General features: G+C 58.4%; 47 protein-coding genes and 7 pseudogenes (2 of these 54 cut by a window edge). 25 read left to right on the top strand and 29 right to left on the bottom strand.

Annotated elements, in window-relative coordinates:
* Window positions 1-481, bottom strand: partial view of an EAL domain-containing protein gene (locus ACTWLJ_RS20880; protein WP_445178265.1) — the start only. The gene continues 1058 nt to the left of window position 1, outside the view; only the first 481 of its 1539 coding nucleotides appear in the window; it begins with the start codon at window positions 479-481; its stop codon lies beyond the left edge, outside the window.
* Between the two features lie 447 nt (window positions 482-928).
* On the opposite strand from ACTWLJ_RS20880, the gene hppD reads away from it, so the two are divergent.
* Entirely contained in the window at window positions 929-2005 is a 1077-nt protein-coding gene (hppD, locus tag ACTWLJ_RS20885; protein ID WP_445178266.1) for a 4-hydroxyphenylpyruvate dioxygenase, read from the top strand.
* A 127-nt stretch (window positions 2006-2132) separates the two neighbouring features.
* Here the strand turns inward: hppD and ACTWLJ_RS20890 are convergent.
* Window positions 2133-2297, bottom strand: a pseudogene (locus ACTWLJ_RS20890) (EamA family transporter RarD); the annotation flags it as partial.
* Between ACTWLJ_RS20890 and ACTWLJ_RS20895 the strand changes: the two are divergent.
* A pseudogene (locus ACTWLJ_RS20895) lies at window positions 2293-2520 on the top strand (4-hydroxyphenylpyruvate dioxygenase); the annotation flags it as partial. The pseudogenes ACTWLJ_RS20890 and ACTWLJ_RS20895 sit on opposite strands and share 5 nt — an antisense overlap.
* Before the next feature lie 127 nt (window positions 2521-2647).
* Here the strand turns inward: ACTWLJ_RS20895 and ACTWLJ_RS20900 are convergent.
* Window positions 2648-2812, bottom strand: a pseudogene (locus ACTWLJ_RS20900) (EamA family transporter RarD); the annotation flags it as partial.
* Here ACTWLJ_RS20900 and ACTWLJ_RS20905 point away from each other — a divergent pair.
* Window positions 2808-3035: pseudogene (locus ACTWLJ_RS20905) on the top strand (4-hydroxyphenylpyruvate dioxygenase); the annotation flags it as partial. The pseudogenes ACTWLJ_RS20900 and ACTWLJ_RS20905 sit on opposite strands and share 5 nt — an antisense overlap.
* 126 nt (window positions 3036-3161) lie before the next feature.
* On the opposite strand, the pseudogene ACTWLJ_RS20910 reads toward ACTWLJ_RS20905, so the two are convergent.
* Window positions 3162-3326, bottom strand: a pseudogene (locus ACTWLJ_RS20910) (EamA family transporter RarD); the annotation flags it as partial.
* Here ACTWLJ_RS20910 and ACTWLJ_RS20915 point away from each other — a divergent pair.
* Window positions 3322-3549: pseudogene (locus ACTWLJ_RS20915) on the top strand (4-hydroxyphenylpyruvate dioxygenase); the annotation flags it as partial. The pseudogenes ACTWLJ_RS20910 and ACTWLJ_RS20915 overlap by 5 nt on opposite strands.
* Window positions 3550-3676: 127 nt before the next feature.
* Here ACTWLJ_RS20915 and rarD read toward each other — a convergent pair.
* Window positions 3677-4558 (bottom strand): EamA family transporter RarD, encoded by an 882-nt coding sequence (gene rarD / locus ACTWLJ_RS20920; RefSeq protein WP_401209636.1) that lies wholly within the window; start codon window positions 4556-4558, stop codon window positions 3677-3679.
* Between rarD and ACTWLJ_RS20925 the strand changes: the two genes are divergently transcribed.
* Window positions 4506-4814, top strand: a complete 309-nt coding sequence (locus ACTWLJ_RS20925) for a hypothetical protein (RefSeq protein WP_445181446.1) — start codon at window positions 4506-4508, stop codon at window positions 4812-4814. The genes rarD and ACTWLJ_RS20925 overlap by 53 nt on opposite strands.
* On the opposite strand, the gene ACTWLJ_RS20930 is transcribed toward ACTWLJ_RS20925, so the two are convergent.
* A complete protein-coding gene (locus tag ACTWLJ_RS20930; protein ID WP_445178267.1) occupies window positions 4765-5778 on the bottom strand; it encodes an aldo/keto reductase in 1014 nt (337 codons plus the stop codon). The genes ACTWLJ_RS20925 and ACTWLJ_RS20930 overlap by 50 nt on opposite strands.
* 166 nt (window positions 5779-5944) lie before the next feature.
* Window positions 5945-7255 carry an MFS transporter gene (locus ACTWLJ_RS20935; RefSeq protein WP_445178268.1) on the bottom strand — a complete coding sequence of 437 codons (1311 nt, stop codon included), beginning with the start codon at window positions 7253-7255 and terminating at the stop codon, window positions 5945-5947.
* A 171-nt stretch (window positions 7256-7426) separates the two neighbouring features.
* On the opposite strand from ACTWLJ_RS20935, the gene ACTWLJ_RS20940 reads away from it, so the two are divergent.
* From ACTWLJ_RS20940 to ACTWLJ_RS20960, 5 genes and pseudogenes are all read left to right on the top strand, one after another.
* Complete coding sequence (locus ACTWLJ_RS20940) at window positions 7427-8548, top strand: sugar diacid recognition domain-containing protein (protein ID WP_445178269.1); 1122 nt, start codon at window positions 7427-7429, stop codon at window positions 8546-8548.
* A gap of 246 nt (window positions 8549-8794) precedes the next feature.
* Window positions 8795-9937 carry a glycerate kinase gene (locus ACTWLJ_RS20945; protein WP_445178270.1) on the top strand — a complete coding sequence of 381 codons (1143 nt, stop codon included), beginning with the start codon at window positions 8795-8797 and terminating at the stop codon, window positions 9935-9937.
* 319 nt (window positions 9938-10256) lie between these two features.
* Window positions 10257-11024 (top strand): annotated as a pseudogene (locus ACTWLJ_RS20950) (MCP four helix bundle domain-containing protein); the annotation flags it as partial.
* Window positions 11019-11882 (top strand): methyl-accepting chemotaxis protein, encoded by an 864-nt coding sequence (locus tag ACTWLJ_RS20955; protein WP_445181392.1) that lies wholly within the window; start codon window positions 11019-11021, stop codon window positions 11880-11882. The pseudogene ACTWLJ_RS20950 and the gene ACTWLJ_RS20955, both read left to right, overlap by 6 nt.
* Window positions 11883-11923: 41 nt before the next feature.
* Window positions 11924-13111, top strand: coding sequence for a pyridoxal phosphate-dependent aminotransferase (locus ACTWLJ_RS20960; protein WP_445178271.1), 1188 nt, complete (start codon window positions 11924-11926; stop codon window positions 13109-13111).
* A gap of 143 nt (window positions 13112-13254) precedes the next feature.
* Here ACTWLJ_RS20960 and ACTWLJ_RS20965 read toward each other — a convergent pair whose 3' ends face one another.
* The 5 genes from ACTWLJ_RS20965 to ACTWLJ_RS20985 form a co-directional block, all read right to left on the bottom strand.
* Window positions 13255-14232, bottom strand: a complete 978-nt coding sequence (locus tag ACTWLJ_RS20965) for a 2-hydroxyacid dehydrogenase (protein ID WP_445178272.1) — start codon at window positions 14230-14232, stop codon at window positions 13255-13257.
* A gap of 19 nt (window positions 14233-14251) precedes the next feature.
* Window positions 14252-15550: an MFS transporter gene (locus ACTWLJ_RS20970; RefSeq protein ID WP_445178273.1), complete on the bottom strand. Its 1299-nt coding sequence runs from the start codon at window positions 15548-15550 to the stop codon at window positions 14252-14254.
* An 80-nt stretch (window positions 15551-15630) separates the two neighbouring features.
* Window positions 15631-16635: a sugar kinase gene (locus tag ACTWLJ_RS20975; RefSeq protein ID WP_445178274.1), complete on the bottom strand. Its 1005-nt coding sequence runs from the start codon at window positions 16633-16635 to the stop codon at window positions 15631-15633.
* Window positions 16628-17410, bottom strand: a complete 783-nt coding sequence (locus ACTWLJ_RS20980) for a sugar phosphate isomerase/epimerase family protein (protein WP_445178275.1) — start codon at window positions 17408-17410, stop codon at window positions 16628-16630. The genes ACTWLJ_RS20975 and ACTWLJ_RS20980 overlap by 8 nt, the downstream gene beginning before the upstream one ends.
* A 111-nt stretch (window positions 17411-17521) precedes the next feature.
* On the bottom strand, window positions 17522-18550 hold the full coding sequence (locus tag ACTWLJ_RS20985; RefSeq protein WP_445178276.1) for a LacI family DNA-binding transcriptional regulator: 1029 nt from the start codon (window positions 18548-18550) through the stop codon (window positions 17522-17524).
* 237 nt (window positions 18551-18787) lie between these two features.
* On the opposite strand from ACTWLJ_RS20985, the gene ACTWLJ_RS20990 reads away from it, so the two are divergent.
* Complete coding sequence (locus ACTWLJ_RS20990; protein WP_445178277.1) at window positions 18788-21619, top strand: hypothetical protein; 2832 nt, start codon at window positions 18788-18790, stop codon at window positions 21617-21619.
* Between the two features lie 247 nt (window positions 21620-21866).
* Window positions 21867-24401 (top strand): autotransporter outer membrane beta-barrel domain-containing protein, encoded by a 2535-nt coding sequence (locus tag ACTWLJ_RS20995; protein ID WP_445178278.1) that lies wholly within the window; start codon window positions 21867-21869, stop codon window positions 24399-24401.
* Between the two features lie 72 nt (window positions 24402-24473).
* Here ACTWLJ_RS20995 and ACTWLJ_RS21000 read toward each other — a convergent pair whose 3' ends face one another.
* The 4 genes from ACTWLJ_RS21000 to ACTWLJ_RS21015 form a co-directional block, all read right to left on the bottom strand.
* Complete coding sequence (locus tag ACTWLJ_RS21000) at window positions 24474-25352, bottom strand: hypothetical protein (RefSeq protein WP_445178279.1); 879 nt, start codon at window positions 25350-25352, stop codon at window positions 24474-24476.
* A 141-nt stretch (window positions 25353-25493) separates the two neighbouring features.
* Window positions 25494-26135, bottom strand: a complete 642-nt coding sequence (locus tag ACTWLJ_RS21005) for a DUF1345 domain-containing protein (protein ID WP_445178280.1) — start codon at window positions 26133-26135, stop codon at window positions 25494-25496.
* A gap of 177 nt (window positions 26136-26312) precedes the next feature.
* Window positions 26313-29411: a multidrug efflux RND transporter permease subunit gene (locus ACTWLJ_RS21010; RefSeq protein ID WP_445178281.1), complete on the bottom strand. Its 3099-nt coding sequence runs from the start codon at window positions 29409-29411 to the stop codon at window positions 26313-26315.
* Window positions 29412-29426: 15 nt separating this feature from the next.
* The gene (locus ACTWLJ_RS21015) at window positions 29427-30584 is read right to left on the bottom strand and encodes an efflux RND transporter periplasmic adaptor subunit (protein WP_445178282.1); all 1158 of its coding nucleotides are present in this window, start codon (window positions 30582-30584) and stop codon (window positions 29427-29429) included.
* A 277-nt stretch (window positions 30585-30861) separates the two neighbouring features.
* Here ACTWLJ_RS21015 and ACTWLJ_RS21020 point away from each other — a divergent pair, with 277 nt between their 5' ends.
* Window positions 30862-31563 (top strand): response regulator, encoded by a 702-nt coding sequence (locus ACTWLJ_RS21020; RefSeq protein WP_401209683.1) that lies wholly within the window; start codon window positions 30862-30864, stop codon window positions 31561-31563.
* A gap of 4 nt (window positions 31564-31567) precedes the next feature.
* Window positions 31568-32869 carry an ATP-binding protein gene (locus tag ACTWLJ_RS21025; RefSeq protein ID WP_445178283.1) on the top strand — a complete coding sequence of 434 codons (1302 nt, stop codon included), beginning with the start codon at window positions 31568-31570 and terminating at the stop codon, window positions 32867-32869.
* Between the two features lie 121 nt (window positions 32870-32990).
* On the opposite strand, the gene pncA is transcribed toward ACTWLJ_RS21025, so the two are convergent.
* Genes pncA through ACTWLJ_RS21050 form a run of 5 tightly spaced genes read right to left on the bottom strand, consistent with a single transcriptional unit; the run spans window position 32991 to window position 36093 of the window.
* On the bottom strand, window positions 32991-33617 hold the full coding sequence (pncA, locus tag ACTWLJ_RS21030; protein WP_445178284.1) for a bifunctional nicotinamidase/pyrazinamidase: 627 nt from the start codon (window positions 33615-33617) through the stop codon (window positions 32991-32993).
* A gap of 50 nt (window positions 33618-33667) precedes the next feature.
* Window positions 33668-34426 carry an anti-sigma factor family protein gene (locus ACTWLJ_RS21035; protein WP_445178285.1) on the bottom strand — a complete coding sequence of 253 codons (759 nt, stop codon included), beginning with the start codon at window positions 34424-34426 and terminating at the stop codon, window positions 33668-33670.
* Window positions 34423-34950 (bottom strand): RNA polymerase sigma factor, encoded by a 528-nt coding sequence (locus ACTWLJ_RS21040; RefSeq protein WP_445181393.1) that lies wholly within the window; start codon window positions 34948-34950, stop codon window positions 34423-34425. Before ACTWLJ_RS21040 ends, ACTWLJ_RS21035 begins: the two co-directional genes overlap by 4 nt.
* A 22-nt stretch (window positions 34951-34972) precedes the next feature.
* Window positions 34973-35503, bottom strand: a complete 531-nt coding sequence (locus tag ACTWLJ_RS21045; RefSeq protein ID WP_445178286.1) for a tetratricopeptide repeat protein — start codon at window positions 35501-35503, stop codon at window positions 34973-34975.
* A 29-nt stretch (window positions 35504-35532) separates the two neighbouring features.
* Window positions 35533-36093: a cytochrome b gene (locus ACTWLJ_RS21050; protein WP_445178287.1), complete on the bottom strand. Its 561-nt coding sequence runs from the start codon at window positions 36091-36093 to the stop codon at window positions 35533-35535.
* A gap of 140 nt (window positions 36094-36233) precedes the next feature.
* Here ACTWLJ_RS21050 and ACTWLJ_RS21055 point away from each other — a divergent pair, with 140 nt between their 5' ends.
* The 3 genes from ACTWLJ_RS21055 to nudC all read left to right on the top strand — a co-directional run bounded on the left by ACTWLJ_RS21055 (window position 36234) and on the right by nudC (window position 38876).
* On the top strand, window positions 36234-37007 hold the full coding sequence (locus tag ACTWLJ_RS21055; protein WP_401221434.1) for a class I SAM-dependent methyltransferase: 774 nt from the start codon (window positions 36234-36236) through the stop codon (window positions 37005-37007).
* Window positions 37008-37226: 219 nt separating this feature from the next.
* A complete protein-coding gene (locus ACTWLJ_RS21060) occupies window positions 37227-38039 on the top strand; it encodes a crotonase/enoyl-CoA hydratase family protein (protein ID WP_445178288.1) in 813 nt (270 codons plus the stop codon).
* 6 nt (window positions 38040-38045) lie between these two features.
* The gene (nudC, locus tag ACTWLJ_RS21065; protein WP_445178289.1) at window positions 38046-38876 is read left to right on the top strand and encodes an NAD(+) diphosphatase; all 831 of its coding nucleotides are present in this window, start codon (window positions 38046-38048) and stop codon (window positions 38874-38876) included.
* Here nudC and ACTWLJ_RS21070 read toward each other — a convergent pair.
* Complete coding sequence (locus ACTWLJ_RS21070) at window positions 38844-39623, bottom strand: TSUP family transporter (protein WP_401207908.1); 780 nt, start codon at window positions 39621-39623, stop codon at window positions 38844-38846. The genes nudC and ACTWLJ_RS21070 overlap by 33 nt on opposite strands.
* A gap of 358 nt (window positions 39624-39981) precedes the next feature.
* On the opposite strand from ACTWLJ_RS21070, the gene sfnG reads away from it, so the two are divergent.
* Complete coding sequence (gene sfnG / locus ACTWLJ_RS21075) at window positions 39982-41064, top strand: dimethylsulfone monooxygenase SfnG (RefSeq protein WP_445178290.1); 1083 nt, start codon at window positions 39982-39984, stop codon at window positions 41062-41064.
* Between the two features lie 122 nt (window positions 41065-41186).
* Here sfnG and ACTWLJ_RS21080 read toward each other — a convergent pair whose 3' ends face one another.
* Together ACTWLJ_RS21080 and ACTWLJ_RS21085 are read right to left on the bottom strand one after the other, a co-directional pair.
* Window positions 41187-41666 carry a nuclear transport factor 2 family protein gene (locus tag ACTWLJ_RS21080; protein ID WP_445178291.1) on the bottom strand — a complete coding sequence of 160 codons (480 nt, stop codon included), beginning with the start codon at window positions 41664-41666 and terminating at the stop codon, window positions 41187-41189.
* A 55-nt stretch (window positions 41667-41721) separates the two neighbouring features.
* Entirely contained in the window at window positions 41722-42285 is a 564-nt protein-coding gene (locus ACTWLJ_RS21085) for a TetR/AcrR family transcriptional regulator (RefSeq protein ID WP_445178292.1), read from the bottom strand.
* Between the two features lie 206 nt (window positions 42286-42491).
* Between ACTWLJ_RS21085 and pssA the strand changes: the two genes are divergently transcribed.
* Window positions 42492-43835, top strand: a complete 1344-nt coding sequence (pssA, locus tag ACTWLJ_RS21090) for a CDP-diacylglycerol--serine O-phosphatidyltransferase (protein ID WP_401207920.1) — start codon at window positions 42492-42494, stop codon at window positions 43833-43835.
* A 132-nt stretch (window positions 43836-43967) separates the two neighbouring features.
* Here pssA and efeO (ACTWLJ_RS21095) read toward each other — a convergent pair whose 3' ends face one another.
* The 4 genes from efeO (ACTWLJ_RS21095) to efeU are packed head-to-tail and all read right to left on the bottom strand — an operon-like array spanning window position 43968 to window position 48198.
* Window positions 43968-44792, bottom strand: a complete 825-nt coding sequence (gene efeO, locus ACTWLJ_RS21095; protein WP_401207923.1) for an iron uptake system protein EfeO — start codon at window positions 44790-44792, stop codon at window positions 43968-43970.
* A 33-nt stretch (window positions 44793-44825) separates the two neighbouring features.
* Window positions 44826-46124, bottom strand: coding sequence for an iron uptake transporter deferrochelatase/peroxidase subunit (gene efeB / locus ACTWLJ_RS21100; RefSeq protein ID WP_445178293.1), 1299 nt, complete (start codon window positions 46122-46124; stop codon window positions 44826-44828).
* 17 nt (window positions 46125-46141) lie between these two features.
* The gene (gene efeO, locus ACTWLJ_RS21105; protein ID WP_445178294.1) at window positions 46142-47341 is read right to left on the bottom strand and encodes an iron uptake system protein EfeO; all 1200 of its coding nucleotides are present in this window, start codon (window positions 47339-47341) and stop codon (window positions 46142-46144) included.
* An 8-nt stretch (window positions 47342-47349) separates the two neighbouring features.
* Window positions 47350-48198 (bottom strand): iron uptake transporter permease EfeU, encoded by an 849-nt coding sequence (gene efeU / locus ACTWLJ_RS21110; RefSeq protein WP_401207932.1) that lies wholly within the window; start codon window positions 48196-48198, stop codon window positions 47350-47352.
* A gap of 310 nt (window positions 48199-48508) precedes the next feature.
* On the opposite strand from efeU, the gene ACTWLJ_RS21115 reads away from it, so the two are divergent.
* The 6 genes from ACTWLJ_RS21115 to ACTWLJ_RS21140 all read left to right on the top strand — a co-directional run bounded on the left by ACTWLJ_RS21115 (window position 48509) and on the right by ACTWLJ_RS21140 (window position 55428).
* The gene (locus tag ACTWLJ_RS21115) at window positions 48509-49525 is read left to right on the top strand and encodes an AraC family transcriptional regulator (RefSeq protein ID WP_445178295.1); all 1017 of its coding nucleotides are present in this window, start codon (window positions 48509-48511) and stop codon (window positions 49523-49525) included.
* A 197-nt stretch (window positions 49526-49722) separates the two neighbouring features.
* Window positions 49723-51387 carry an AMP-binding protein gene (locus tag ACTWLJ_RS21120; RefSeq protein ID WP_445178296.1) on the top strand — a complete coding sequence of 555 codons (1665 nt, stop codon included), beginning with the start codon at window positions 49723-49725 and terminating at the stop codon, window positions 51385-51387.
* A 16-nt stretch (window positions 51388-51403) separates the two neighbouring features.
* Window positions 51404-52165 (top strand): SDR family NAD(P)-dependent oxidoreductase, encoded by a 762-nt coding sequence (locus ACTWLJ_RS21125; protein WP_445178297.1) that lies wholly within the window; start codon window positions 51404-51406, stop codon window positions 52163-52165.
* 12 nt (window positions 52166-52177) lie between these two features.
* Window positions 52178-53371 (top strand): acetyl-CoA C-acyltransferase, encoded by a 1194-nt coding sequence (locus tag ACTWLJ_RS21130; protein WP_445178298.1) that lies wholly within the window; start codon window positions 52178-52180, stop codon window positions 53369-53371.
* A gap of 140 nt (window positions 53372-53511) precedes the next feature.
* Window positions 53512-54639 carry an acyl-CoA dehydrogenase gene (locus tag ACTWLJ_RS21135; protein WP_401207945.1) on the top strand — a complete coding sequence of 376 codons (1128 nt, stop codon included), beginning with the start codon at window positions 53512-53514 and terminating at the stop codon, window positions 54637-54639.
* A gap of 15 nt (window positions 54640-54654) precedes the next feature.
* On the top strand, window positions 54655-55428 hold the full coding sequence (locus ACTWLJ_RS21140; RefSeq protein WP_445178299.1) for an enoyl-CoA hydratase: 774 nt from the start codon (window positions 54655-54657) through the stop codon (window positions 55426-55428).
* 105 nt (window positions 55429-55533) lie between these two features.
* Here ACTWLJ_RS21140 and ACTWLJ_RS21145 read toward each other — a convergent pair whose 3' ends face one another.
* On the bottom strand, window positions 55534-56541 hold the 3' portion of the coding sequence (locus ACTWLJ_RS21145) for an acyl-CoA dehydrogenase family protein (protein ID WP_401207951.1). The gene runs 144 nt beyond the window's last position; the window shows 1008 of its 1152 coding nt (coding positions 145-1152); the start codon falls outside the window, past its right edge; its stop codon occupies window positions 55534-55536.

Raw genomic sequence — 56541 nt, forward strand, 5'->3', positions numbered from 1 at the left:
CATCCAGCGTGGTCAGTGCGCCACCCCGACCTTCGCTCAGCCGAAACACCAGCAGCGCAGTGTTGGGTGTCACCGGGTTGCCGTTCATCAGCCACAATTTTCCCTGTGCGTAATCGCCCGGGTTGACCGCTTCCTGGTAATCCCCGAACAACGAACTGCAATAGAGGTTGTTGTCCCAGACCAGATTGGTCGAACGCACGAAAGGTCGGCGCGTGACCTGCTCGCGCAAGGCCAGTTGCACCTCTTTGCACGGTTTGCCAGCCAATGGCAGCAATTCCTGGGCTGCGTGAGCGGTGTTGTCGAGCATCAATTCGAATTGGCGCAAGGCTTCGTCGGCGGTGTTCTGGCTGCTCTGCTGCAAAGAGCGTCCAGCTTGCATATAGAGGATCGCGGTACCCAGTAAAAAGGGAAGCAGGCCGCAAGTCAGCGTCACGAGCATTCGGATGCTGCGATTGCGGCGGGGTCTTACAGTCAGGGGCATGGGCGCATCCTGTTGCGAAAAATGAGGCTCTCGAATGCAGGCCGGGCGAGGGCGCGGCAACTCAAGGAAGATCAATCAAGTGGATGATAGATGGCCGATGTCGCTTGCGCCGCTCGTCGTCGATTGTTTCATGCTGCCGGTCGAAGGATCTCAGAGGAACAACAAACCCCTTGCACGTACGCCAGAAAAGCGGATTTTATAGAGAGGGCAGACAACCACTATTACGCTGTGTAGAATCGGTTTACGCATACAATAATAATCGTCTTCTGGCAGCAGAAGCCTCGCCCGCAAGAGCCTTGGGTCGACAATGAAGATATTCGGGTTTCAACTGATCTACGGTGACTTCCTCGCCCGCAGTGTGCGTGGCATCTCCTGCGCGCCTCCCGCCGACCTCAGCATTACTGACAAATAACCCTGGTTAATTGATAAGAATGATGAGGCGTCACCATGACAGATTTATACGAAAACCCAATGGGCCTGATGGGCTTTGAGTTCATCGAGTTCGCATCGCCGACTCCTGGCACGCTGGAGCCGATCTTCGAGATCATGGGCTTCACCAAAGTCGCGACCCACCGCTCCAAGAACGTGCACCTGTACCGTCAGGGCGCGATCAATCTGATCCTCAACAACGAACCGAACAGCGTTGCCTCGTACTTCGCGGCCGAACACGGCCCATCGGTGTGCGGTATGGCGTTCCGCGTCAAGGATTCGCAAAAGGCCTACAGTCGCGCATTGGAACTCGGCGCTCAGCCGATCCACATCGAAACCGGTCCGATGGAACTGAACCTGCCGGCGATCAAAGGCATTGGCGGCGCGCCGCTGTACCTGATCGACCGTTTCGGCGAAGGCAGCTCGATCTATGACATCGACTTCGTGTTCATCGAAGGTGTTGACCGCAATCCGGTCGGTGCCGGTCTGAAGATCATCGACCACCTGACCCACAACGTGTATCGCGGCCGCATGGCTTACTGGGCGAACTTCTACGAGAAGCTGTTCAACTTCCGTGAAATCCGCTACTTCGACATCAAGGGCGAATACACCGGCCTGACTTCGAAAGCCATGACCGCGCCGGACGGCATGATCCGCATCCCGCTCAACGAAGAGTCGTCGAAGGGCGCCGGACAGATCGAAGAGTTCCTGATGCAGTTCAACGGTGAAGGCATCCAGCACGTGGCGTTCCTCAGCGATAACCTGATTGACACCTGGGATCGCCTGAAGAAAATCGGCATGCGCTTCATGACTGCACCGCCAGAGACATACTACGAAATGCTTGAAGGTCGCCTGCCAAACCACGGCGAGCCCGTTGATCAACTGCAATCGCGCGGTATCTTGCTGGACGGTTCGTCCGAGTCGGGCGACAAGCGTCTGCTGCTGCAGATCTTCTCGGAAACCCTGATGGGGCCGGTGTTCTTCGAGTTCATCCAGCGTAAAGGCGATGATGGCTTCGGCGAGGGCAACTTCAAGGCACTGTTCGAGTCGATCGAGCGTGACCAGGTACGTCGTGGCGTACTGACTGCCGACTAATCTGCTACTCCGATGAAACTTGTGGGAGCTAGCCTGCTAGCGATAGCGTCTTCAGATTCAACATTGATGTTGACTGACAGATCGCAATCGCTAGCAGGCTAGCTCCCACAGTTGTTTTGCATCGGGCTTAAAATCTGCGCTGGCGCATCAGGTGCTTGAAGCCTTCGAACACCAGCACCACAACCGCCAGCCAGATTGGAATGTAAGTCAGCCATTCCCCGGACTTGATACTTTCACCGAGCAACAGCGCGACACCGAGCAGCAACACCGGCTCAACATAACTCAGCAAGCCAGTCGATCAACTGCAATCGCGCGGTATCTTGCTGGACGGTTCATCCGAGTCGGGCGACAAGCGTCTGCTGCTGCAGATCTTCTCGGAAACCCTGATGGGGCCGGTGTTCTTCGAGTTCATCCAGCGTAAAGGCGATGATGGCTTCGGCGAGGGCAACTTCAAGGCACTGTTCGAGTCGATCGAGCGTGACCAGGTACGTCGTGGCGTACTGACTGCCGACTAATCTGCTACTCCGATGAAACTTGTGGGAGCTAGCCTGCTAGCGATAGCGTCTTCAGATTCAACATTGATGTTGACTGACAGATCGCAATCGCTAGCAGGCTAGCTCCCACAGTTGTTTTGCATCGGGCTTAAAATCTGCGCTGGCGCATCAGGTGCTTGAAGCCTTCGAACACCAGCACCACAACCGCCAGCCAGATTGGAATGTAAGTCAGCCATTCCCCGGACTTGATACTTTCACCGAGCAACAGCGCGACACCGAGCAGCAACACCGGCTCAACATAACTCAGCAAGCCAGTCGATCAACTGCAATCGCGCGGTATCTTGCTGGACGGTTCATCCGAGTCGGGCGACAAGCGTCTGCTGCTGCAGATCTTCTCGGAAACCCTGATGGGGCCGGTGTTCTTCGAGTTCATCCAGCGTAAAGGCGATGATGGCTTCGGCGAGGGCAACTTCAAGGCACTGTTCGAGTCGATCGAGCGTGACCAGGTACGTCGTGGTGTACTGACGGCCGACTAATCTGCTACTCCGATGAAACTTGTGGGAGCTAGCCTGCTAGCGATAGCGTCTTCAGATTCAACATTGATGTTGACTGACAGATCGCAATCGCTAGCAGGCTAGCTCCCACAGTTGTTTGCATCGGGCTTAAAATCTGCGCTGGCGCATCAGGTGCTTGAAGCCTTCGAACACCAGCACCATAACCGCGAGCCAGATTGGAATGTAAGTCAGCCATTCCCCGGACTTGATACTTTCACCGAGCAACAGCGCGACACCGAGCAGCAACACCGGCTCAACATAACTCAGCAAGCCAGTCGATCAACTGCAATCGCGCGGCATCTTGCTGGACGGTTCGTCCGAGTCGGGCGACAAGCGTCTGTTGCTGCAAATCTTCTCGGAAACCCTGATGGGGCCGGTGTTCTTCGAGTTCATCCAGCGTAAAGGCGATGATGGCTTCGGCGAGGGCAACTTCAAGGCACTGTTCGAGTCGATCGAGCGTGACCAGGTACGTCGTGGTGTACTGACGGCCGACTAATCTGCTACTCCGATGAAACTTGTGGGAGCTAGCCTGCTAGCGATAGCGTCTTCAGATTCAACATTGATGTTGACTGACAGATCGCAATCGCTAGCAGGCTAGCTCCCACAGTTGTTTTGCATCGGGCTTAAAATCTGCGCTGGCGCATCAGGTGCTTGAATCCTTCGAACACCAGCACCACAACCGCCAGCCAGATTGGAATGTAAGTCAGCCATTCCCCGGACTTGATACTTTCACCGAGCAACAGCGCGACACCGAGCAGCAACACCGGCTCAACATAACTCAGCAAGCCAAACAGACTGAACGGCAGCAAGCGGCTGGCAATGATGTACACCACCAATGCCGAGGCGCTGATCAGACCCAGCAGCGGAATCAGCCACATCAACCCCGGATACTGATCGAACACGCCAAAACCTTGCTCGCCACCCTGCACAAACCAGTACGCGACCGGCAGCATCAGGGTCATGTCGACCCACAATCCGCCGAGGTGGTCGGTCTTCAAGCGTTTGCGCAGCACGAAATACAGCGGATAACCGACCACGACTACAATCGTCGCCCAGGAAAAACCGCCGACCTGATACAGCTCGTTCAAAACACCCAGCGTGGCAAAGAACACCGCGATCTTTTGCAGATACGACAAGCTGTCGCCGTAGGCAATGCGCCCGGTCAGCACCATCGCCAGGGGCAACAGGAAATACCCCAGCGATACGTCAAGGCTATAGCCGTTGAGCGGCGCCCACATGAACAGCCAAAGCTGCACGCCCAGTAACGCTGCCGAGACGAGCAGGCCACCGATCAGCTTCGGGTAACCCGCCACCAGACGCAGCAACTCCAGCACTCGCCGCCACTCACCGGATACCAGCATGAACACGGTCATGCAGGGCACGGTCAGGAGCATCCGCCAGCCGAAGATTTCCACGCCACTCAAAGGGGTGAGCAGCGAGGTGTAGTAATACATGACGGCAAACAGCACCGAGGCTGAAACCGATAAAGCGATACCTTTAGACAAACTGTCCTCGCGGAGTGGTGGTAAAACGGGGCGCGAAGGATACGTGGTTTTTGTGCTGAATATTGGCCGGATGCTCAATATTTACAACATTGCGGCCAATGTTGAAATGCCATCGCTGGCAAGCCAGCTCCCACAAGGTCATGTGTCGAACGATAGTCTGTGTTTCAACACAAAACACGGTGGGAGCTGGCTTGCCAGCGATGCTTTTAGGCCTGATGAGGTTTACGGCCAGACACAAAATGGCTCACATCATTAAATCCCGGTGTCGAGGCGTGTCCCGGCGTCACCAGTGAATCAATGAATACCTCATCTTCGGCGGTGATTTTTACGGCCTGCGCCTTGGTGTACGCATCCCACTGTTCTTCGGTACGCGGCCCGACAATCGCCGACGTCACCGCGCTGTTATTCAGCACCCAGGCAATCGCAAACTCGACCATGCCGACACCTCGCCCTTGGGTGTACTGCTGAATCTGCTGCGCAATGCGCAGCGATTCCACCCGCCATTCGGTTTCCAGAATGCGCTTGTCCTGTCGCCCGGCGCGGCTGTTGGCGTCCGGTGTGACATCCGGCGCATATTTGCCGCTGAGCACGCCACGGGCCAGCGGACTGTACGGCACAACACCGAGGCCATAAGTCTGGGCGGCGCTGATCTGCTCGGTTTCGGCCTGACGGTTGACGATGTTGTACAGCGGCTGGCTAATGACCGGGCGATCAATGCCCAGTTTGTCAGCGATGCGAATCACCTCGGCAATCCGCCAGCCGCGATAGTTCGACAGACCCCAATAGCGAATCTTGCCCTGACGAATCAGATCGCCGATGGCCGACACCGTGACTTCCAACGGTGTGTTGTGGTCTTCGCGATGCAGGTAATAGATGTCGAGATAGTCGGTGCCGAGGCGAGTGAGGCTGGCATCGAGGGCATTGAAGATGTGTTTGCGGCTCAAGCCGCTGCGGTTCGGCACTCCATCCGCCGGGCCGAAGCCGACTTTGGTCGCCAGCACCCACTCATGGCGATTGCCGGCAATCGCTTCACCGACGATCTCTTCCGAACGACCGTTGGTGTAGACGTCAGCGGTGTCGATGAAATTGATGCCCTGATCCCAGGCCTTGTCGATGATGCGCAGCGAATCTTCGGTACTGGTCTGCTCGCCGAACATCATCGTCCCGAGGGTGAGGGTAGACACCTGCAACCCCGAATGGCCCAGTGTGCGATAGCTCATGCCGAACTCCTTTTGCCGATGGGAAAGCTTCCATCAAATACCAGAAGCGTCGCATGGGGCAAAGTGAATTAAAGCAAAAAGATCGCAGCCCCCGGCAACTCCAACAGGATGTACATCAATCCAGTGTGGGAGTTGCCGAAGGCTGCGATCTTTTGATCTTGCTGAATTAAGCCCGCAACGTACGCGTCATGCGCAGCGCCAACAGGCTACCGCCGACAATCACACCCGCCAGCAGATACAACGCGGCATCGGTCGAACCGGTGGTGTCCTTGACCCAACCCACCAGGTACGGGCTGAGGAAACCAGCCATTTGCCCCATCGAGTTGATCAACGCCAAACCACCGGCAGCAGCGCCCGCACTGAGCATCGCAGTTGGCACCGGCCAAAACATCGGCAGACCGGTCAGCGCACCCATCGTGGCGATGGTCAGACCAAGAATGGCGATCGCCGGGTTAGCTGCAAAGTTGACTGCAATCACCAGACCGATAGCGCCCATCAGCATCGGCACTACCAAATGCCAGCGGCGTTCTTTACGCAAGTCAGCCGAGCGACCGACCACCAGCATGAACACCGCCGCCAGTAGATATGGAATCGCACTCAACCAGCCAATCACCAGGTTATCGCTGAAACCGAGGTTCTTGATGATCGACGGCAGCCAGAAGTTGATCGCGTAAACGCCACTCTGGATGCAGAAGTAGATCAGGCCAAACGCCCAGATTGCCGGGTTCTTGAACACCGCCAGTAGCGAGTCGGAAGTGGTTTTCGGCTTGTTCGCCAAGTCTTCGGCCTGATCCGCTTCGAGTACCGCACGCTCATGCGGCGTCAGCCACTTGGCATTGGCGAAGCTGTCGCTCAGCAGGAAGTAGGCGAGGGCGCCGAGAATTACCGTCGGAATACCTTGCAGCAGGAACATCCACTGCCAACCCGCGAGGCCACCTTGGCCAGCAGCGAAGTGATTGAGAATCCAGCCGGAGAACGGGCTGCCGAGCAAACCGGACACAGGGATTGCGGACATGAACAGCGCCATGATCCGGCCACGGCGGAACGTCGGGAACCACTGCGAGAGATACAACACGACGCCAGGGAAGAAGCCGGCTTCGGCCGCACCGGTAAACAGACGCAGCGTGTAGAACTCGGTCGGGGTGGTAACGAACAGCAGGCAGGTCGACAGGGTGCCCCAAGTGATCATCATCACCGCGATCCAGCGTCGCGGGCCAAATTTGCTCAGGGCCAGGTTGCTCGGTACGCCACACAGCACGTAGCCAATGAAGAAGATCCCGGCACCGAGGCCGTATACGGTTTCGCTGAATTTCAGTGCGTCGAGCATCTGCAATTTGGCAAATCCAACGTTTACCCGGTCGAGGTAGTTGAACAGGTAGCAGATGAAGATGAAGGGGATCAAACGCAGGGTAATGCGTTTGTAGACGGCATTTTTGTCGTCAGCGATGGCCTGGGTGGCAGCGGCGCTCTGTGACATGGCGGCTCTCTCTTTATTATGATTTTTTGCGATGCAAAGGGTAACGTTGATCGCCCTGAGAGTCTCGGTCACCTTTGGCCGGATTGTCTTTGTGCCTGAGCACAGGGTTTGTCGCCAAGCCCTGTGCGGGTGAACAACCGTCCGCGCGTGTTTTCAAGGATTCTAGTCGTTATGTTCGAACTCGATCACGATCTGGCACAAGACATCGTCGACCGGGCGATGGCCATTTTGCCGTACAACGTCAACGTCATGGACAGCCAGGGGCTGATCCTCGGCAGTGGTGAGCCGGAGCGCATCAACACCCGCCACGAAGGCGCGCAACTGGTGCTGGCCAACGGGCGTGTGGTGGAAATCGATGCGCAGACGGCAGTGCATCTCAAAGGCGTGCAGCCGGGGATCAACCTGCCGCTGTTGCTCGATCAGCGTTTGATTGGCGTACTCGGCATCACCGGCGAACCGGAGCAACTGCGCACTTACGCCGAACTGGTGCGTATGACCGCTGAAATGCTGGTCGGCCAGCGCAATCAACAGGCCGAGCAGCAATGGCGCCGTCAGCGCTGCGATGATCTGCTGGCGTTGCTGCTGAGCGAAGCGGGGGACTCGCCGCGACTGGTCGATGAAGCTCAGCAATTGGGGCTAAAACCGCAATTGACGCGGGTGCCGTATCTGTTCGAGCTGGGTCTGGAACATGGCTCGGGGCAAACCGTCGAGGCCTTGAGCGCGTGGCTGACTTCGCGCTATCCGGATAGCTGGTGCGTGAGTTCGGCGAAGTCATCGCTGCTTTGGTGTCGTCCGGCTAGTCAGAACGTCGAGCATGATCGCCTGCTGGAAAAACTTGATGCTTTGGGCTGGAACATTCTGCGTATCGCCGTCGGCGGGCAGGCTGATGGGCTGAGCGGATTGCGTCGTTGCTATCGACGGGTCGGCGACCTGCTTGCCTATGGTCGGGAGGTTCTGCCGCGTTCACGGTTACTGACGCTCAATCGCTATCGTTTGCCAGTGATGCTCTGGCGACATCGCAATGACGACGCACTCGATGAATTGCTCAAACCGTTGCGAAAAGTCATCGCCAAGGACGGCAACGGCCAGTTGCTGGCGACCTTGCGCAGTTGGTGTGATCACGACGGGCAGAGCCAGGCCTGTGCGGATGCGCTGGGCATTCACCGCAACAGCTTGCGCTATCGCATGGAACGGATTGCCGAGCTCAGCGGCGTCGACCCACTGCGCCTGGACGGCATGCTCGCGCTATATCTTGGCGTGCAACTACTCCCCCAGACTGACGCATCTACTTGAGGTGTTTTTGGGGGCGCCTTCGCTGGCAAGCCAGCTCCCACAGGGATCTTCGGCGTATATGGAGTTTTGTGTATACCGCCAAACCTGTGGGAGCTGGCTTGCCAGCGATGGCGGCGGCACATTCAGCACTAATGCCCGGTCTTTTGTAGAAATGAACAATAAACGCCTGCGCCGCTTGTGCAGCGGACAGGCGTCAATGCGCATGCCGACTGGCAGCATGAGGAGCATTGGAACTGGAGAATTCGCATGAAGATCGTCATCGCCCCCGATTCGTTCAAGGACAGCCTGAGTGCTCAAGGCGTGGCCGAAGCCATTGCATTGGGCCTGGCGCAGGTATGGCCGCAGGCAACATTGGTCAAATGCCCGATGGCCGACGGCGGCGAAGGCACGGTCGAGTCGATTCTTGCCGCGTGCGAAGGCGAGTTGCGCCGCACCCGCGTGCGAGGCCCGTTGGGTGCGCCGGTTGAAGCCGCTTGGGGCTGGTTGCCGCACAATCACACCGCAATCATCGAAATGGCCGAGGCCAGCGGTTTGCAACTGGTGCCACCGGGGCAGCGCGATGCGTGCATCAGCAGCACCTTTGGCACTGGCGAGCTGATCCGCGCTGCGCTCGACGCTGGTGCAGAACGAGTGATTCTGGCCATCGGAGGCAGCGCCACCAACGATGGCGGTGCAGGTGCGATGCAAGCGCTCGGGGTGAAACTGCTGGATGCACAGGGTCAGACACTGGTGCCGGGCGGATTGGCCTTGGCGCAACTGACGCGGCTTGATTTGAGTGAAGTCGATCCGCGTCTGGCCGAGGTGCGTTTCGACATCGCTGCTGACGTGAATAACCCGCTGTGCGGCCCGCACGGAGCCTCGGCGATTTTCGGCCCGCAAAAAGGTGCTTCGCCCGCGCAAGTGCAGCAACTGGATCAGGCGCTCGGGCACTTCGCTGATTTGTGTGCGCCAGCCTTGGGCAAAGACGTGCGCGATGAACCGGGCAGTGGCGCGGCGGGTGGATTGGGTTTCGCCGCCAAGGCTTTTCTCGGCGCAAGGTTTCAGGCCGGAGTGGAAGTGGTTGCCGAATTGGTAGGGCTCGCCGAAGCAGTGCAAGGCGCGGATCTGGTGATTACCGGTGAAGGTCGTTTCGACGCGCAGACCTTGCGCGGCAAAACCCCGTTCGGTGTGGCGCGAATCGCCAAGCAACACGGTGTGCCGGTGATCGTCATCGCCGGGACCTTGGGCGAGGGATATCAGGAACTCTACGGGCACGGCATCGATGCGGCATTCACCGTTACCAGCGGCCCGATGACCCTGGAGCAGGCGTGCGCCGAGGCGCCGCGATTGTTGCGTGAACGCGCAACCGATATCGCCCGCGTCTGGCAACTGGCCAAACACAAAATCTGATCTACGCCAATTCTGTGGCGAGGGAGCTTGCTCCCGCTGGGTTGCGAAGCAGCCCCAAACGTTTGGCGGCTCGCAACTGCTGCGCAGCCGAGCGGGAGCAAGCTCCCTCGCCACAGACTAGTGCTCGACAGAGGTGTGTTTCATTCTTGTAACACCTTGAAAAATATTTTCTCTTTACACGAAATCTTCCTAAAGGCCGGCCGATATAGAGGTCAGGCGCACAACGACTCCCTTCGAACAGTGACGCCGGGCTGAACCCGCCAAGGGGCCAGTGATTACGGCAAGGACGCTCGCAGTCTCCACTATCGAGAGTCCCTCTATGTCCTTGCGTAACCTGAATATCGCGCCGCGTGCCTTCCTTGGTTTTGCCTTTATCGCCTTGCTGGTGATCCTGCTCGGTGTGTTTGCCGTCGACCGAATGTCGATCATCCGCCAGGCTTCCATCGACATGGAGACCAATCAACTGCCCAGCGTTGGTTATCTCGGCAAAGTGACGGAAAACGTCCTGCGCCTGCGCATTTTATCGTTCCGGGTGCTGGTCAACCGTGAGCCGGCGGCGTTGCAGGATGCGCAGGCTCGCATCAACGATTTGGTGGACAAGGTTCGCAGTGCTCAGGCCAGTTATGCAGCGCTGCCCGCCGGCGGCGAAGAACTCTCGCAGTACCACGCCTTTGCGGCGACCCTCGACAACTACCTGCAAGCACAAAGTCAGATGATGGACCTGTCGCGCCAGGACAAGATCGAGGACATGCGCAACCTGATCAACACACGGATCAAGGACGGCACCGATCAGATGGGCGAGCAACTGAACAAACTGATCGCGATTAACGCAGCCGATGCGAAAACCGCCTCCAATCAGGCCGGCGACCACTACGACAGCGCCATCACCGGCATCGTCGGCGTGGCCATTGTTGCCGCGCTGGCCACCGTGTTGCTGGCATGGTTGCTGACCCGCAGTATCGTCACTCCGTTGAACCGTGCGGTGGCCGCCGCGCAAACCATCGCCGCCGGCAACCTGACCAAAACCATTGAAATCGACGGTAAGGACGAACCGGCACGCCTGCTTGAAGCGCTGTCGGCGATGCAGACCAACCTGCGCAAAACCATCGAGCAGATCGCCGGTTCCGCCACGCAACTGGGCGCCGCTGCCGAAGAGCTCAGCGCGGTCACCGAAGAAGCCTCCCGTGGCCTGCAACAGCAGAACAATGAAATCGAACAGGCAGCCACCGCCGTCAACGAGATGACCGCCGCAGTCGAAGAAGTCGCACGCAACGCGGTCTCGACTTCCGAAGCCTCGAATCAGTCGACCCAAGCCGCCCGTGAAGGCCGCGATCAGGTGGTGAAAACCGTCGACGCGATCCAGACCATGACCCACGACGTGCAAAACACCTCGCAGATGATCGAAGGCCTCGCCGCGCAGGGCCGTGACATCGGCAAAGTGCTCGACGTGATCCGCGCCATCGCCGAACAGACCAACCTGCTGGCGCTCAACGCCGCCATCGAAGCGGCACGAGCCGGTGAAGCCGGACGCGGGTTTGCCGTGGTGGCGGACGAAGTGCGGGCACTTGCCCATCGCACCGCGCAATCGACTCAGGAAATCGAAAAAATGGTCGCCGGGATTCAGAACGGCACTGGTGAAGCCGTGAATTCGATGCAACAGAGCAACCAGCGTACCCACTCCACCCTGGAAATGGCCCGCGCTGCCGGCATTGCGCTGGAGCAGATCACCCAGTCGATCCATCAGATCAACGAACGTAACCTGGTGATCGCCAGTGCCTCGGAAGAGCAGGCGCAGGTGTCGCGTGAAGTCGACCGCAATCTGGTCAACATCCGCGATCTGGCCACGCAATCTGCCGCAGGGGCCAACCAGACCAGCGCTGCGACTCATGAACTGTCGCGTCTGGCGGTGGTTTTGAACGCCATGGTGGCGCGTTTTGTGATTTGAGATAGGGTGAAGGCTGGAGACCGCGCAATCAGGAGACGTGCATGCGCTATTCAGCCTTGACCCAACGCATTGCCGGGGAGGGCGCCGCTGCCTGGCAGATTCACGACCGGGCACTGGCGTTACTTGCCGAGGGGGTCGATGTATTGCTGTTGACCGTGGGCGATCCGGATTTCGATACGCCGATGCCGATTGTTCACGGGGCCATCGACAGTTTGCTCGCTGGCGATACACATTATTCCGAAGTGCGTGGCCGCTTGGCGCTGCGCAAACTGATCGCTGCACGGCATCAGCAGCGCAGTGGTCAGGTGGTGGATGCCGAGCACGTCATCGTGCTGCCCGGCGCGCAATGCGCGGTGTATTCGGTGGCGCAATGTCTGCTTGATCCGGGCGACGAAGTGATCGTCGCCGAGCCGATGTATGTGACCTACGAAGGTGTGTTCGGCGCTTGCGGCGCGAAGGTTGTGCCGGTGCCGGTTCGTCCCGAAAACGGCTTTCGGGTCGATCCGCTGGATGTCGCCGCACGCATCACCCCCAAGACCCGTGCGATGTTGCTCAACAGTCCGAACAATCCCAGCGGCGCGAGCCTGTCACTGCTGATCTGGCAGGAACTGGCGGCGCTGTGCATTCGTCACGACTTGTGGCTGATCAGCGACGAGGTCTACAGCGACTTGCTGTACGAAGGCCAGCACATCAGCCCGGCGAGTCTGCCGGGCATGGCCGAACGTACCGCGACCATCAATAGCCTGTCCAAGTCCCACGCCATGACGGGTTGGCGAGTCGGCTGGTCGATTGGTCCCAAAGCCCTGTCCGAACACCTGGTCAATCTGTCGTTGAGCATGCTTTTCGGCTTGCCGGACTTCGTCCAGAAAGCCGCGCAAGTGGCGCTGGAAAAGGATCTGCCGGAAGTGGCGCAGATGCGTGATGAGTACCGCTTGCGTCGGGATCTGGTGTGCGAGCGTTTGCGCGGTTGCCCGGGGTTGCAGCCGGTTCGTCCGGATGGCGGCATGTTTGTGATGGTCGATGTGCGTCAGACCGGGCTCGGGGCGCAGGCATTTGCCGAGCGCTTGCTGGAAGGTTATGGCGTGTCGGTGTTGCCCGGCGAGGCGTTCGGGCCGAGTGCGGCGGGACATATTCGCATTGGCCTGGTGGTGGATCGGGTGAAACTGGCGGATGCCTGCGCGCGGATTGCGCTGTGTGCGGCGCAGCTTTTACAGGCGCGTAGTGCCTGAGGGTTTTGTGTTGTCAGGACTGGCGTCATCGATGGCAAGCCAAGCTCCCACAGGTTCTTCAGTGTTCATAACATTTGTGAACGACACAAAACCCTGTGGGAGCTGGCTTGCCAGCGAAGAGGTCCAGTCAGGCACTGATAATCTCAGTCCTGCCACGCCAATGGATTCACCAGATTCGCTGGCTTCTGCCCAGCCAAAGCCGCCAACAGATTCTCCACCGCACACCGCGCCATCGCCTCCCGCGTCTCATGCGTTGCCGAACCGATATGCGGTGTCGCCACCACGTTGTTCAACTGCAACAACGGCGAATCATGATTCAGCGGCTCACGCTCAAACACATCCAGCCCCGCCGCGCGAATCCGCTGATGACGCAATGCGTCGATCAACGCCGCTTCGTCCACCACCTTGCCCCGCGAGATATTGATGAAGATGCTTTCCGGACGCATCAACGCAAACTGTTCGGCGCCGATCAAACCCTCGGTCTGCGCGGTCAGCGGCAAAGTCAGGCAGACGAAATCGGCCTGTTGCAGCAAGTCTTCGAGGCTACGGTACTGCGCAGCAAAACGTTCTTCGACAGCGGGCTTGCGTGACTGGCTGTGATAGATCACCGGCATGCCAAACCCGAAGTGCCCACGCTGTGCCAGAGCTTCACCGATCCGCCCCATGCCAATGATGCCCAGGGTTTTGCCATGCACATCAGTGCCGAAATGCGCCGGGCCGATGTTGCGATGCCACTGACCGCTGCGCACCATGTTCGCCAGCTCCACCACGCGCCGGGCAGCAGCGAGGATCAGCGCGAAACCGGTATCGGCGGTGGTTTCGGTGAGTACATCCGGGGTGTTGCTCAGCAGGATTTTGCGTTGAGTCAGATAGTCGATGTCGTAGTTGTCGACGCCCACCGAAACACTGGCAATCGCCTCGAGTTGCGGCGCCAGATCGAGCAGCGCGGCATCCAGTTTCAGACTGGCACCGAGCAAGCCTTGGGCGCGGGGCAAGGCGTCGCGTAGTTTCATCAATCCTTGATTGTCGAGGCTTTCGATCAGCGTTACCTCGGTCTGTTGTTGCAGACGCGCCATCAGTTCTGGCGAGAGTTTCTTGTACAGCACAACCTGCTTTTTCATGGTGATGGTCTCTTTCAATTCAGGAGTGCGCCGGCGTGTGGCGCGGCGCAGCAGCTTTGGCCACGACGCGATCACTGGCGCCTGGCTTGAGGAAAATCGTTAGCACCACTGACAACAGCAATGCGCCGCTCATCAACAGATACGAAGCACCGGGCGAGCCGGTGGTGCTGTTCAGATAACCGACCAGATACGAACCGCCGAACGAGCCAAGCGCGCCCATGCTGTTGATCAGCGCCATCGCGCCGCCAGCGACGTTGGCCGGAAGGATCTCGGGAACGATGGCGAAAAACGGCCCGTACGGTGCGTACATGCAAGCACCGGCAATTACCAACAAGGTGTATGACCACCAGAAATGCTCGGCGCCGAGTGCGTAGGAGCCGTAGAAAGCAATCGAGGCAATCAACAGCGGCGGCCAGACGAAGCGTTTACGTTTCTGCAGTTTGTCCGAGCCCCACGACACCGCGAGCATGCCGATCACCGCCGCCAGATAGGGCAGCGCTGACAGCCAGCCGGCCTCGACCATGTCCATTTGCAGGCCAGACTTGAGGATCGATGGCAGCCACAAAACGAAGCCGTAGACGCCGATGCTCCAGCAGAAAAACTGCAGCGCCAGAATGATCACTTTCGGCGAACGGAACGCCTCGGCGTAGTTCTTCACCGCTTTGATCCCGACCTGTTCGGCAGCCAATGCGCTTTCCAGATCCTGTTTTTCCTGCTCGGTCAGCCATTTGGCCTGGGCCGGACGGTCATCGGCCAGCTTCCACCAGATAAACGCCCAGATCACCGCCGGCAGACCTTCGATGATGAACATCCAGCGCCAACTGAAATGCTGCACCAGATAACCCGAGACCACTGACATCCACAGCATCGTCACCGGGTTGCCGAGGATCAGAAAAGTGTTGGCACGCGAGCGTTCGGCACGGGTGAACCAGTGGCACAGATAGACCAGCATCGCCGGCATCACCGCCGCTTCGACCACGCCGAGCATGAAGCGAATCACGATCAGCCAGTAGGCATTGGAGACCACACCGGTCAGGGTAGCGAGCCCGCCCCAGAGGATCAGGCTGACGAAAATCAGCTTCTTCACACTGTGCTTTTGCGCGTACATCGCGCCGGGCACCTGAAAGAAGAAGTAGCCGAGAAAGAACAGCGCACCGAGCAGCGATGACAGGCCCGGGGTGATCATCAGGTCGGCGGCCATGCCGGACGCGGCGGCGAAACCATAGTTGGCTCGATCGAGGTACGCCAGGCTGTAGGTGATAAACACGATCGGCATGATGTACCACCAGCGGCGGGCGGCGAGGGTTGCGGTTTTCATGGTGTTGCTCCTGAGCTTGTTGTTTTTGTCGCAGCAGGTTCAATAAATGAGTCGCCTGGGCTGGCCTCATCGCTAGCAGGCTAGCTCCCACAGGGTTGAGTGAATGCCTCCGTGACCATGTGGGAGTGAGCTTGCTCGCGAATGACAATTTCAAATTCAGCAGAGAGTTCGGAACGGGTCGGCAAACCCTCCATATCCCCTCGGCTCTGCACGGCACGGCTGCCAATCCAGTTCGCCCGCTGCACTGCTTCGGCAAAACTCTGGTGCTCCAGCAACGCACTGATCATCCCGACGGCAAAGCCATCCCCGGCACCAACCGTGTCGACAACCGTCGCCACTGGAACACCGGCAACAAACCCCTGATCCAGATGCGTGCGGTAATAAGCACCCTCCGGCCCAAGTTTGATTGCCACCGCTTCGGCGCCCTGATCCAGATAAAACGCGGCAATGTCCGCCGGGTCTTCAAACCCGGTCAGCAAGCGGCCTTCGCTCAAACCCGGCAGTACCCAATGGGCGAGGGCGGCGAGACGATTGATCTCGCGGATCATTTCGCGCTCATTGGCCCACAGGCTCGGGCGCAGGTTTGGATCGAACGACACGCTGCGCCCGGCGTCGCGCATGCGCGTCATCAATTCGAATGACATTTCCCGCGCCGAGGCCGACAGCGCCGGTGGTATCCCGGTCGCGTGTAAATGACGAGCGTTGAGCAAGGTGTCAGTGATCGACCGTGGCGACAGGCGACTGGCCGCCGAACCACGACGGAAATACTCGACCTGCGGGTCGCTGCCGTCGTCATTGCGCGACTTGAACTGAAACCCGGTCGGATGCGCTGGATCAACTTCCACAGCGCTGCAATCCAGACCTTCGCCAGCCAGGGTTTCAAGCACAAACCGTCCCAGCGAGTCAGCGCCGACCCGGCTCAGCCATTTCACGCTGAAGCCCAGTCGCGACAGACCGATAGCCACATTGCTGTCAGCCCCGGCAATCCGTTTGTGGAACTGCTCGACCGCCGCCAGATCACCGCTTTGTTCGGCGACAAACATCGCCATGGTTTCGCCAAACGACAGAATATCGATCTCAGACATGGACGGTCTCCAGACGGGATTGGCCGAGGCGGGCGAGGACGGCAACGTGTTCCGTGGTCAATGCAACCAGGTCTTCACCCTGTAACGGATATTCGGCAGCGCGCATAACGCCTTGGGCCATATGTCGCAACAGTTGTTCCCACAAATGCAGGTCTGTGGCGGCGGGCGGTACCGCAACCAGTTTGCCGTCAGCGCGCCGGGCTACGGCTTTGCAATGCACATAACCAACGTGACGCCCGAGCAGGCGTGCAGCGCTGGCGGCGGATTGGTCCTGCCACTGCCAGTTACCGATGTCGAAGGTCATTTTGATCGGCAGGTTGTGTTGCTCGACAGCATTGAAGAAGCGCTGGAACGGTTCGATGCGGCCGCCGTGCAAGGTCTGGTCGTTCTCCACCAACAGTTGCACCGGGCTCTGTTTCAAGCGTTGGCCGAGGGCCTGAAGATCGTTGTTGTCGGTGAAGTAACCGAGGGAGACTTTCAGCCACTTTGAGCCGAATTCCTCGGCGTGTTGCAAGGCGTTGATCAGTTCCGGATTGGGCTGAGCGTGCCCGGCGAGCCACAGCTCGGTCGGTGAGGAATAGATGCTTTGCAGCCCCTGATTGCGGGTGCTATCGGCGATTTGCGCCGGGTCTTCGCGGGTCAACAGTTCTTCGCGCCACTCGATGCGATCAGCGCCGGCAGCAGCCAGCACCTCGATAAAAGAACCTTGGCCACGTTGGCGTACAAGCTCGGCACCGTAGCTGGAAAGGCTGATGGAAACGGCAGGTTTATTCATTGTTATCTACCTCTGAAACCGGTTTCATTTTTGTTCAAAAAAATCAGATGTTGCTAAACGTATATACACCGCGAACCCTGTGGGAGCTGGCTTGCCAGCGAAGGCCTCAGATCAGCCACCACCATTTCCTTGAGTAGAACCCCGCTCGACCATCACCGGCACAAAATCCAGCACCCGCGCCTCACTCACATCCCCGCGCAGCCGCTTGAGCAAACACTCAAACGCCCGCGCGCCAATCTCGGCCGTTGGCTGGGCGAGGGCGGTAATCCCGCTGCCCACCAGCGGATACCAATCCAGATCATCCAGGGCAATCAGCCCGACATCCTCGAACAACTCGCAGCCGATTTCGCGCAACGCACGGGTGGCGGCCAACGCGGCCACACCATTGGCGCAGAAAAGTGCCTTGGGTCCGAAATCGGGAGTGTTTAAAAAAGTTTGAAGACCGGCAACAAGTGCATCACCGGTTTCGAGCACGGCTCCACTCAGTTGCGGGCGACTGGCGGTCTGAGCCAGAAAACCATTTACCCGCTCGATCCGCGAACTGGTGCCGTCATGCGGTTCGGTCACCAGCAGCAGATCGCGATAGCCACGCTGTTCAAGGTGAGCCAGCGCCATTTCCACCGCTTGCGAGTTGTTCAGCCCGACCATGTCGCTATCCAGTCCTTCAACCCGGCGATCCACTAATACCAGCGGCATCTCTCGCTGCAACTCATGCAACTCATCGCGGTGATGACCCAGGGTGTTCACGATCAGCCCTTCGATGTTGTAAGAGCGCAGCAGCGCCAGGTGTTGGCGTTCCTGTTCGTCATCGCGGTCAGTGTTGCACACCACCAGGCTGTAGCCGTGGGCACGGCAGGCGGTTTCCACCCCGTGCATCACGGCAATCGAATAAGGGTTGCGGATATCGGCCACCAGCATGCCGATCAGGCGAGTGCGCCCGCGTTTCAGGCCACGGGCCATCTGGTTCGGACGATAGCCCAGTTCGGCAATTGCCAGCTCGATGCGCAACGCAATGGCATCGGAGAGCAGGGCGCGATCATCGCCGATAAAGCGCGAGACGCTGGCCTTGGATACGCCGGCGTGTTCAGCGACGTCGAGCATGGTGACGCGGCTGCGTTGGGCGGCGGAGAAATCGTTCACGTTAAAGTCTTCTTATTATCTGAAACCGGTTTCAGGAAACACCAATGTCTTTGCTTGCGTCAAGTGAAGATGCTTCCACTGTTGAGCAGTATCCTTAGCAAACCCGACAGACGGTAGCAAAACCTGTCAGATCTGACAGTAGGAAACCTCAGGCCAAAAGCGCCTAATTTCCTTGCCCGGATATCAACTGAGATTGCCGGAATCTTACGAATCAAGTGTATTAATCGGTGAGAGCAAATGACCTCGATGCCCACTAGTCAATCCAACGAGGCCCCTATAAGGTTATTGGCCCAGCCCCTTTCAGTTGAGGGCGTCGACGATAATGATCCGCTAGGGCATGTTCCGCACAACTTGTTGATTACTGGAACTCGTATAGTAATTCCGTATTGGGCAGATCCACAGCCCAATGACCTACTTTGGGTAATCAAGCGTCAGAACGGTACAGAACAAAGACTCTATACAGTTACTTATCCGGTGCCTCTAACCGTCCCGTTCTTATATTTTTCCTTGACTCCCCAAGACTTGGCGCTTGACGGTATTGCATTTGTTTACTACACGCTGTGGAAAGGTTCCGGGGGGAATGACGACCCCTCACCGGAAAGACAACTTACCATTGACCACGCACCACCGTTGACGCTGTTGGAACCTTTGTTTCCGCATGCAACTCTTTGGGGATATTGGAATAATAATACCGCTCCGCCCCTGACCAGTGGCGGTACTGTACGAATACGGCCCCTCGCTGACGTTGCTCTGCCCGGAGATACCGCGGCGATTACCTGGCGGGGACATTTTTCCCTTAACGGCAGTGGTCCAGAAGTCGTGGAAGCTTATGGTCGCTGGACAAAAATACTTTCAAGTACGGATATAACAAACGGCTTCAATTATGTGGTGCCATATCAAAATCATATAAGTTTGTTGTTTGATAATCGTTCTGCTGTCGCCGTGTGCGAATTGCTGCGTGGCGGACGGGTTATCGCAGAGTCACAGAAAGGATTAGTGAAAATAGACCAAGTAATACCCGGTGAAAGTGGCCCTTTCGGCCTAGATGCGCAAGGAGAGACGAAAATGACAATTAAGTTTGTATCTAAAAAACAAAGGTCGGCTTCTACTGGTGTTTCAGCTGCTGGGCCTTTTTCAGATATTGCAGTTGATACATTGGCGGATGGTTTTCTCGCGAAATCTGTTTTTGACTCCGGTGTCTTGAATATCAATTTCACTCGTACAGCTGATGAGTTGGATGGGGATAATATTGATGCGAAATATCGTGAAAAAGGAGCCGCGGCATGGATTGATTATCCAGCCACCATTGAGCTTGGTCCGATTAGTGGCCGGCCTGTGGGCATTATCCCGCTGCCCTTGGAAGCAAGTCTGTTTGCTGAAAAAGCCACGTCAATTGGACCTACTGTCTGGGAGTTCATGATTGAGCTTTTCAAAGGCGGTGGTGGTAACTCGGAAGAGTCAAATGTCCTTGAGTTCGTAGCTGATCAACTTGCGCCGGTTAATACCAAAAACCCCTTCAGAAAAATAAAGCCGACGCCCACTCCAGTTTTTGCCAATGGTACCCCGCTTCCGCAGCGGATTATTGATACGAACTGGATCACTGCAAATCCGAATATGAATTTCACGCTGAATGTCGGTTATTTCGGACGTCGTCTTGATGACATCCTGACCGTCTGGTTTAGCTCAGGTACGCAAAAAATTCAGGTCTATAGCGCCACCGTCCCCGCTTCTGGTGCATTCAGTGTTCCTAGCAACGTGTTGCTTGGTTTCGTGAATGGGCGCGTTAATATCAGTTTTCGGTGGGACGACTGGCTGACTAATCTAGGCGAAGAGGCTACGTCTGCACCGATTCTGACCTTGGCTCTCGCACAACCGCCATTGGCCAAGAAAGAACCGCTGGTGCCAGAAACCGATCCGAATTACAGCGAGCCGCTTTATTGGGATAACTTTGATGGCGGGATTGCGGCTATCGTCGAAAACGCATTTATTGAACATGCGCAGACGGGTGATCAAGTTTTTGTGGTGATTACTGATCCCGATGATGTCACTAATTTTGTTGAGACCGCGAAACAACCGTGGACTGACGCCAATTTGACATTTGATCTTACCTTCGCAGCTCTCGATCAGATATTTTCCGATGCCGATGAACCCAAAGACGCAACAGTACACTATGAAATAGAGCGGCCCGGAATCCCGAATGCGGTTTCACCTGCTGCAACTATTGTGCTGGCATTCGATATTGCGGGTAAGAAACCTCCAACCCCACCTGATCTGCTAAACCCGGATCCTCCACTACCCGTGGTGACAGGCGCTTCCAACGTTCAGAACATTATCTCCGCTGATGATCGCAGCAAGCCTGGCGTATTCAAAGTAGATCTTGGTCTGACAGATCCCGACATTACCTCGGAGCACCTGGTCAAATGTTACCTGGTTAGCGCAACTACACCTTTTACGGACTTTAGTCCGCTCGTAGGTGTACAAAAGTTTGAAGTGCCAATTCCGGCGAGCACAATGTCCACGCTGACCCCGCCTAGCGTCGAAGCTCGCTGGACCATTGAGAAAGCAAGTGCGCCGGGCAAAAACGTCAATAAATCACTGCCGCAGACAGTTGAAGTAAAAACAATTCCAATTATCTTGCCTGATCCGACAATCAAGGTTCGGAACGCGGCAGTTCGTGACTACATCGAATGCTACGGGATGACTAGCCCCACCAGTGGCTATGCACTGGGACTGCAGATTAAAAAGGATCCGTTGCTGCCGCCGGGGACTGTTATCACGGTGCATTTTGAAGCTCATAGAAATGCCGCGGGTACAGATTTAATTGCCGGAACAGCAGCCTCGGCGCCTTATACCATTGCAGCGGCGGGAACTGCTGACATCGCTCCAGTGGGCGCGCCGGCAAACTTCAAAGCAGCGCAACCGGTACGAGGTGCACTCGCTTGGGGCAAATACTGGTATACCGCTCAGAGTGGTCTGCAATCATCGACTCCGCTAATTAAACCATTGGATACCATCAATAACAGTTTCGAGTATTGCGATCGGACAGCGGCCCCGACTGCTCTGGCTTAGAAATAATAGTTAGTGTTTTTGGCATCGCAAAAGTTACTTAATCGTCTCTTTTGCGATGTTTTTGCCGATTCCAAAGTGCTCAATTCATGAAGACTACGTTCTGCAAGGATTATTCGCGGTGCATAAACGGACTATTCCTACATAAAACATTCGTTTTTCTCATTAGGCTATCGGACGTTTTTGGGTGGGCGCTTCAACACCAACCAATAACAGCTTTCTGTAATCGTGCCGGTTTGAGGAACAACCCATGCCCACTTCTTCTCTTTTCAAATTTTCGAACACCTTCAAATTGATGATAGCGATGACCTTGGTCGCGGCTCCACAGGCATACAGTCGAACGCTCTTGCCAGGCGAAAGCGAAGTAGTCACCAATCCGCCGGCACCGGAAGCGTGGGTCGTTTCCCAAGGAGGAACACTGACCGTCAACGGCGCGACAGCGCTCACCATAAGTTCTCAAAATGCCAATGTCGTTTTTAACGGTGGCCAGAGCCGACGGATCGATGCCAATACGTCCGTGCTTAATCTTTCCGAAGCCAACATCAACAGCGTGACCGGCAGGGGGGCCATACAACTTATTGATAGCAGTGCCACGATTGACAACACGACTGTTACCAGTGCTAACAGTTTCGGCCTTTTGCTGGGGCGCAACATCGGCACACCTGCATCGTCCAGTGCGACGGTCAAGGGCGGCAGCACCATAACCGGTCTTCCCGGCGGCGTAAGTGCGGTCGGCTTTGCGGTATTGAACGTTGAAAATTCGACAATCACAGGTACAGGCGCGAACAGTTACGGTGTCCAGTTGGGCGGCGCAACGCTATCAGCGACAGGCAGCACCATTTCCGGAAAGCAGGATGGCCTGCAAATCGTCACGGACACTGTCGGTATCAACGCCAGCACTGTGACGCTGAACAATACCCGTGTCACAGGCAGTACCGGTTCAGCCATTGTGCTGGGCTCTTCAGGTGCGGCCGGGACTGTCGCCACTATTGATGTCAGCGGCACCTCCGAACTGGTTGGCGGCAACGGCTTGGTGTTGCAAGCGATCAACCGGTCTACTGCCGACTTGAATGTCAACGGCAGTACCTTGACAGGCGATGTGAGCGCAGAGACCGGCAGTACGGTTGCACTGCTGCTGCAAAACGCTGCAACGCTCAATGGCAATCTGCAAAACGTCACGCAATCCAGGCTCGACTCCGGCAGCACTTTGAACGGTAACGTCCAAGCGGTCGCGGGAACGGCAGCAATCGTCAGCCTGGATAACGGCTCGGCCATCAACGGCAACGTCGAGAATGTAGCGAATCTTTCGCTGAACAATGCCAGCAAACTGACTGGCAACGTCAACAGCGATAGCAATGGCACTGTTGTGCTGGATAACAACTCGATACTCACAGGCCAGATCAACAACACGGGCAACCTGACCATCAATAATGCTGCACGATGGGTCATGACGGGTGACAGCACCGTGAAGCAGCTGGGGATGAGCAACGGTGTCGTGCAAATGGGCACCAAAGAGCAGTTCCAGCAATTGAACATCGGCAATCTTACGGGTAACGGCACTTTTGTGATGGGCACCGACCTAGGGACTGGCAGCACCGACTTCCTGAACGTGACCGGCACCGCCAGTGGTCAGCATCAATTGCTGGTCTCCGCCACTGGTATGACGCCTGTTACTGCGGAGCCTGTGAAAATCGGCAACATTGCTGCTGGCACCGCCGCTTTCACGCTGGGCAACAAGGACACGGTGGATGCTGGTACGTTTGTCTATCGATTGAAGCAGGACGGGCAGGGCTTGTACCTCAACCCGGACAAGGAAACCGTCAGCACCTCCACTAACACCGCGCTCGCGCTCGCGGGCAGTGCGCGCAGTGTGTTGAATGCGGAAATGAACATGCTCAATTCGCAGCTCGGCGACCGTGGTCTCAGTCTCCGACCGGATGCGTCGATGCGGGCAGCCAGTGACAGCGACACCACCAAATTGAGTAACAGTGTCTGGGTTCGCACTTATGGCAACCAATACAACGTCAAAAATGCCTATGGCGACGGCTATACCCAAAATCAGACAGGGATTACCGGTGGTGCCGATACGACAGTGAATATCGGTGGACGAGATGTTGTAGTAGGCGGGTTCGTCGGCACAAGTCGCACAGATATGGACCTGAAGTTCGGCTCCAGCGCGACGGTTGATAGCTTGAATGGCGGGATCTACGGCAGTACGTTCGACCCTGAGAGCGAAGTGTTCGTCAACGCTATGCTGAAGTTCAACCAGTTCGACAACAAGGCCAAGGTCACCATGAGTGACGGCGCGCGGACCAAGGGCAATTACCGAGCCTTGGGCGCCAGCGGTTCGCTGGCCGTGGGGAAACACTTTCGCCTCAAGGGCGACTGGTTTGTCGAACCGCAGGTCGGCCTGTCAACGGGTGTGACCCAAAGCGACAGCTATCGGCTGGACAATGGACTTGAAGTCAAGGCTGACACCATGCGTTCGGTGCAGGGTAACATCGGCGTCCGTGGGGGACGTGTACTGGGCCTCGAAAGCGGTGGTCTGCTGGAGCCAAGTGTGTCGTTGGGGGCCAATCATGAGTTCGTCAAAACCAACAACATCAAGATCAACGATGACAGCTTCAATGATGATCGTGCCAGTAGCTCTGTCGAGTACCGAGCGGGGTTGAAGTGGACTCCGGCCCAGCGAAAATGGCAGGTTGCGGGCGAAGTCGGTGGCGGTACAGGCAATACCGTTACTCAAGATTGGAGCGCCAGCCTGAGAGTCAGCCACTTCTTCTGATCGAATGACATAAAAAAGCCCCGATATATCGGGGCTTCCGCTCTCGGCGAAACGTAGAGCCGAGCGGCGGTGCTAGCGGTTACCAGCATCGTTGCAGATATCAAATTCGCCATTGACTAATACGGGTGTTTCTTCGTCCATGAAACTTGCGACCAGCCTTCCCTTGGCGTGGCCGGTTTGTGGGTGCACTTCGAGCGTGAGGGTACCGTCGATGGCATGAAAAAAACCTCCTTCAAGAGGTCTGTAGCAGCTTACCCAGACATCATCGTTGTCTTTGAGATTGTGCTCGCCACTGCTGACGTGTTCTTTGAGAAACACAGCGATGTGTGACCGTTTTGGGGGAATCGCGTCGTCGATGTCCATACGGCCGACAAGCTCCCAGTACTGAGCAGGTTCACCAGGGATCGACTTGAGTTCGATACCAACCTCGTTGGCATTGAAGGTTCCCCAGGACGCGGATGTTGCCTTGAAAGTCCCTCTGCCTGCGAGTTTCTGAACGCCGTCGCTGATACCGGTCAGATCGAATTGGCCATTGCTCACTTCAATTTGGGTGTCAGCGACCTGGCCTTCAAAATGGAAATTTCCCCACATCCGGGCCTTCGCCCAATCATAGTGAATCCTGAGTTCTCCAGATCGTGACCCATATCCAGACATGCCGCCCGATGTGCTCCTGTCGTAGTTCGCTCGGGCCTCTGTTGGCAGACTCGGCTCCATTTTCAAAGGCAAGATAACTTCCTTTCCATCATTGGCGAGACTTGCAGCAATTCGGGTAAACGACAGATAAGAGTATTCATCATCAGATGGCCCATCCATGCGCGCCTGCAGGTAAAAGTAATTCTTAAGCTTCACGATACTGATGTCACTGTCGGCAGTAAATTTTTCGTCGGAGCCTCGATAGCAGATATCCGCAGTAAGCGTCCGATTGGCATTCTTGATCTTTATGTCGTTCATTTTTCAGTCCCTTCGCCTTGAGTTATTAACCGTGCGCTGCACCGCAATTTCGGCAACCGAAACGAGGTTATTCGCTTGGGGACACGGACGTAACTGTCAGAGTTGACAGGTGGACGAGGGCTTTGAAGGCGTTTAGCGTTTTTAACCAAACAACCCGGCAGCGATGTTTATCGAAAAACCGAGAATCGCGGTATTGAACACAAAACCGATCAGCGACTGCGCCAGCACGATCTTACGCATGTCTCGCGTCCCGACCCCGACGTCCGCAGTCTGTACGGCAACGCCGATGGTGAAGGAAAAGTACAAAAAGTCCCAATAGTTGGGTGTAGTGAGGCCTTCCGCGAAACGTAGCGCGGGCTCCTTGCCGTCCCAGGTGTAAAACAGGCGGGCGTAATGCACGCAGAAAATCACCCCGATCAACAACCAAGAACCGATCACCGTCAATGCGGTGAATCCGTAGTGCAGCAGTTTGTGAGTGGCGTCCAGATCCTTGCTGCCAGCCAGTTCGAAAGTGATGGTGGCGAGACTGGCCAGCGCGGCGATGCACACCACGAACAGCACCAGGCTGGCGTTTTCGTCTTCGATCTCGGCGATGCGTTTGACGTCAGGGGCTTTCGCGCGGACGGTCAGCCAGAACATCAGGATCAGGTAGGTCCAGACGCCGGCGTTCCAGCCAATGAGGATTTTGCTGACGATTGAATCAGCGGGTGCCAGAAGACCGGTGGCAAGACCGAGCAGAAAGGCGGCTGACAGGCGAGGGTGGGTGCGGGCGAGGAAGCGCATGAGGACTCGTTGGGCTAGGGTGTGAGTACACCTTAGCCCAGCGCTGGTGGGTGTGACCACTGAGTTGATTGTTCGAAAAACATTGTGGGAGCTGGCTTGCCAGCGATGACGGCGGCACAGTCAATCTGTCTGGTGACTGATCCACCGCTATCGCTGGCAAGCCAGCTCCCACAGAGACTAGTGGTGTCTGGTGAATCGTTGTACGAGCTTCATCACCACCACAAAGAATACCGGGACGAAGATCACCGCCAGCGTCGCGGTGATCATCCCGCCGATCACCCCGGTGCCGATGGCTTGCTGACTCGCAGAGCTGGCACCGGTGGCAATCGCCAGCGGCACCACACCGAGAATGAATGCCAGCGATGTCATCACGATTGGCCGCAGGCGCAGGCGTGCCGCTTGCAGCGTAGCGTCGATCAGGTCGTGACCTTCGTCGTACAAGCTCTTGGCGAACTCGATGATCAGGATCGCGTTTTTCGCCGACAGACCGATGATCGTGATCAGACCAACCTTGAAAAACACATCATTCGGCATTCCTCTGAAGGTCACTGCCAGCACCGCACCGAGCACGCCCAGTGGCACCACGAGCAATACCGATGTCGGAATCGACCAACTCTCGTACAACGCTGCCAGACACAGGAACACGATCAGCAGCGATAAACCGAGCAGAATTGGCGCCTGACTGCCGGACAAACGCTCCTGTAACGACAGACCGGTCCATTCCTGGCCCAGGCCTTTCGGTCCTTGTGCAACCAGACGTTCGATTTCGGCCATGGCCTCGCCGGAACTGTGCCCCGGCGTTGGTTCACCGGAAATCGAAATTGCCGGATATCCGTTGTAGCGGGTCAGCTGCGCCGGGCCTTGTGTCCATTTGGCCTGGACGAACGCTGACAACGGCACCATGTTGCCGGCGCTGTTGCGTACGTGCATTTTCAACAGGTCGTCGACCTGGCTGCGATGGTCACCCTCGGCTTGCACCACGACGCGCTGCATCCGCCCCTGATTGGGGAAGTCGTTGATGTACGCCGAACCGACGGCGGTGGACAGCACGTTGCCGATGTCGGCGAACGAGACGCCCAAGGCGTTGGCTTGTTTACGATCCACTTCCAGTTGCACCTGCGGCGCTTCGGCGAGAGCGCTTTCGCGCACATTCATCAGGATCGGGCTCTTTTCGGCCGCGGCGAGCAATTCAGTGCGCGCCTGCATTAGTGTGGCATGCCCCAGACCACCGCGATCCTGCAAGCGGAACTCGAAACCACTGGATGTGCCAAGACCGTCTACTGGCGGTGGCAATACGGAGAACGCCATGGCGTCCTTGATCTGACTCAGGGCGATGTTGGCGCGATCAGCAATCGATGTTGCGGAATCGTCGCTGCTGCGTTGCGACCAGTCTTTAAGCGTGGTGAAGGCCAACGCCGCGTTCTGCCCGCTACCGGAAAAGCTGAAACCCAGAATCACTACGCTGTCGCTGACACCGGGTTCGCCGGCGTTGTGCGTTTCGATCTGTTCCGCCACCTGCACCGTACGATTCTTGGTCGCGCCCGGTGGCAACTGAATATCGGTGATGGTGTAACCCTGATCCTCAACCGGCAGGAACGAGGAGGGCAGACGTGCAAAGCACAGCCCCAGACCAATCAACAATACGACGTAGATCAGCAGATAACGCCCGGTACGTTTCAACGCGTAACCGACCCAGCCCTGATAGCGCTCGGTGAGTTGTTCGAAACGACGGTTGAACCAGCCGAAGAACCCGCTTTTCTCGTGATGCTCACCCTTGGCTATCGGCTTGAGCAAAGTGGCGCACAACGCCGGCGTCAGGGTCAGCGCGAGGAACGCCGAGAACAGGATCGAAGTCGCCATCGACAGCGAGAACTGTCGATAAATCACGCCGACGGAACCCTGCATGAATGCCATCGGAATGAATACCGCCACCAGCACTAGCGTAATGCCGATGATAGCTCCGGTGATCTGGCCCATGGCTTTACGCGTCGCTTCCTTGGGCGACAAGCCCTCGGTAGCCATGATCCGCTCGACGTTCTCCACTACGACGATGGCGTCATCCACCAGAATACCGATGGCCAGCACCATGCCGAACATGGTCAGTACGTTGATCGAGAATCCCAGTGCCAGCATGGTGGCGAAGGTGCCCATCAGTGCCACCGGCACCACCAGCGTTGGAATCAGCGTGTAACGGATGTTCTGCAGGAACAGGAACATCACCGCGAACACCAGCAGCATCGCTTCGCCGAGGGTGTACACCACTTTAGTGATCGAGACTTTTACGAATGGCGACGTGTCGTACGGAATCTTGTATTCCACACCGGCCGGGAAGTAGCGCGACAGCTCATCCATTTTGGCCCGGATCAGCGTCGCGGTTGCCAGAGCGTTGGCGCCTGGTGACAGCTGCACTCCGACCGCGGTGGACGGCTTGCCATTCAGACGCGTACCAAACTGGTATTCCTGACTGCCGATCTCGACTCGCGCCACATCGCCAATGCGAACAGTGGAACCGTCGGGATTGGCCTTGAGCACGATGTCGGCGAACTCTTGCGGAGTCGACAGTTGGCCTTTGACCAGAATCGTCGCAGTGATTTCCTGCGTAGACGGCGACGGCAGATCACCGATGCTGCCAGCGGAAACCTGAGCGTTCTGCGCGACGATGGCGGCGTTGACGTCAGCCGGCGTCAGGTTGAAGCCGATCAGCTTTTGCGGGTCGATCCAGATGCGCATCGCGCGTTCGGCGCCATACAACTGGGCCTTGCCGACACCGTCCAGACGCTTGATTTCGTTCATCACGTTGCGCGCCAGATAGTCGCTGAGCGCTACGTCATCGAGTTTGCCGTCACTGGAGGTCAGGGTGATCAGCAGCAGGAAACCCGAGGAAACCTTCTCGACCTGCAAACCTTGCTGGTTCACCGCTTGCGGCAGACGTGACTCGACCACTTTCAAGCGGTTCTGCACATCGACCTGAGCCATTTCCGGGTTGGTGCCCGGCTGGAAAGTCGCCTTGATGGTGGCGCTGCCCAAACTGCTCTGGGATTCGAAGTACAGCAGGTGATCGGCGCCGTTGAGTTCTTCCTCGATCAGGCTGACCACGCTTTCATCGACGGTTTGCGCCGATGCGCCAGGGTATACGGCATAGATTTCGATCTGCGGCGGTGCCACGTCGGGGTACTGCGCCACCGGCAATTGCGGAATGGCCAGCGCACCGGCCAACAAGATGAACAGTGCGACTACCCAGGCAAACACCGGGCGGTCGATAAAGAACTGCGGCATATAAAAGCGTCCTGCTTACTGACCAGAGGTCTGGGCAAGTGGAAGAGGGGTGTCGTCGATCTGCACTTTTTCGCCGGGACGGGCATGTTGCACGCCTTCGATGACAACGCGGTCGCCGGGCTTGAGGCCGCCGGTGACGATCCAGCGGTCGTTCTGCACCACGCCCAATTGCACCGGTTGCAGGGCAACGCGCATCTGATCGTCAACCGTCAGGACTTGTGCAATACCAGCGCTATCCCGTGAGATCGCACGTTGCGGCACGGTGATGCCATGCTGAATGACCGCTTGCTCCAGACGTACCCGGATGAAACTGCCGGGCAGCAAATCGAGATCCGGGTTGGGGAATTCGCTACGCAGGATTATCTGACCGGTGCCTGGATCGACGGTGATGTCAGTGAACAGCAACTTGCCCGGCAGCGGATAAAGGCTGCCGTCGTCCTGAATCAATGTTGCCTTGATCTGATCCTGACCGACTTGCTGCAACTGCCCGGAACGGAACGCCCGGCGCAATTCGTTGAGTTCGCGGGTCGACTGGGTCAGATCAGCGTGAATCGGGTTCAGTTGCTGGATCAGCGCCAGTGGCGTGGTCTCGTTCTGCCCGACCAGTGCGCCTTCAGTCACCAATGCGCGACCGATACGCCCGGAAATCGGTGCGGTGACGGTTGCATAGCCGAGGCTCAGCTTCGCTCGCTCGACGGCAGCCTTGTTGGCAGCAACGTCGGCCGCTGTTTGCAAGGCGTTGGCGCGGGCGTTGTCGTAGTCCTGAGCGCTGATGGCCTTGTCGTCGATCAACTGGGCGTAACGCTGCTCCTGCAATTTCGCCTGAAATGCATTGGCCTCGGCTTTGCGCAACGCGGCATCGGCGCTGTCGAGGTCGGCCTTGAACGGGGCAGGGTCGATGCGAAACAGCACGTCACCCTTTTTCACGTCGCTGCCTTCACGGAATTTGCGCTCCAGCACCACGCCGGCAACCCGAGCGCGGACTTCGGCGATCCGTGGTGCGGCAATCCGCCCACTCAGCTCGCTGCTGATCGACAACGGGCGAGCTTCGAGCGTCTCGACCCGAACGGTGGCCAGCGGCGCCTGTTCTTCGTCTTTGGACGATGAGTCGCAGGCACTCAGTGTCAGCGCCATGGCGATCAGGCTGAGCCCGGCAAGCAGATTCTTCGACATGTACAACCCCCAGATTTAATGTCCGCATCCTACGGGCAGGTGCGCAGATTAGCGGTGAAGCTTTGTAGGCGCTGTGTGAAATTGTGTAAGGGTTTTACTCAGGGACGGGTGAGGGCGTATATCCTTTACGCCTTGAATTCTTTTGTGACGGTTAGGCCGCCTTCGCGAGCAAGCTCGCTCCCACATGGGTTTTGTGATCGACGCAGAATCATTGTGGGAGCGAGCTTGCTCGCGAAGAGGGTCTGACATCCACCACAGCAATATCTGGAACACCCCAATGCCCAACATCCTCCTGGTCGAAGACGACACCGCCCTCGCCGAACTGATTTCCAGCTACCTTGAACGCAACGGATATTCCGTCAACGTTATCGGCCGTGGTGACCATGTACGTGAGCGGGCGCGGATCAATCCGCCGGATCTGGTGATCCTCGACCTGATGCTGCCGGGCCTCGACGGTTTGCAAGTCTGCCGTTTACTGCGCGCCGACTCGGCAACGCTGCCGATCCTGATGCTGACCGCCCGCGACGACAGCCACGATCAGGTGCTGGGCCTGGAAATGGGTGCCGACGATTATGTGACCAAACCGTGCGAGCCACGGGTGTTGCTGGCTCGGGTGCGCACTTTGTTGCGTCGCAGCAGCCTCGGCGAACCGCTGACCGTCAACGACCGCATCGTCATGGGCAATCTGTGCATCGACTTGTCGGAGCGCACCGTGACCTGGCGCGAGCAACCGGTGGAACTGTCCAGCGGCGAATACAACTTGCTGGTGGTTCTGGCCCGGCATGCCGGCGAAGTGCTCAGCCGCGACCAGATTCTGCAACGCCTGCGCGGCATCGAATTCAACGGCACCGACCGCTCGGTTGACGTGGCGATCTCCAAGCTGCGACGCAAGTTCGACGACCACGCGGGCGAGGCGCGCAAGATCAAGACCGTGTGGGGCAAGGGCTATCTGTTCAGCCGTTCCGAGTGGGAATGCTGAGTCGATGTTCAGAATCCTGTTTCGCCTCTATCTGGTAACGATTGTCTCGTACAGCGCGGCGATCTATCTGGTGCCGGACTTGGTGGTGATGGCGTTCAGGGAACGGTTTGTCACCTACAACCTCGACTATTCGCGAGGCTTGCAATCGCTGATCACCCGCCAGTTTCACGCGGTGTCGAAAGAGCAATGGCCAGCGCTGGCAGCGTCGATGGACAAGGACTTCCAGCCGCTGCACATCGTCCTCGGGCGCATCGATGACGCCGAGTTCACCGACTTCGAACGTGGTCGTCTGCAAGAAGGCGAGAACGTGGTGCGCATCGGTGACTGGGGTTGGCGTACGCTGGCGGTGACACCACTGGATGACGTTTCCGTCGTGCAAATGGTGGTGCCACCGGACCCGATGGACGTCAATTTGTTGTACTGGAGCATTAACGTGCTGATCGGGGCGACCATGCTCGCCTGCCTGTTGCTGTGGCTGCGTCCGCACTGGCGTGATCTGGAACGGCTCAAAGGCGCAGCCGAACGGTTCGGTAAAGGCCATTTGAGCGAACGCACGAAAATCGCTCCTAGCTCGAACATCGGCAGTCTGGCCAATGTCTTCGACACCATGGCGGGCGACATCGAAAACCTGCTCAATCAGCAGCGCGACTTGCTCAACGCCGTGTCCCACGAATTGCGCACGCCGCTGACCCGGCTGGATTTCGGCCTGGCATTGGCGCTGTCCGATGACTTGCCGGCAGCCAGCCGAGAGCGCCTGCAAGGGTTGGTCGCGCACATTCGTGAACTGGATGAGTTGGTGCTGGAGCTGCTGTCGTACAGCCGATTGCAGAATCCGGCGCAATTGCCCGAGCAGGTCGAGGTGTCGCTGGATGAGTTCATCGACAGCATTCTCGGTAGTGTCGATGAAGAGCTGGAATCGCCGGAAATCGTTATCGACGTGTTGTTGCATGGTCAACTCGAACGCTTTTCGCTTGATCCGCGTTTGACTGCCCGGGCTATTCAGAACCTGCTGCGCAATGCCATGCGCTACTGCGAAAAGCGCATTCAGATCGGTGTGCAGGTCAGCGCCGATGGTTGCGGGATCTGGGTTGATGACGATGGCATCGGCATACCGGATGACGAGCGGGAGCGCATTTTCGAGCCGTTTTATCGACTGGATCGCAGTCGGGATCGGGCCACGGGTGGGTTTGGTTTGGGATTGGCGATCAGCCGCCGCGCCCTGGAAGCTCAGGGTGGAACGCTGACGGTCGAGGCCTCACCGCTGGGCGGCGCCCGATTCAGACTGTGGTTGCCAACCCCAAGTTGATTGAACAGCGCATTCCAACTGTAGGAGTGAGCCTGCTCGCGATAGCATCGGGTCAGTCTAAATAACTAGCGAATGACACAACGCTATCGCGAGCAGGCTCACTCCTACAGGGAGATCTCGGTTAGATGAGTTCGGATGATTGAATCAGGCCGACCCCGGCCGTCTGCATCCGTTCTATCGCCACGGCCAGCGAACCATCCAGATCAATCGCCCGACTTGCATCCAGCACCACGAACGCATTGAACCCCGCCGAACGCGCATCGAGCGCAGAAAACATCACGCAAAAATCCAGCGCCAGTCCGACCATGTAAACCGTGTCGATACCGCGTTCTTTCAAATAACCGGCCAGTCCCGTGGTGCTGCTGCGATCAGCCTCCAGAAACGCCGAATAACTGTCGATGTCAGGATTGCAGCCCTTGCGGATAATCAGTTGCGCGTGGGGCAGGTCCAGCCCCGAGTGAAATTCGGCACCCGCTGTGTTTTGCACGCAGTGGTCAGGCCAAAGGGTTTGTTCGCCATATGGCAGTTGAATCACATCGTAAGGCTTGCGCCCCGGGTGACTGGAGGCGAACGATGCGTGGCCCGCCGGGTGCCAGTCCTGAGCAATCACAACCTGTTTGAACTGACCAGCGAGTTGATTGATCAGTGGCACGATCTGCTCGCCCTCAGGCACAGCAAGTTTGCCACCAGGGATAAAGTCGTTCTGTACGTCGATGACCAGCAATGCACTGCGCGACGAAATTCTCATCGGTGGGGTCCTCCCTGGAAAGTCACGTACCCAGCTTAGATCAGCTGAACTCATACCGTTAAACGACTTCTCAACAAGTTCGTCTTGTCTGCCAGTCCCGCCGGCGAGTCATGGCCGATCAGCATCCACGCATGTTCGCGCTCGGTCCAGTACACCACATTCATATCATGCCGGCGCTCATGCGCCAGCGGCTGACTGCCGCTGTTCGAGCGGGTGACGCACAGCGCCAGAGGCCCGTGCCGGGCATCCAGATAAACGATTTGCGCAATCGGCACGCCGTCATATTCAAGTATTTGCGCACGTTTGAATTCGGCGCCGGGCAGTTTCAACGCCGCAACTGAAAGGTTCAGGCCCAGGCGCGCATCGACGGTGTGCAATTGCGCACGTTGCGCCGCTTCATCGGCAGGCAAGTGCTCAAGGGTTTGCGGTACATAGAGGGCCATGTAGTCGCTCACCAGCCCGCGCCAATTGTGCGATTGCTGTGTCTGCCAGCCGAGAAACAAGCGGTCAGCCAACACGCCGCCTGCCACCAGGGTTGCCGCCGCCGCGCCGATAAACCAGCGACGACTGAGGCCCGGACGCTCAGGCGAGGGGATTGCATCGAGGCGTGCTTGCAGGCGATCAAGTGGCGCCTGTTGCGCCAGTTCGTCGTAGGCGTCCTTATAAGGCAGGTTGCTTCGGCTTAGCCATTGCACGCGCAGGCTGAGCAGCGGATCTTCACTGATTGCGCTATCGAGCCGGGCACGTTGCTCGGGATCGATTTCGCGGTCCAGATACGCCACCAGTTGTTCGTCCGAAGGGGTGTTCATGGACGGTCTCCTCCGGTGGCTTTTGGCACCGCTTGCAGCGGCGGGTATTCGGCGAGTTTCAGGCGTGCGGTGGCGAGGCGGCTCATCACGGTGCCGATCGGCACTTGCAGGATCTCGGCGACTTCCCGGTAGGACAAGCCTTCAACGTAAGCCAGATACACGGTTTCACGCTGGGTCTCGGGCAACGCATCAACGCGGCGGATCACCTGCGCGGCCATCACATGCGTCTGCGCGGCGTATTCACCGTCGAACGCCAGCTGACCATCGGCATCGACCTGTCCCGAACCCTGGCGCACGCGGCGGGCGCGCACTTCGTTGAGCCAGATCGAATGCAGAATGCTCAGCAGCCAGCGATCCATGCGCGTACCGGCGACATATTGCCCGGCCCGCTCCAGTGCGCGCACGCACGTCGCCTGCACCAGATCCTCGGCCACATGCCGATTGCGCGACAGCAGCAAGCCGTAGCGCCAAAGTCGCGCCAGATGCTGTCCGAGTTCCGCTCTGAATGCCTGATCGCTGACGATGATGGCCTCCGTTTATTGATGGTCAGGTTTTCGACGAACCGTCGATGGCTTCCGCCAGGTCCTGGTATTCCTCGCACCCAGTGCCGCAAATCGATTTGATCTGCTGCAACTGCTCTTGCGCCAGATCGACGCGACCTTTGATCACATAGGCCTCGCCGAGGTATTCACGGACTTGCGCGTACTGCGGATCGAGTTTCACCGATTGCAGGTAATAGCCGATGCCTTCGTCGGTGCGCCCCAATTTGCGCGTGGCATACCCGCGATAATTGAGTGCCTTGGCGGTGTTCGGTTGTTTCAGGGTGTCGAGCAGAGCCAGAGCCTCATCGTATCGACCGTCCTTGGCCAATCTGTAGGCGTAATCGGTGCGATCTGCATCCGGCACCGCGCTGCTGGTCTGCAACACGCATTTTTGCGATTTGCTGTCCCAGACCTGGCCTTTGGGGCAGTTAGGTTTGGCCGGCTCATCGTCATCGCCATTGGCGAAGGCCAAATGGCTGGACAAGGCAGCCGCCAGCAGCAGCGGGGCGGCGAACATAACGGAACGGATAGTCATGGGCAAGGCTCCAGAGTGAAAGTCGCGTTTCAGTTCAAATCACGTCCCGGTAGCATGCGCCGCAAGGTGTTGTCGCGCAGACCGTAGTGGTGCACCAGCGCCACCAAGGCATGCAACGACGCCAGAATGATGATGGCCCAGGCCACCTGTTCGTGCAGGCCGCCGAACACCGATTTCATGCTTTTATCGAAGCTGATCAGGGTTGGGACATCGAACAGGCCGAAGAAGTTGAAAGGTTCTGCCTGGGCCCAGCGCAACAGGAATCCGAGCACAATCTGGCTCAGCAGCAGCGCATACAGGGCCAGATGTGCGGTTTTCGCCAGAATGTTCAGCGCGCCCTGATTGGCCGCCGGTAAGCGCCGCCCCTTGAGCAACCGCCAAAGCAGCCTGCAAACGACGATTACCGCCAACAGAATCCCGCAAGAGATGTGCAGCGCCTGCAATTCCTTGCGCAGCGGCGTGCCCTTGGGCAGTTGTTCCCAGATTTGTGCACAGGCGAACAGGCCAATCACCAGCAGCGCGGTCAGCCAGTGCAGGCTCATGGTCAGGCGGTCGTAACGGACGGGCAGGTCGGTGGAGTCAGTGGTCATATCGCATCCTCATAGTCGATGTACGGTTAACACGCGACGCTGGAATTTTATTCATTGGTTTGTCAGCGACTGTTCAAGGTAGACACAAAATCTGGCGGTATGCTCGTGGGCGCCCACCGTCGAGTCCCAGGGGAACTGCCATGAAAGATCATGTCCACCATTCTGCCGCCACCGGCTACAAAACCGCCGCCGACACTTACGTCAAAGGCCGGCCGGACTATCCGCCGCAGGTCAGCGAGTGGTTGACCAGGACGCTGGGGCTGGATGGCCACAAGACGGTGATTGATCTGGGGGCCGGGACTGGCAAGTTCACCGGTCGACTGGTCGCGACCGGCGCGCAAGTGATTGCAGTAGAGCCAGTGCCGCAAATGCTGGAGAAGTTGTCCGCCGCGTGGCCCGACGTTTTGGCGGTGAACGGCTCGGCGACGGATCTGCCATTGCCCGACGCATCTGTGGACGTGGTGATCTGCGCCCAGGCGTTCCACTGGTTTGCCAGTGCCGAGGCCTTGACCGAAATCGCCCGGGTACTCAGGCCCGGTGGCAAGTTGGGGCTGATCTGGAATCTGCGTGATACCCAGGTCAGTTGGGTGCCCAAGCTTGATGCCATCGTCAATGCGCTGGAAGGCGATACGCCGCGTTATTACACCGGGGCGTGGCGCGAGGCGTTTCCGCATCAGGCGTTTGGGCCGTTGCAAGTGCAGCGCTTTCATCATGGGCATACCGGCTCGCCGGAGGATGTGCTGTTCAATCGCGTGCGATCCACCAGTTTTATTGCCGCGCTACCGCAGGCACAGCGTGATGGCGTCGATGAGCAGATTCGGGCGTTGGTTGCGGCTGAGCCGGAGTTGCGTGGGCGGCATGTGTTGACGGTGCCTTACGAGACGGCGGCGTTTGTGGCGGTGAAGGGCAGTTAGAACTGCGGTGACTGCATCGCGGGCAAGCCACGCTCCCACAGGATTCGTAGTGATCACAACGTTTTCGTAGAACACGATATCTGTGGGAGCGTGGCTTGCCCGCGATGGGGCCCGATCTGACAAAGTACATTTCAGCCAGTCCCGCATTTGGCCGAACCGCCGTGGCGATGCCTTGTTATAGTTCGGGCCTCATTTTCTGCCCGGTAAAGGATCACTGCCATGACTCAATACACCGCCTTCAGCGTCGAACTGGCGAACAACATCGCCCATGTGCAGATCAACCGCCCGGAAAAGATCAACTCGATGAACGCTGCGTTCTGGAGCGAGATCGTCGAGATTTTCCAGTGGATCGATGACACCGACGAAGTGCGGGTTGTAGTGCTCAGCGGCAACGGCAAACATTTTTCCTCCGGCATCGACCTGATGATGCTCGCCGGCGTCGCCAATGAACTGGGCAAAGACGTCGGCCGCAACGCACGCCTGCTGCGGCGCAAGATTCTCACCCTGCAAGCCTCGTTCAATGCGGTCGACAACTGCCGTAAACCGGTGATTGCGGCCATTCAGGGTTATTGCCTGGGCGGCGCCATCGACCTGATCGCCGCCTGCGACATGCGTTACGCCGCTGAAGACGCGCAATTCTCGATCAAGGAAATCGATATCGGCATGGCTGCCGACGTCGGTACGCTGCAACGGTTGCCGCGAATCATCGGAGACGGCATGCTGCGTGAACTGGCTTACACCGGTCGCAACTTCGGCGCTGAAGAAGCGCGCAGCATGGGTCTGGTCAATCGCGTTTACGCTGACAAGGACGCGCTGCTCGAAGGTGTGATGGACATCGCCCGTGACATCGCCGGCAAGTCGCCGATTGCGGTCACCGGCACCAAGGAAATGATCAGCTACATGCGTGACCATCGTATCGACGACGGTCTTGAGTACGTTGCTACCTGGAACGCCGCCATGCTGCAATCCACCGACTTGCGCGTGGCCATGGCCGCCCATATGAGCAAACAGAAACCCGAATTTCTGGACTGAGAAACCATGACATCTCGTTGGACCACCGCAGTACTGGACACCGATCAACCCGGCGGCTGGGCCGTTGCGCGCAGCCCCGAAGGCTTCCTGTTCGACGACAATGGCGCGCTGTTCCCGCGTGAATGGCTAAAGCGCCAGGACTTGTCGATCCTCGCCGAACACGGCATCGGCCATCTCGATGGCGAGCCGGTGTATTTGCTGGAGCTGCGCAGTTCCAGCGAAGTGCCGGGTTGCAACTGGAAAGGTCTGCGGGCGTTCATGCTTGAGGGCGATCACACGATCTACAAGGTGCTCGGTTACGCCGCGCAGATTGGCACCTGGGCCCGTGAGCACCGTTTTTGCGGTAACTGCGGCCAGGCCATGACTCAGGTGCCGCGTGAGCGGGCGATGTATTGCCAGCCTTGCGATTTGCGCAGCTATCCACGGATCTCGCCGAGCATGATTGTGCTGGTGACCCGTGGCGACGAAATCCTGCTGGCGCGCTCACCGCGTTTCGTTACCGGGGTCTATAGCACGCTGGCCGGGTTCGCTGAACCGGGCGAGTCGGCCGAGGATTGCCTGATTCGTGAAGTGCGCGAAGAAGTGCAGATCGAGGTGAAGAATATCCAGTACCTGGGCAGCCAGTGCTGGCCGTTCCCGCACTCGATGATGCTGGGCTTCCATGCCGAATACGCGGGTGGCGAGATTGTCTGTCAGGAAGACGAGATCGAAGACGCCCAGTGGTTCAACGTGCACGATCTGCCACCGTTGCCGGCGTCCAAATCGATTGCCCGTTACCTGATCGACGTCTATGTGGCGCGGCGCTTAGGCCACGCTGAACCAGTGTTGCCAGGCTAGCCGTACGGTCAAACCCAACACTACGGTGATGAACACCGGACGAATGAACTTGGCGCCGCCGCTGATTGCGGTGCGCGCCCCGAAGAATGCGCCGACCATCACCGACAGGCCCATGCTCAGGCCGATGATCCAGTCCACTTGCCCGGAAAACACGAACACCGACAGCGCCGCAATGTTGCTGACGAAGTTCATGCTGCGCGCCACGCCGCTGGCTTTGACCAGATCGATTGGATAGAGCAGCAGGCTGCTGACTGTCCAGAACGCGCCTGTGCCGGGGCCGGCAACACCGTCATAGAAACCGAGGCTGAAACCCTGGGTTGACTGCCATTTCTTTTTGATCGGCGCATCGCTGTCCAGCGGTGCCTTCGGCGTGCCACCGAACAATAGATAGACGCCGCAGGCAAACACGATCACCGGGAGCATTTTGTTCAGCCATTCGGCGGGCAGGTAATGGGCGACGATGGCGCCGGCCAGCGCGCCAACCAATGTGCCGACGATTGCGTGTACCCACTGCCGAGGATGGAACAGTTTGCGTCGATAAAAGGTAAAGCTTGCGGTGGCCGAGCCGAAGGTCGAACTGAGTTTGTTGGTGCCCAGCACCAGATGCGGCGGCAAACCGGCAGTGAGCAATGCCGGAGTTGTCAGCAGACCGCCACCGCCAGCGATGGCGTCGATGAATCCGGCAATGAAAGCGACGAGGGCCAGAATGGCCAGGGTGGTGAGGTCAACGCTGAGTTCGAAAGGCATGGAATCGGCTTATTCGGCAGGGCGCAGATCGGGGCTGCGGGGAGGTCGGTCATGTTACTCATTTCCAGGTGTTGCGGCGACCCATCATCCGCCATCGCTGGCAAGCCAGCTCCCACAGGTTTTTGTTGTGTACACAAGATCACTGTTCACTCCGATCCCTGTGGGAGCTGGCTTGCCAGCGATGAAGGCATTGCAGCCAGCAAATGAATCAACTGTTGCCCACACAACAACCCGCCAACAAATCTCCCTCCACAGAACATCAACCCTACTCCAAGACCCAACAAAACCGGGTATTTACAGCCTGGCACGCTTGCTGCTCTACCTCTCTCATCTCCCGATAAGTCCCGAGGACACGCCAATGAGTCAGCAAGCCGTGAAATTCGCCTACTGGGTGCCGAACGTCAGTGGTGGTCTGGTGGTCAGCAAGATCGAGCAACGCACCGACTGGGGCATCGACTACAACCGCAAACTGGCGCAACTCGCCGAGGCGGCAGGCTTCGAATACGCCCTGACACAGATTCGTTTTACCGCCGGTTATGGCGCCGAGTTTCAACATGAATCAGTCGCCTTCAGCCACGCATTGCTCGCCGCTACCAGCAAACTCAAAGTGATCGCCGCGATCCTGCCGGGTCCATGGCAACCAGCGCTGGCGGCCAAGCAACTGGCGACTATCGATCAACTGACCAATGGCCGAATCGCGGTAAATATCGTCAGCGGCTGGTTCAAAGGCGAGTTTCAGGCCATCGGCGAGCACTGGCTGGAGCACGATGAGCGCTATCGTCGTTCCGAAGAATTCATCCGCTCATTGAAAGGCGTCTGGAGCCAGGACAATTTCACCTTCCGTGGCGACTTCTACCGTTTCGACAACTACAGCCTGAAACCGAAACCACTGGGTAAACCGGAGATCTTCCAGGGCGGTAGTTCACGGGCGGCGCGGGATATGGCAGCGCGGGTGTCGGACTGGTATTTCACCAACGGCAACAGCGTCGAGGGGATCAAGGCGCAGGTCGATGACATTCGGGTCAAAGCTGCCGCGAACAATCATTCGGTGAAAGTCGGGGTCAACGCGTTCGTCATTGCCCGTGACACCGAAGAAGAGGCGCGGGCGGTGTTGGCGCAGATCATTGATCAGGCAGACCCGGAAGCGGTCAACGCCTTCGGTGATGCAGCGAAGCAGGCGGGCAGGGCATCGCCGGAGGGCGAGGGTAACTGGGCGAAATCGACATTCGAAGATCTGGTGCAATACAACGATGGCTTCAAGACCAATCTGATCGGCACGCCGCTGCAGATTGCCGAGCGGATTGTGGCGTTGAAAGCGGTGGGAGTGGATCTGGTGCTGGCGGGGTTCTTGCATTTTCAGGAAGAAGTGGAGTATTTCGGTAAACGGGTATTGCCGCTGGTGCGTGAACTGGAAGCCAGAAAATTGACCGAGGCCGCCTGACCACCCCAAAACCCTTGTGGGAGCTAGCCTGCTAGCGATAGCGATTGAACATTCAACACCTCGTTGACTGACAATCCGCCATCGCTAGCAGGCTAGCTCCCACAAGGGGAATGTTGGTTACGTTATAGGCCGAGGTCGCTCAGACCTGGGTGGTCATCCGGACGCCGCCCGAGCGGCCAGTGGAACTTGCGTTCACTTTCCTTGATCGGCAGATCGTTGATGCAGGCGTAACGCTGGAACATCAACCCGTTGTCATCGAACTCCCAATTCTCATTGCCGTAAGAGCGAAACCAATTGCCCGAATCGTCGTGCCATTCATAGGCATAACGCACGGCAATCCGCGTGTCCGAGTAGGCCCATAGCTCTTTGATCAACCGGTAATCCAGTTCCTTGGCCCATTTGCGAATCAGGAAACCTTTGGCTTCCTCGCGGTTGTTGGCGAACTCGGCACGGTTACGCCATTGGGTGTCGAGGGTGTAAGCCAGCGATACCCGTTCCGGGTCGCGGGAATTCCAGCCATCCTCGGCCAGACGAACTTTCTCGATGGCTGATTCTCGGTTGAACGGTGGCAATGGCGGACGTGTTTGGGCTGCAGTAGACATAGTCAGTCTCCCGATCAAATTACATTTGAACAACATGTCAGGCTTGTATAAGGCGTTACAGGTCCAATAACTTCCGCGCCATGCATTGCGCATTATCGGCGGCACTGTGATCACCCATCACAAGCGCTACGGTAATGGCACCGTCAATCAGGATCAGCAGCTGTTTAGCCAACAGTTGCGGATCTTCGGCGCCATGTTCGGTACACAGCTCGCACACGTAGTCGAGCAGCTTCTGTTTGTGTTCTTTGGCGACCAGTCGCACCGGGTCCTGCGGATCACCGGTTTCGCCACTGGTATTGATGAACGCGCAGCCACGAAAGCCTTCCGAAGCGAACCAGCCCTTGAGCACGGTGAACAAATTAAGCAGGCGGTCAGCCGGGGTTTCGGCCTGATCGACGGCGGTTCTGTACCAACGCATCCAACGCACATCGCGGCGTTGCAGGGCGGCGACGGTCAGCTCCTCTTTGTTGGCGAAGTAGCGGTAGATGCTTTTTCTGGAGACGCCGGCGGTTTTCACCAGCAGATCCATGCCGGTGGCAGCGATGCCGCTTTTGTAGATCAACTTTTCGGTGACATCCAGAATGATGTCGCGGGTTGGGCTTTCACTGATTTCGTTCATGTGGCGAACAGTAGAATGATCGTTCTCCTTGGTCAAGTGCAGCTTGTAGAATTGCTTTCGCGAGCAAGCTCGCTCCCACATTTGAAATGCATTCCCCTGTAGGAGCGAGCTTGCTCGCGAAGGGGCCATTACAGACAGTAACAAGACCCGAACGAGTCGATGGTGTAAGCTCTCGGGTTCTTCGGATTCGACCCATTGCGAGCCCTATGCCGTTGCTTTTCAAACGTTCTCTGCTGCCTAAACTGCGCAGCTTTCCGCTGACCGCCGAGGCTGTGAGCATTCTGCCCGGCGCTGCCGATTACCGTCGTTGCCTGCTGGAAAAAATCGCTGAGGCGACCCGGCGCATCTATATCGTTGCGCTGTACCTGCAAAACGACGAGGCCGGTCAGGAAATTCTCGATGCCTTGCACGCCGCCAAACTCAAACGGCCCGAGCTGGAAATCGTCGTGGTGGTTGACTGGCTTCGCGCTCAGCGCGGGCTGATCGGCGCCGGCAAGCAGCCGGGCAACTCGGCGTGGTATCAGGAAATGACCCGCACCCACGCCAGTGAGGTGCCGGTCTACGGCGTTCCGGTGCAGACCCGCGAGCTGTTCGGCGTGCTGCATTTGAAAGGCTTTGTGATCGACGACTGCGTGATCTACAGCGGTGCGAGTCTGAACAACGTCTATCTGCACAAGTTCGACAAGTACCGTTTCGACCGTTATCACCTGTTGCAGAACCGCGAGCTGGCGGATTCGATGCATCATCTGGTCAAGCACGGACTGATTGAATCCAAAGCGGTGCATCGCCTCGACCTGCCGGATCTGCCGACCACTCGCAGCCTGCGCAACGACATCGGCGACCTGCGCAGCCGCCTCAAGCACGCGACCTACGACACCAGCGCCGGCAGCACTGCCCGCGACGGTTTGTCAGTTACACCGTTGCTGGGTGTCGGCAAGAACAACCCGCTGAACCGGGCGATCATTGAACTGATCGCCAGCGCGCAGAAGCAACTGACCATTTGCACGCCGTACTTCAACCTGCCGCTGGGGGTGATTCGCGAGATCAACCGTGCGCTGGCGCGTGGCGTGAAGATCGACATCGTGGTCGGTGACAAGACCGCCAACGACTTCTATATCCCGCCGAGTGAACCGTTCAAGGTGATCGCAGCGCTGCCGTACCTGTACGAGATCAGCCTGCGCCGCTTTGCCAAACGGCATCAGCGCAACATCGACAGTGGGCAGTTGAACCTGCACCTGTGGCGCGACGGCGACAATACCTATCACCTGAAGGGGATGTGGGTCGATCAGCGTTACACCTTGCTGACCGGCAACAATCTCAACCCGCGTGCGTTCCGGCTGGATCTGGAAAACGCGCTGTTGATTGATGATCCGAAAGGCGAGTGGCTGGAGCCGCGGCGTGTGGAGCAGGAGAATATCTTTCAGCACACCACGCGTATCGAGAGCTTCCAGACTCTGCAGACGTTGCCGGAGTACCCGGGCGCAGTGGCCAAGTTCCTCAAGCGCGTGAGTCGGGTGCGGATTGAGCGGTTGCTGTACCGGATTTTGTAGCGGGGCTGAAAATGTCATCGCGGGCAAGCCCGCTCCCACAGGGTTCTTCAGTGAACACAAATATTGTGAACACCTATGGAACCTGTGGGAGCGGGCTTGCCCGCGATGAGGACCTGGCTGGCGCTACAAAACTCAGTTCAGACCGAGCTTGCCACGCAATGTGGACAGGTCTTCAGCCAGGGTATTGACCGGCCCGACCAGTGCTTTACGGTCAGCGTCTTTCACTTTGTCATACGTCTCGAAACCGCCATCCTTGGTTTTGTACTTCGCCAGGATCTTGTTCACCGCAGCGAAATTCTTGTCTACTTTGGCGATGAAAGCCTTGTCCTGCTTCTCGATCTGCGGACGGAACAGGTCGACGATTTTCTTCGCGCCGTCGATGTTGCCCTGGAAGTCGTACAGGTCAGTGTGGCTGTAGCGATCTTCTTCACCGGAAATCTTGGTCGCGGCTACTTCTTCCAGCAGTGCGGCAGCACCACCGACGACTTTTTCAGGCGGGAAGGTCAGGCCGGCAACGCGGGTTTGCAGGTCCTTGACGTCGTTGTCGAGCTTGTCAGCCAGTTCGGTCAGGCCTTCGGTGCTTTTTTCCGAGAACAGCGAATATTCGATGCGGTGGAAACCGGTGAAGTCTTCGGCTTTCACGCCTTTTTCGTGGTCGTCGACACGGGAGTCGATGGACGCATCGAGGTCACTGAACAGCTCGGCAATCGGCTCGATCGACTCGTAGTAGACGCGGGTCGGTGCGTAGAGTTTTTGTGCGGTGGCCAAGTCACCCTTTTTCACTGCATCGGTGAATTGCTGAGTGTGGCTGGCCAGCTCATCCAGTTGTTCAGTGACGTAGATCTTGTAGTCCGAAACCGGCCCCACCAGATCCAGCGGCGCGGTTGCCGCAAAAGCCGAGAACGGGGTGCTGAGCATACCGAGGGTCAACAGTAACGCGAGTGGCGACTTTTTCATGGAACGGCTCCGATGGGGCTTTTTTCGGTTTGATTAGGCAGCTGTTTTGGGTTGTGTGGCGTTCAGCAGTGAGCGACCGATGAAATCCTTGTCGCTCGTAACACCCGGCAGGGTGAAGAAGTAGCCACCGCCGACCGGCTTGAGGTATTCCTCAAGGGGTTCGCCGTTGAGGCGGGTCTGCACGGTGATGAAGCCTTTTTCCAGGTCGGACTGGTAACAGATGAACAGCAGGCCCATGTCGAGCTGGCCGTTCTTGTTCACGCCGTTGGAGTAGTTGAACGGCCGGCGCAGGATCAGGTTGGCCTGGCTTGCGGCGGTGCGCGGGTTAGCCAGACGGATGTGCGCGTCGAGCTTGGTCAGCTTGCCTTCCGGGTCTTTGCTGTAATCCGGGACTTCGGTTTCATGCTGGCCGCCCATTGGCGCGCCAGTGGTTTTGACCCGACCGAGAATGCTTTCCTGCTCCTGCAACGGCGTGCGATCCCAGCGCTCGACGAAGTTGCGGATGATCCGCACCGCTTGATAGCTGCCGTGCGCCGCCCAGGCCGGTTCGTCGCTGCCCGGTTGCACCCAGACGATGCTGTCCATGGTCTTGGCATTGTTGGAATCCGGGTTGGCCGAACCATCGCGAAAACCGAGAAAGTTGCGCGCCGATTGCGCCGGAACGCCCGGTTTGGCCGGGGCTTGCGGCGGCACGCTGCCTTCCTGTTTCCACCGCACCAGCAGCAGGTCCGGGAGGTTTTTGACGATGTCGCGCAGGGCGTGAATGTTGGTGTCGGTGGTGTTCGAGCAGAACTGCAAGCTCAAGTCGCCGTGGCAGCAATCGGCTTCCAGTGCATCGTTGGGGAATCCGACCATGCGGATCAGACGCTTGGGCTTGGCGTCGGCCAGACCGAAACGCTCGTCGAACAGCGATTCACCGACCGAAACGGTAATCGTCAGGTTGTCCGGGGTGACCACCGGGCCGAGGATGCCGGAATCCGGCGGCGGCAGTTTCGGATCGATCTGTGCTACCGGACCGCCCTTCATCAGAAACGCAATGCGCTCGTTGAGGGTGCGGAACAGGCGCTCCAGATCCTCGCGATCACTGGCCAGCACGTCGAACGACACAAGCATGCCGGACGCCGGACGCGGGGTGACGATGCCGGTCTGGTGGGTGCCATGGAAGTCGTGACGGTCTTCGGTCTTGTCGCTGCTCGGTGCTTCGGTAACTTGCGCAGGTGCAGCGGCCATCGCCGGGCAGCTCAGGGCCGATCCGGCCAGCGCGACGCCAGCGGCGCCCATGCCCATCAGGACACGGCGACGTTGCAGGTTCAGTTGTTCCAGATCTTTCATCGGTATTGGTCTTCTGCTTACAGGCCGGAAAGGCCAAGGGCGGGATCGATTCCATCGAGTGCGTCGGCCAATGCCTGGGCCTTGTCGGCGAGCTGTTTGCGTTGCTCGCCGCTGACTGCGTCGTAACTGGTGTAACCGTCCTTGACCTTGAAGCTGTTGAGTTCGGCATCGAAGTCGGCAAACGCGGCGTCGATTTTCGGCAGCAGATCGGCGGCGGATTTGCTCAGCATCGGCCGCAGCAACTCGACCACTTTGTGTGCGGTTTCCAGATTGGCGGCAAAACCGTTGAGGTCGCTGTGGCTGTAGCGTTCTTCTTCACCGCTGGCAGCGCGCACGTCGGCAAGGGTGTTGAGGTTGCGCACGACGATGCTCACCAGTTGCTCGGGTGGCAGCGTTTGAGCCAGCAGCTGTTGCTTGAGCGTGGTGACGTCGGTCAGCAAGCGCTGCGCAACTGGCACTAGTTCATTGAGGCTGCGTTGCTGGAACAGCGCATATTCGACGCGGTGGAAGCCGACGAACGCTGGGTCTTGCTCGCGCTTTTCGAAGTAATCGGCGCGGGCATTGATGTTGTTATCCAGTTCGGCCAGACGCTGAGCCGCCGGGGCCAGACGTTGGTAAGCCGCGCGCGCCGGCAGGTACAGCGCTTGTGCCTGAGCCAGGTCGCCGCTTTCGATTGCTTGATTGAGCGCGGTCACCGCTTTGATCAGCGCGCTGCCCTGGCTGGCCAGATAGACTCGGAATTCCGACAGCGGCCCGACGAAGGCAACCATCGACGGCTTGGCTTTGGCGGCGGCATCGGAGGCGGCGGTCGGGGTCACGTGCAATGTGCCACGCGGGTTGCTCAGCAAGCCGCAAGTGATGGTGTAGTCGCCGGGTTGCAGATTGGCGTTGATCACTTGGCTCAGGCCGGGAGCAATGTTTTCCCGTTCTTCGATTACCAGCACGCCGTCGAGAATTTCCCATTCCACCGCCCGGTCGGAGCGGTTGACGATGCGGAAACTGGCGCGGCCCGCCGGGACGGTCAGTGCGTTTGGCTCGCAGCTGTGGGAATGAATGTTCACCACCACTTCGTCATGATTGAGCTGACGTTTGGCTGCGGCCATTTTCGAGGCGTAGTAGAACAGGCCACCGGCGGCGATCATCACGACCACCGAGCCGGCCACCGCCCAACGCAAGGCGCGGGGAGGCGAGGCCTGAGGAGAAGTAGGCTTTGACATGAATGCCCTTATTGGCTGGAAGCGGAAGTCGATTTGGCAGTTGTCGGTGTGGCCGGCGCGGCGGGATAGAAGAACATCACCAACGCCACCACCAGATAAATCAGATACGCACCCAAGGTGCTGACGGTCGGCGCATCCTGATAACCGAACATGCCGGCCAGCACCGAGCCCAACGGGCCATCCATCGGCAGCGTCGCGCTGAAGTCGAAGAGTACGGTTTGCAGGTGATTCCACAGCCCGGCTTCATGCAGGGCTTGCACCGAGTTGGCGAGAATCCCGGCGGCGACCACCAGAATGAACAACCCGGTCCACTTGAAGAACGCCGAAAGATTCAGACGCATGCTGCCGCTGTAGATCAGGAAGCCGACGATGATTGCCAGTACCAGACCGAGCAACGCACCGATCGGCGCGCCCGGGCCTTCGCTCTGCTGGAACACCGCGAGCAGGAAGAACACCGTCTCCAGACCTTCACGAGCAACCGCAAAGAAGACCATGGCGATCAGTGCGATGACCTGGTGTTTGGAGCTGGTCAATGCGTGATCCAGCGAAGCTTGCAGCGAATGTTTGATCGAACGCGCGACTTTGCGCATCCAGAACACCATCGAACTGAGAATCCCCACGGCGACCAGGCCGACTACGCCTTCAAACAGCTCCTGCTGCTTTTGCGGGAATTCCGCGCTGACCAGTTCCAGGCCACCGCCGACCAGCAACGCCAGCGCAGCGGCGAGAAACACGCCGATCCACACGGCGGGCATCCATTGGCCACGGCCGGTCTGTTGCAGGTAGCTGGCGATGATGCCAACGATCAACGCGGCTTCGATGCCTTCGCGCAGCATGATCAGAAAGGGAACGAGCATTGGGTATCCATCAGTGTTCTGGGTGAGTACGCAATTTGTAACATAATGACACTCATTCCCATATGCCGTTGATTGACATTTAGCTGAACGTTAGCTGAACGAGCCTGAAGAACAACCATTCTCATGTAGGCGCAGATGCCGGTGTGGAGGCAGCACCTCAAATCCAATGTGGGAGCCAGCCTGCTGGCGATAGGGTCGACACATGCAACATGGCAGTGGTTGAACAACCGCCATCGCCAGCAGGCTGGCTCCCACAGGGATCTGCGGTAAGATGCCGGGCATTCAAAAACAACAGGAATCACCGCGTTCCATGTCGGAAAAAGACACCATCGCCATTCAACTGGTGCGTGAAGCGCTATTGCAGAGTTGTGCCCCGGGCGCGGCCACGGACGAAGTCTTGCGCAAGGTCGGGATCGATCCGCTGTTGCTGCAAAGTGAGCATGGGCGGGTGCCTGCCTCGCAGTACGCACGGTTATGGCGTCTGCTGGCGCGGCGCGGTGATGACGAGTTCTTTGGCATGGACCCACGCAAGCTGAAATCCGGCAGCCTGGAATTCCTCTGCCGCAGCGCCATGGCCCAGCCGACCCTCGCCGCAGGCTTGAGCACAGGGTTGAATTTCCTGTCATTGATGCTGGAACGCATGCCCGCGCAATTGCTGCATCAGCAGAGCCTCGCGGAAATCGTCTTGCTCGAAGACGATGCCGAACCCCGCCGCGCATTCACCTATTTCACCTATTGGATGATCGTTCACGGCGTTGCCTGCTGGCTGGCGGGGCGGCGGATTCCGATTCTGGCCATCGAATTGCGCTGCCCGGCGCCGGACTTCTGCGACGATTATCAGGTGATGTTCTCGGAAAACCTGCGTTTCGACCGGCCGCGTACACGGATGATTTTCGCTGCCGATTGCCTAGATCTGCCGATCAAGCGCAGCGTTGAAGAGCTCAAGCGCTTCCTGGCCCATGCTCCGGCCAACATTCTGGTGAAGTACCGCGATCCGCAAAGCCTCGCCAGCCGGATCAAACAGGATTTGCGCCAGTTACCCGCCGAGCAGTGGCCGGAAACCGAAGCGCAGGCTCAGCAACTGTGCATGTCGGCCTCGACTCTGCGCCGACGTCTGGCCGAGGAAGGGCAGACCTATCAGGGCCTCAAGGACAGCGTGCGCAAGGAACTGGCGATCAGTTGGCTGGCGGAGCCTTCGATCAGTTTTGCCGAAATCGCTGCGCGGCTAGGGTTTGCCGATGCGAGTTCGTTCTACAAGGCGTTTCGCAAGTGGTCGGGGTCGAACCCTGGGCACTACCGCAGTTTGATTCTGAACGAAGCGGTCTGATCCGGGTTTTGTGTTGCCTTGGCTGGCCTTTTCGCGGGCAAGCCACGCTCCCACAGGTTCTGCGCTAACCCTGAATCTTGGCCAAACCAGTCAGCCAATTTGATGGCTTTGACCATTGCCCGATGCCCGCCGCAGAGCGAGTATCCCTGTGTTGTTTACGGTTCCCAGCCTAATAAAAACACAGAGGGATTCTGGCAATGCGCGATTACTTGTCTGCCACCAAACAGTTCAGCTATCAGCACACCGTGGACGCCGCACTCAGCGGCTCGCTTGAGGCGCTCAACGCCTGCGTCGAATGTTGCGACCGTCACGCGTTGCCGGGGCGCATTGCGTTGTTCTGGGAAGGCCGCGACGGCTCCAGCGCGACCTACACGTTCAATGACCTGCTAGACAAAGCGGCGCGTTTCGCCAATTTCCTTCTCGCCCAAGGCGTGCAAAAGGGTGACAAAGTCGCCGGCCTGCTGCCGCGCAATATCGAATTGTTGATCACCGTGTTCGCCACCTGGCGCATCGGCGCGGTGTATCAGCCGCTGTTCACCGCGTTCGGCCCCAAAGCACTCGAACATCGCCTGAACAGCTCCGGCGCCAAAGTGGTGGTGAGTGACGCGGTCAATCGCTCGAAACTGGCGGAAGTCGCCGATTGCCCGACCGTGGTAACCGTCGGTGGCGCCAAAGGCCAGGGCATTGTCCGTGGCGATTTCAGTTTCTGGGCCGAACTGGCCAATTATTCCAGCGTCTGCGAACCGGTGATGCTGACCGGCGAAGACCCGTTTTTGCTGATGTTCACCTCAGGCACCACCGGTCCGGCGAAAGCCTTGTCAGTGCCGCTCAAAGCCATCGTCGCGTTCCAGAGTTACACCCGCGACGCGGTTGACCTGCGCCCGGAAGATGCGTTCTGGAATGTCGCCGATCCGGGTTGGGCCTACGGCATTTATTTCGGCGTCACCGGGCCGCTGTCGATGGGGCACCCGATCACTTTTTACGATGGCCCGTTCACCCTCGAAAGCACCTGCCGGGTGATCAACAAATACGGCATCACCAATCTCACTGGCTCGCCGACTGCCTACCGTTTGCTGATTGCCGGCGGCAATGACTTCGCCAAGTCGATCAAGGGCCGATTGCGCATTGTCAGCAGTGCCGGCGAGCCGCTGAACCCAGAAGTCATCCGCTGGTTCGCCGACAACCTCGACGTGATCATCCATGACCATTACGGCCAGACCGAACTCGGCATGGTCCTGTGCAACCACCATGGCCTCGAACACCCGATCCACATGGGCGCGGCCGGTTTTGCCTCGCCGGGGCATCGCATCGTAGTGCTGGACGACCAATACAACGAACTCGGCATCGGCCAGCCGGGCATCCTCGCCATCGACCGCCCGCAATCGCCGATGTGCTGGTTCGGCGGCTATGAAGGCGCACCGACCAAAGCCTTCGTCGGCGACTACTACCTGAGCGGCGACACCGTCGAGTGCAACCCGGACGGCAGCATCAGCTTCGTCGGCCGCAGTGATGATGTGATCACCACGTCCGGTTACCGCGTCGGTCCGTTCGACGTGGAAAGCGCGTTGATCGAACACCCGGCCGTGGTCGAAGCGGCAGTGGTCGGCAAACCCGACCCGGAGCGCACCGAACTGGTCAAAGCCTTTGTGGTGCTGAGTGCGCAATACCGCGCCGCGCCGGAGCTGGCCGAAGAGCTGCGTCAGCACGTGCGCAAGCGTCTGGCCGCGCATTCGTACCCGCGGGAAATCGAATTTGTCAGCGAGTTGCCGAAAACCCCAAGCGGCAAATTGCAGCGCTTTATCTTGCGCAACCAGGAAATCGCCAAGGCTCAAGAGGCCGCCGCGAACAACGTTTCAGCTTGAATCCAAGGAAACAGTCATGCAGATCGAGAACAAGGTTTTTATCGTCACTGGCGGCGCGTCCGGCCTCGGTGCCGCCACCGCTGAATTGCTGGTGGCCGCAGGCGCCAAAGTGATGCTGGTGGACATGAACGCCGAAGCAGTTGCCGCGCAGGCCGAGCGTCTCGGCGCACAGAGCGTGGTCGCCGATATCAGCAACGAAGCCGCCGCCGAAGCCGCTGTGCAGGCCACGCTGAAAGCCTTCGGTAGCCTCAACGGTCTGGTCAACTGCGCCGGCATCGTCCGTGGCGAGAAGATCCTCGGCAAGAACGGCCCGCATGCACTGGCGAGTTTCAGTCAGGTGATCAACGTCAACCTGATCGGCAGTTTCAACATGCTGCGGCTGGCGGCGGCGGCGATTGCCGAGAGCGAAGCCAATGCCGATGGCGAGCGCGGCGTGATCATCAACACCGCCTCGGTTGCGGCGTTCGATGGCCAGATTGGCCAGGCTGCATACGCCGCGTCGAAAGGCGCGATTGCCAGCCTGACCTTGCCCGCCGCCCGTGAACTGGCGCGCTTCGGCATCCGCGTGATGACCATCGCTCCAGGCATTTTCGAAACGCCGATGATGGCCGGCATGACCCCGGAAGTCCGCGACTCGCTGGCGGCTGGGGTGCCATTCCCGTCACGTCTGGGCAAGCCTGCGGAGTACGCGGCGCTGGTTCGGCATATCATCGAAAACAGCATGCTCAACGGCGAGGTGATCCGTCTCGATGGTGCCTTGCGCATGGCCGCCAAGTAAGGAGTATTTGTCATGACCACTGCCAACGATCCAATTGTCATCGTCAGCGCCGTCCGCACCCCGATGGGCGGTTTTCAGGGCGAACTGAAAAGTCTGACCGCCCCGCAACTCGGTGCTGCCGCAATCAAGGCTGCGGTTGAGCGTGCCGGTGTTGCCAGCGACGCAGTCGATGAAGTGCTGTTCGGTTGCGTCCTGCCCGCCGGGCTTGGTCAGGCGCCTGCGCGTCAGGCTGCGCTGGGCGCCGGGCTGGATAAATCGACGCGCTGCACGACCCTGAACAAGATGTGCGGCTCGGGCATGGAAGCGACCATTCTTGCTCACGACATGCTGCTCGCTGGCAGCGCCGATGTGGTGATTGCCGGTGGCATGGAAAGCATGTCCAACGCGCCGTACCTGCTGGATCGCGCCCGCAGCGGTTACCGCATGGGCCACGGTCGGGTGCTCGACTCGATGTTCCTCGACGGTCTCGAAGACGCCTACGACAAGGGCCGCCTGATGGGCACCTTCGCCGAGGATTGCGCCGAGACCAACGATTTCAGCCGTGAAGCGCAGGACGCTTTTGCCATTGCCTCGACCACCCGCGCCCAGCAGGCAATCAAGGACGGCAGCTTCAAGGACGAAATCGTCCCGCTGACCGTGACGGTCGGCAAGGAGCAAGTGCTGATCAGTCACGACGAGCAGCCGCCGAAAGCCAAACTGGACAAGATCGCTTCGCTGAAACCGGCGTTCCGCGAGGGCGGCACAGTGACGGCGGCGAACTCCAGTTCGATCTCCGACGGCGCCGCGGCGCTGGTGCTGATGCGTCAGTCGCAAGCGCAGAAACTCGGTTTGAAACCGCTGGCAGTGATTCACGGCCATGCAGCGTTTGCCGACACCCCGGGCCTGTTCCCGGTGGCGCCGATTGGCGCGATCAAGAAACTGGTGAAAAAAACCGGCTGGTCGCTGGATCAGATTGATCTGTTTGAGGTCAACGAAGCCTTTGCCGTGGTGGCGATGGCGGCAATGACCCATCTGGAAATCCCTCACGACAAACTGAATATCCATGGCGGTGCGTGTGCGTTGGGGCATCCGATTGGTGCGTCGGGGGCGCGGATTCTGGTGACCTTGCTCTCGGCTTTGCGCCAGAAAGGTTTGAAACGCGGCGTTGCAGCAATTTGCATCGGCGGCGGCGAAGCTACGGCCATGGCCGTGGAATGCGTGTACTAAGGCCCACACTTTTCACTGTGGGAGCGGGCTTGCCCGCGATGAGGTCGTGTCAGTCAGCATTTCGTTGTTTGACCCACCGCAATCGCGGGCAAGCCCGCTCCCACAGGTTCTGCGCCGTAACCGGACTTTAAGGATTCACCATGATTCCCAATGACGACCAACAACAGATCCGCGACATGGCCCGGCAATTCGCCGAGGAACGCCTGAAGCCGTTCGCCGCCGAGTGGGATCGCGAGCACCGTTTCCCCAAGGAAGCCATCGGCGAAATGGCCGAGCTGGGCTTTTTTGGCATGCTGGTGCCAGAGCAATGGGGCGGCTGCGACACCGGTTATCTCGCCTACGCCATGGCGCTGGAAGAGATCGCTGCCGGTGACGGCGCCTGCTCGACGATCATGAGCGTGCACAACTCGGTGGGTTGCGTGCCGATCCTCAAGTTCGGCAACGACGATCAGCGTGAACGCTTCCTCAAACCCTTGGCCAGTGGCGCCATGCTCGGTGCCTTCGCCCTGACCGAACCGCAGGCCGGTTCCGACGCCAGCAGCCTGAAAACCCGGGCGCGGCTGGAAGGCGATCATTACGTGCTGAACGGCTGCAAACAGTTCATCACCTCCGGGCAAAACGCCGGGATCGTGATCGTGTTTGCGGTGACCGACCCGAGTGCTGGCAAGCGCGGAATCACCGCGTTCATCGTGCCGACCGACTCGCCGGGCTACAAAGTCGCGCGCGTCGAAGACAAGCTGGGCCAGCACGCCTCGGACACCTGCCAGATCCTCTTTGAGGACGTGAAAGTGCCGGTGGCCAACCGTTTGGGCGAGGAGGGCGAAGGCTACAAAATCGCCCTGGCCAACCTTGAAGGCGGGCGTGTCGGTATCGCGTCGCAATCGGTGGGCATGGCCCGTGCCGCGTTCGAGGCCGCCCGGGATTACGCCCGCGAGCGTGACACCTTCGGCAAGCCGATCATCGAACACCAGGCAGTGGCGTTCCGTCTGGCTGACATGGCGACCCAAATCGCCGTCGCCCGGCAGATGGTGCATTACGCAGCAGCGTTGCGTGACAGTGGTCAACCAGCGCTGGTCGAAGCGTCGATGGCCAAGCTGTTCGCCTCGGAGATGGCCGAGAAAGTCTGTTCGATGGCGTTGCAAACACTTGGCGGTTACGGTTACCTCAACGATTTTCCGCTGGAGCGCATCTATCGCGACGTGCGCGTTTGCCAGATCTACGAAGGCACCAGCGACATTCAGCGCATGGTCATTTCGCGCAATCTTTAACAAGGAATTCTATCCATGAACTACGAAACGATTCTGCTGGAAATTCAAGGCCGCGTCGGCCTGATCACCCTGAATCGCCCGCAGGCGCTGAACGCCCTGAATGCGCAACTGGTCAGCGAAGTGAATCAGGCGCTGGATGGTCTGGAAGCGGATGCGAACATCGGTTGCATCGTCATCACCGGCTCGAAAAAAGCGTTCGCTGCCGGTGCCGACATCAAGGAAATGGCTGAGCTGACCTATCCGCAGATATACATGGATGACCTGTTCAGCGACAGCGATCGCGTGGCCAATCGGCGCAAACCGATCATCGCGGCGGTCAACGGATTTGCCCTCGGTGGCGGCTGTGAACTGGCATTGATGTGCGACTTCATTCTGGCCGGTGACAATGCGAAATTCGGTCAGCCGGAAATCAACCTCGGCGTACTGCCGGGCATGGGCGGCACCCAGCGTCTGACTCGCGCCGTGGGCAAGGCCAAAGCCATGGAGATGTGCTTGAGCGGGCGCCTGATCGATGCAGTGGAAGCCGAACGTTGCGGCATTGCCGCGCGGATCGTGCCGAGTGATGAGCTGCTCGACGAAGCGCTGAAAGTTGCAGCGGTGATTGCCAGCAAGTCGCTGCCGATTGCGATGATGGTCAAGGAAAGCGTCAACCGTGCCTTTGAGGTGAATCTGGCTGAAGGCGTGCGTTTTGAACGTCGGGTGTTCCATGCGGCGTTTGCCACGCAGGATCAGAAGGAAGGGATGGCAGCGTTTGTGGCCAAGCGGCCGCCGGAGTTTCTGGGTAAATAATCGGCGTTTTCACTGACGCTATCGCCAGCAGGCTGGCTCCCACAGGGAGTTTGTGAACACCACGGTTCCCCTGTGGGAGCCAGCCTGCTGGCGATGCTTGTTCTTTTAGAGCTGGTAGTTTTTCAGTTCTCGGGCAATCACCATTCGCTGAATCTCGCTCGACCCTTCATAAATCTGGGTAATCCGCGCATCGCGGTAGTACTTCTCGACCGGATAATCCTCCAGATACCCATACCCGCCATGAATCTGAATCGCCGATGAGCAAACCTTCTCGGCCATCTCCGAAGCAAACAGCTTGGCCTGCGAGGCCTCAGACAGGCACGGTTTGCCCGCCGTACGCAGACGCGCTGCGTGCAAAATCATCAAGCGCGCAGCGTTCAGTTGCATGTGCATGTCGGCGAGCAGATTAGCGATGCTCTGGTGTTCGTTGATTGGCTTGCCGAACTGTATGCGATCACGCGAATAGGCCAGCGCCGCTTCAAACGCTGCACGGGCGATGCCCAGTGCCTGAGCGGCAATGCCGATGCGTCCGCCTTCAAGGTTCGACAGGGCAATGGCCAGGCCTTTGCCGCGCTCACCGAGCAGATTGGCCTCGGGGATGCTGCAATTGCTCAAAGTCACCGCGCAGGTGTCGGAGGCGCGGATGCCCATCTTGTGTTCGGTGCGGTCGACGATAAAGCCCGGGGTGTCGGTAGGCACCAGAAACGCCGAGATACCTTTCTTGCCAAGATCCGGATCGGTCACCGCGAACACGATGGCCAGCTTCGCCCGTTTGCCGTTACTGACAAATTGCTTGGCGCCGTTGATCACCCATTGGCCGTCGCGCAGTTCGGCGCGGGTGCGCAGGTTGTGCGCTTCGGAACCGGCCTGTGGCTCGGTCAGGCAGAAGCAACCGATCACCTGACCGCTGGCCAGATCCGCCAGCCAGGTCTGTTTCTGTTGTTCGCTGCCGTAGTTGAGCACCGGGCCGCAACCGACCGAGTTATGAATGCTCATGAACGCGCCGGTCGCGCCGTCACCGGCGGAAATCTCTTCCACGGCCAAGGCATAGGCGACGTAATCGACGTAGGTGCCACCCCATTCTTCGGGGACGACCATGCCCAGCAGACCCAG

Source organism: Pseudomonas sp. McL0111 (genome assembly GCF_052567255.1).

What these genes read in the sequence shown, in the direction of transcription:
- hppD (WP_445178266.1), top strand. Translation starts at nt 929, where the DNA reads ATGACAGATTTATACGAAAACCCAATGGGCCTGATGGGCTTTGAGTTC.
- ACTWLJ_RS20925 (WP_445181446.1), top strand. Translation starts at nt 4,506, where the DNA reads ATGACGGCAAACAGCACCGAGGCTGAAACCGATAAAGCGATACCTTTA.
- ACTWLJ_RS20930 (WP_445178267.1), bottom strand. Translation starts at nt 5,778, where the DNA reads ATGAGCTATCGCACACTGGGCCATTCGGGGTTGCAGGTGTCTACCCTC.
- ACTWLJ_RS20935 (WP_445178268.1), bottom strand. Translation starts at nt 7,255, where the DNA reads ATGTCACAGAGCGCCGCTGCCACCCAGGCCATCGCTGACGACAAAAAT.
- ACTWLJ_RS20940 (WP_445178269.1), top strand. Translation starts at nt 7,427, where the DNA reads ATGTTCGAACTCGATCACGATCTGGCACAAGACATCGTCGACCGGGCG.
- ACTWLJ_RS20945 (WP_445178270.1), top strand. Translation starts at nt 8,795, where the DNA reads ATGAAGATCGTCATCGCCCCCGATTCGTTCAAGGACAGCCTGAGTGCT.
- ACTWLJ_RS20955 (WP_445181392.1), top strand. Translation starts at nt 11,019, where the DNA reads ATGCAGACCAACCTGCGCAAAACCATCGAGCAGATCGCCGGTTCCGCC.
- ACTWLJ_RS20960 (WP_445178271.1), top strand. Translation starts at nt 11,924, where the DNA reads ATGCGCTATTCAGCCTTGACCCAACGCATTGCCGGGGAGGGCGCCGCT.
- ACTWLJ_RS20965 (WP_445178272.1), bottom strand. Translation starts at nt 14,232, where the DNA reads ATGAAAAAGCAGGTTGTGCTGTACAAGAAACTCTCGCCAGAACTGATG.
- ACTWLJ_RS20970 (WP_445178273.1), bottom strand. Translation starts at nt 15,550, where the DNA reads ATGAAAACCGCAACCCTCGCCGCCCGCCGCTGGTGGTACATCATGCCG.
- ACTWLJ_RS20975 (WP_445178274.1), bottom strand. Translation starts at nt 16,635, where the DNA reads ATGTCTGAGATCGATATTCTGTCGTTTGGCGAAACCATGGCGATGTTT.
- ACTWLJ_RS20980 (WP_445178275.1), bottom strand. Translation starts at nt 17,410, where the DNA reads ATGAATAAACCTGCCGTTTCCATCAGCCTTTCCAGCTACGGTGCCGAG.
- ACTWLJ_RS20990 (WP_445178277.1), top strand. Translation starts at nt 18,788, where the DNA reads ATGACCTCGATGCCCACTAGTCAATCCAACGAGGCCCCTATAAGGTTA.
- ACTWLJ_RS20995 (WP_445178278.1), top strand. Translation starts at nt 21,867, where the DNA reads ATGCCCACTTCTTCTCTTTTCAAATTTTCGAACACCTTCAAATTGATG.
- ACTWLJ_RS21000 (WP_445178279.1), bottom strand. Translation starts at nt 25,352, where the DNA reads ATGAACGACATAAAGATCAAGAATGCCAATCGGACGCTTACTGCGGAT.
- ACTWLJ_RS21005 (WP_445178280.1), bottom strand. Translation starts at nt 26,135, where the DNA reads ATGCGCTTCCTCGCCCGCACCCACCCTCGCCTGTCAGCCGCCTTTCTG.
- ACTWLJ_RS21010 (WP_445178281.1), bottom strand. Translation starts at nt 29,411, where the DNA reads ATGCCGCAGTTCTTTATCGACCGCCCGGTGTTTGCCTGGGTAGTCGCA.
- ACTWLJ_RS21015 (WP_445178282.1), bottom strand. Translation starts at nt 30,584, where the DNA reads ATGTCGAAGAATCTGCTTGCCGGGCTCAGCCTGATCGCCATGGCGCTG.
- ACTWLJ_RS21020 (WP_401209683.1), top strand. Translation starts at nt 30,862, where the DNA reads ATGCCCAACATCCTCCTGGTCGAAGACGACACCGCCCTCGCCGAACTG.
- ACTWLJ_RS21025 (WP_445178283.1), top strand. Translation starts at nt 31,568, where the DNA reads ATGTTCAGAATCCTGTTTCGCCTCTATCTGGTAACGATTGTCTCGTAC.
- pncA (WP_445178284.1), bottom strand. Translation starts at nt 33,617, where the DNA reads ATGAGAATTTCGTCGCGCAGTGCATTGCTGGTCATCGACGTACAGAAC.
- ACTWLJ_RS21035 (WP_445178285.1), bottom strand. Translation starts at nt 34,426, where the DNA reads ATGAACACCCCTTCGGACGAACAACTGGTGGCGTATCTGGACCGCGAA.
- ACTWLJ_RS21045 (WP_445178286.1), bottom strand. Translation starts at nt 35,503, where the DNA reads ATGACTATCCGTTCCGTTATGTTCGCCGCCCCGCTGCTGCTGGCGGCT.
- ACTWLJ_RS21050 (WP_445178287.1), bottom strand. Translation starts at nt 36,093, where the DNA reads ATGACCACTGACTCCACCGACCTGCCCGTCCGTTACGACCGCCTGACC.
- ACTWLJ_RS21055 (WP_401221434.1), top strand. Translation starts at nt 36,234, where the DNA reads ATGAAAGATCATGTCCACCATTCTGCCGCCACCGGCTACAAAACCGCC.
- ACTWLJ_RS21060 (WP_445178288.1), top strand. Translation starts at nt 37,227, where the DNA reads ATGACTCAATACACCGCCTTCAGCGTCGAACTGGCGAACAACATCGCC.
- nudC (WP_445178289.1), top strand. Translation starts at nt 38,046, where the DNA reads ATGACATCTCGTTGGACCACCGCAGTACTGGACACCGATCAACCCGGC.
- ACTWLJ_RS21070 (WP_401207908.1), bottom strand. Translation starts at nt 39,623, where the DNA reads ATGCCTTTCGAACTCAGCGTTGACCTCACCACCCTGGCCATTCTGGCC.
- sfnG (WP_445178290.1), top strand. Translation starts at nt 39,982, where the DNA reads ATGAGTCAGCAAGCCGTGAAATTCGCCTACTGGGTGCCGAACGTCAGT.
- ACTWLJ_RS21080 (WP_445178291.1), bottom strand. Translation starts at nt 41,666, where the DNA reads ATGTCTACTGCAGCCCAAACACGTCCGCCATTGCCACCGTTCAACCGA.
- ACTWLJ_RS21085 (WP_445178292.1), bottom strand. Translation starts at nt 42,285, where the DNA reads ATGAACGAAATCAGTGAAAGCCCAACCCGCGACATCATTCTGGATGTC.
- pssA (WP_401207920.1), top strand. Translation starts at nt 42,492, where the DNA reads ATGCCGTTGCTTTTCAAACGTTCTCTGCTGCCTAAACTGCGCAGCTTT.
- efeO (WP_401207923.1), bottom strand. Translation starts at nt 44,792, where the DNA reads ATGAAAAAGTCGCCACTCGCGTTACTGTTGACCCTCGGTATGCTCAGC.
- efeB (WP_445178293.1), bottom strand. Translation starts at nt 46,124, where the DNA reads ATGAAAGATCTGGAACAACTGAACCTGCAACGTCGCCGTGTCCTGATG.
- efeO (WP_445178294.1), bottom strand. Translation starts at nt 47,341, where the DNA reads ATGTCAAAGCCTACTTCTCCTCAGGCCTCGCCTCCCCGCGCCTTGCGT.
- efeU (WP_401207932.1), bottom strand. Translation starts at nt 48,198, where the DNA reads ATGCTCGTTCCCTTTCTGATCATGCTGCGCGAAGGCATCGAAGCCGCG.
- ACTWLJ_RS21115 (WP_445178295.1), top strand. Translation starts at nt 48,509, where the DNA reads ATGTCGGAAAAAGACACCATCGCCATTCAACTGGTGCGTGAAGCGCTA.
- ACTWLJ_RS21120 (WP_445178296.1), top strand. Translation starts at nt 49,723, where the DNA reads ATGCGCGATTACTTGTCTGCCACCAAACAGTTCAGCTATCAGCACACC.
- ACTWLJ_RS21125 (WP_445178297.1), top strand. Translation starts at nt 51,404, where the DNA reads ATGCAGATCGAGAACAAGGTTTTTATCGTCACTGGCGGCGCGTCCGGC.
- ACTWLJ_RS21130 (WP_445178298.1), top strand. Translation starts at nt 52,178, where the DNA reads ATGACCACTGCCAACGATCCAATTGTCATCGTCAGCGCCGTCCGCACC.
- ACTWLJ_RS21135 (WP_401207945.1), top strand. Translation starts at nt 53,512, where the DNA reads ATGATTCCCAATGACGACCAACAACAGATCCGCGACATGGCCCGGCAA.
- ACTWLJ_RS21140 (WP_445178299.1), top strand. Translation starts at nt 54,655, where the DNA reads ATGAACTACGAAACGATTCTGCTGGAAATTCAAGGCCGCGTCGGCCTG.